Consider the following 56,640-nt stretch of genomic DNA (forward strand, 5'->3'; position numbering starts at 1 on the left):
CAGGAGGCGGCGGTCGGGTCCAGCAGGTTGCCCTGCGGGCCCAGCGAGGAGCGCAGCGAGGTGACCAGTTCCTCGCGGATGGCGTCCAGCGGCGGGTTGGTGACCTGCGCGAACAGCTGGGTGAAGTAGTCGAAGAGCAGACGCGGGCGGTCGGAGAGCGCGGCGATCGGCGAGTCGGTGCCCATGGAGCCGATCGGCTCGGCGCCGGCCTTGGCCATCGGTGCGAGGAGGACGCGCAGCTCCTCCTCGGTGTAGCCGAAGGTCTGCTGGCGGCGGGTGACCGAGGCGTGGGTGTGGACGATGTGCTCGCGCTCGGGCAGGTCGCCGAGCTCGATCTCGCCGGCCTCCAGCCATTCGGCGTAGGGCTGCTCGGCGGCGAGCTGCGCCTTGATCTCGTCGTCCTCGATGATGCGGTGCTCGGCGGTGTCCACGAGGAACATGCGGCCGGGCTGCAGCCGGCCCTTGCGGACCACCTTGGCGGGGTCGATGTCGAGAACGCCGACCTCGGAGCCGAGGACGACGAGGCCGTCGTCGGTGACCCAGTAGCGGCCGGGGCGCAGGCCGTTGCGGTCCAGGACGGCGCCGACCTGGATGCCGTCGGTGAAGGTGACGCAGGCGGGGCCGTCCCAGGGCTCCATCATCGTGGAGTGGTACTGGTAGAAGGCGCGCCGCGCGGGGTCCATGGAGTCGTGGTTCTCCCACGCCTCGGGGATCATCATCAGCACCGAGTGCGGCAGCGAACGGCCGCCCAGGTGCAGCAGCTCCAGGACCTCGTCGAAGGAGGCGGAGTCGGAGGCGTCGGGGGTGCAGACCGGGAAGACCCGCTCCAGCTGCTGCTCGGAGGAGCCGAACAGGTCGGAGACGAGCTGCGACTCGCGCGCCACCATCCAGTTCCGGTTGCCCTTGACCGTGTTGATCTCGCCGTTGTGGGCGACGAAGCGGTACGGGTGGGCCAGCGGCCAGGACGGGAAGGTGTTGGTGGAGAACCGGGAGTGAACCAGCGCGATCGCGGAGGCGAAGCGGCGGTCGGACAGGTCCGGGAAGAACGGCTCGAGCTGGCCCGTGGTGAGCATGCCCTTGTAGACGATGGTCCGCGCGGACAGCGACGGGAAGTAGACACCCGCCTCGCGCTCGGCGCGCTTGCGCAGCACGAACGCCTTGCGGTCCAGGGCGATGTCCTCGGACGCGCCGTCGGCCACGAAGATCTGGCGGAAGACCGGCATCGTGGAGCGGGCGGTGGCACCGAGCAGCTGCGGGGCGACGGGGACCTCGCGCCAGCCGAGAACGGTCAGCCCCTCCTCGGACGCGATCGTCTCGATGGCCGAGACGGCGTCGTCGGTGCCGTCCTCCGGCAGGAAGGCGATGCCGACGGCGTACGCCCCGGCCTCGGGCAGGTCGAATCCCGCGACCTCGCGCAGGAACACGTCGGGGACCTGGGAGAGGATGCCGGCGCCGTCACCCGAGTCCGGCTCGGAGCCGGTGGCGCCGCGGTGCTCCAGGTTGCGCAGCACGGTCAGGGCCTGATCGACCAGGGTGTGGGACGCCTCGCCGGTGAGGGTGGCGACGAAGCCGACGCCGCAGGCGTCGTGCTCGTTGCGGGGGTCGTACATACCCTGCGCAGCAGGGCGAGCATCCATGAACGACCAGTTCACGCGGTCGCTCGTGGAGTGCTGGGACGGCTGGCGCGGCGTACGCATCGGCTCTCCCGTCGTCGTCAGGTGGCATGTGCAGGTGCCGAGGGACGACGTTGGCCCTCTGCGTGTGTCAGCAAAATTTCGTGCAGGCTACATGATGGAGCGGTTCTCGGGAAGCGGATACTCCGTCCCAGCATGCGGACGCCACACGGGGTTCGGGCTGGGTACCGCGCCCGGCGGCGGAAGCTGTGGGGGCCCGCCGGACAGATCGATGTCCGGTCCGGCCCGGGAGGCGGGGCGGGCTTCGTCGCCCGTCCCGCGGACGCGCGGCGAGCCTCATTGCTCACAGCGCTTACGGCTCATGCCCGGTGGTCACGCACTCGAAACCAGCGAGTAACGGCTACTTATGCAGTCCCTTGCATATGTTCGGGCCCGGCTATCCTAGGGCCGTTCCGAACAGCGTGCCCAGGGCGTACGTCACACCGGCCGCCGCACCGCCCAGCGCGAGCTGCCGAAGCCCGCTGTACCACCAGCTCCGTGCGGTCACCCTGGCCACCACGGCACCGCACAGGAACAGCCCGGCGAGCGCCAGCAGCACCGCGGGCCACAGCGCGCTCGCCCCGAGCAGATAGGGCAGCACGGGGACCAGGGCACCCAGCGCGAAGGACCCGAACGACGACACGGCCGCGACGGTGGGCGAGGGGAGATCGCCGGGGTCTATGCCGAGCTCCTCGCGGGCGTGGATCTCCAGGGCCTGCTCGGGGTCGTGCGAGAGCTGCCGGGCCACCTCGCGGGCGAGCCCGGGCTCGACACCGCGCGACTGGTAGAGCGCGGCCAGCTCCGCCTCCTCGTCCTTGGGGTGCTTGCGCAGCTCGCGGCGCTCCACGTCCAGCTCCGCCTCGACGAGCTCGCGCTGCGAGGCGACGGAGGTGTACTCGCCCGCGGCCATGGAGAAGGCGCCGGCGGCCAGGCCGGCCAGGCCGCTGAGCACGATCGCCTGCTGACCGACGGCGCCACCCGCGACGCCGGTCATCAGGGCGAGGTTGGAGACCAGTCCATCCATCGCGCCGAACACCGCGGGGCGCAGCCAGCCGCCGTTGACATCGCGGTGGGTGTGGTTGTCGCGGTGCGCGTCGTGCAGTGCCGCTTCGGTCTCGATGATGGCCACGGAAACCCCTCTTTGGACTGAATCCAACTTTCTACATTGACAAATGTACGCCTCTCACCGCGCGCTCGCCAGCAAGGAAAGGCTGCGCTTACCTGCGGTTTTACCTTTGATCGCTCATCCGTGCGAGGTTCTGCGCATATGTCGACCGGGTGACACTGCGGCCGGTGAGGCTGCGGCGGACCGTGCACCGGGGACAGTTCCGCAAAGGGAGAGGAGAGGCCGCATGACACGGACGCCGACCGCCTGCATTCCCCCGGTGCCCGCGCCCGACGACGCCGCTGAACTCCGTGACCGGGCACGCGGCGCGCTCCTCGGACTGGCCGTCGGAGACGCCCTCGGGGCGCCGGCCGAGAATCTGAAGCCCTCCGAGATCCGGGCCCGCTGGGGCCGGATCACCGGGTTCGTGGCCCAGCGGCCGTGCGGCACGGACGACACCGAGTACGCGATCTTCTCCGGGCTGCTGGTGGCCCGGCACGGCTCCGCGCTCACCCCGGCCCACGTGGAGGCGGCCTGGCACGAGTGGATCGCGGACCGCGAGGAGGGGCCGTTCCGCGGCGCGGGCTTCAGCGAACGCGGCACGCTGGAGAACCTGCGCCGGGGTCTGGCCGCCCCCATCTCCGCCCAGCACCGGCACGCCTGGAGCGACGGACTGGCCATGCGCGCCGCCCCCTACGGCGTCTTCGCCGCGGGCCGGCCCGCGGAGGCGGCCAGGCTGGTCGCGATCGACGGCTCGGTCAGCCACGACGGCGAGGGCATCTACGGCGGCCAGGCGGTGGCGGCGGGTGTCGCCGCGGCGATGGCGGGCGCGCCGCCGACCGCGGTCGTGGCCTCCGCGCTCGCCGTCGTCCCCGACGACTCCTGGACGGCGCGGTGCCTGCGCCGGGCGATAACGGCCGCCCACCGCGGCGAGCGGGCCGTGCGCCGGGCGGTGGTCATCGGCGGCTACCCGTGGACCGACCTGGCGCCCGAGGCGGTCGCCCTCGCCTTCGGCGCCTACGCGGCGGCGGACGGGGAGTTCACCGATGCCGTCCTGACGGCCGTGAACATGGGCCGCGACGCCGACACGACCGCGGCGGTGGCCGGCGCCCTGGCCGGTGCCGGCCAGGGCGCCGGCGCCGTCCCGGCGGAGTGGGCCCGGGTCATCGGCCCGGCCCGCGGCAGCTGTCTGCCGGCGATGGCCGGCCACCATGTCCTGGAGGTGGCCGACCTGCTGGTCCCCCGGACCGGGCCGGAGCCCGCCCCGTGAGGCCCCCGGGCCCCTGGGACGAGGGCACACCGCACACCTCCCTCGCACCGGCGGCGGAGCCCGCGACCACGTCCACGGCCGAGGCGCGAGTCGCGGTCAGCACCGCCCCCGCGCCCGAAGCCCCGCCCGCCGCGGCAGACGCACTTGTCGACGGGGCCGCACCCGCCGACGGCGCTCTCCGCCCACCGGGGCCACCCGCACCCGGCGGCGGGAGCCGCACGGGCGCCGCGGGCGGGAAGACCACACAGGGCGATGCCGAGGCCGGCTCCCCCACCGCACCACCGGAGGCGACCCGCATCGAGGGCATGCTCCTCGGCCTGGCCGCGGGCGACGCCGCCGGCTGGCCCGCCGCCCGGCACCGGGCCGCACGGATGCCGGAGTGGACCCGTCGGCTCACCCGTGAGCTGGACACCTTCGCCGAGCAGAACGCGACCACCACCCTGCCCGTCCCGATCGCCCTGAACCAGCCCCCCGAGCCGCTGCGCCTCGGCCCCTCCGACGACGCCGAGTGGGCGGCGTTCGCGGCGGAGGCGGTGCTGCGCGCCGGCGACGACGGGGCGCTCGGCGACCTCAGCCGGGAACGCCGCACCCGGGCCGCCATCGACCTCACCTGGAACGCCGTCGCCGCCGAGATCGCCGCCGCCACCGAGCGCGCCCCGGAGACGGAGTCGGCGGTGCTCCCGCCGCGCGCCCGTATCTCCGTCCGGGCCGGCCTCGGCAACCTCGCCACCGGCCTGCGCCCGCCCGCCACCGGCCACGACAACCCGCACCACTTCGACGACGCGGCCTGCGTCCGTGCCTGTGTCCTCGCCGTCGCCCACCCCGGCGACCCGCGGGGCGCCGCCGGCCTCGCCGAGTTCGACGCCCGGTACACCCAGGACGGCGACGGCGTGCACGGCGCCCGGGCGATGGCCGCGGCGGTCGCCTGCGCCCTCGACGGCGCCGATGTGCACGCCTGTGTGACCGCCGCGCTCGCCGAACTGCCCGAGGAGACGGAGATCGGCCGCAACGCCCGGCAGGCCCTGGTCCTGGCGGCCGCCGCCGACAGCACCTTCGCGCTGGTCCCGCTGCTCGAGCACCAGATCGTCGACCACGTCTACAGCTACGGCATCGCCGCCGCCGAGACCGTCCCGGTCGCCCTCGCCCTGGCCATCGCCGCCGACGGCCGGATCGCCCAGGCGGTACCGGCCGCGGCCTGTCTGTCCCGGGTCGCCGACTCCGCCCCGGCGCTGGCCGGCGCCCTGACCGGAGCGCTCGGCGGAGCCGCCGCGGTCCCGGCGTCCTGGCGGGACGCGTGCCGCACCCTCTCCGGCTGCGTCCTGCCCCGGCTCACCGGCACGGACCTGGTCGAACTCGCCGGCCTCCTCGAGGCCGCCCGGCCGCCCCGACCCGGGGAACGACCGGCACACCCGCCTCCCGGGACGGACCGCCCGGAGCACGGCCCGACCGAAGGATGCGACACATGCCCGCCACCACAGCAGGACTGGACGAGCGGATCACCGGAGCCCTGGTAGGCGCGGCGGTCGGCGACGCGCTCGGGGGTCCGGTCGAGGGCTACTCCCCCGAGCAGATCGCCGAACGCCACGGCGGCCGGATCCACGGCATCGTCGGCCCCTGGCACGGCGACGCCTGGCGCACCGCCCGCCCGATCGCCCCGTACCACAAGGGCGACGGTCACGTCACCGACGACACCCTGATGACCCACGCACTGGTCCGGGTGTACGCCACGGTCCGCGACCATCTCGACGCCTACGCGATCGCCGACCACCTGGTGCCCGACCTGATGACCCACCCGCGGTGGATCCCGGAGCTCCAGGCCGAGGCGCTCCCGCTACAGCGGATCTTCCTCGCCGAGAAATGGCTGGTGGCCCGGCTCCACTACGGCCATGCCGACCCCCGCGAGGCGGGGACCGGCAACATCGTCAACTGCGGTGCCGCGATGTACATGGCCCCGGTCGGCCTGGTCAACGCCGCCGACCCCGCGGGCGCGTACGCCGAGGCGCTCGACATCGCCGGGGCGCACCAGTCCTCGTACGGCCGTGAGGCGGCCGGCGTCCTCGCGGCGGCCGTGGCGGCGGCGTGCGCACCCGGCGCCACCCCGGACTCGGTCGTGACGGCCGGCCTGGCCCTGGCCAAGGACGGCACCCGGGAGGCGGTCGAACGGGTCTGCGAGGTCGCCGCCCGGCACTCGGACTTCGAGTCGGCGCTCGGACCGCTGCGCGAGGCGGTGGCCCCCTTCGACACGGTGGGCCCCGACTACCGGTCCCCGTCGCTGGGCGCCCGACGCCCGTCCCGGCTGCACGCGATCGAGGAGCTCCCGGTCGCGCTCGGCATGCTGCTGGTGGCCGGCGGCGACTACCGGCACGCGGTGCTCGGCGCGGTCAACTACGGCCGGGACTGCGACTCGATCGCCACCATGGCGGGCGCACTCGCCGGGGCACTGGGCTCGGCCGTGCCGGAGGACTGGGCCAAGGCGGTGTCCGAGGCGAGCCGGCTGGACCTGTGGCGCCCGGCCGCGGACCTGGCCGGGGTGACCCGGGAGATCTTCGCCCGGGACGTGCGCCGGCGCCGCGCGCACGAGGAGGCGTTCACCGCGATGGGAGGCGGACCGGAGTGCTCCGACTGACCTGGGTCCAGCCCGAGGACCTGCTCGGCCACGAACTGCGCCAGGCGGCCCAGGACGGCCGCGAGCCCTCGGCGATCGCGGCCCGCTGGGCGGCGGCGGGCGGCGGCGAGGCACCACCCCGCTCGGGCGCGTCCCCCCAGCCGCCCTCCCGCTACCTGCGGCTGCTGGCGGCCGACCTGCTCGAAGAACTCGCCGACCTGCCCAGCCCCCTGGCGGACGCAGAGCCCACCGACCTGGCCCGGATCAGGGCCCTGTGTCCGGACTGGCCCGACCAACGCCCTGCGGGCACCCCTCCGGCGCGGGCTCGCGGGGAGGGCCGCCCCCCGGCCCCCGCCCCGGCCCGTCTGGAAGCCGCCTGGCTGGGCCGGGCCGCGGGCTGCCTGCTGGGCAAACCCGTCGAGAAGCTCCCCCTCACCGGCATCCGCGCCCTGGCCCGGGCCACCGGTAACTGGCCGCTGACCACGTACTTCACCGCCCGCGGCGTCCCCGCCGACCTCGCCGCGGCCTACCCCTGGAACCGCCGCTCGGCGGCGACCAGCCTCGCCGAGCACATCGACGGCATGCCCGAGGACGACGACCTCGACTACCCCGTGCTCAACCTGCTGCTCCTGCAGCGCCACGGCCGGACGTTCACCACGTGCGACGTGGCCCGCGTCTGGCTCGACGAGCTGCCCGCCGGCCGCACCTTCACCGCCGAGCGCGTCGCCTACCGCAACCTCCTCAGCGGCCTGGAGCCCCCGCACACCGCCCGCCACCGCAACCCCTTCCGGGAGTGGATCGGCGCCCTGATCCGCGCGGACGTGCACGGCTGGACCAACCCCGGCGACCCCGGGGCCGCCGCCGCCCAGGCCCACCGGGACGCCACCCTCACGCACACCGCCAACGGCGTCTACGCCGCCATGTTCACGGCGGCGGTGATCGCCACCGCCGCAGCCGGCACCCAGGACGTGCACGCCTGCCTCGCCGCCGGCCTGACCGTCGTACCGCCCGCGTCCCGCCTCGCCCGCGCCGTCCGCGAGGCTGTGGAACTGGCCGCGGCGCACGCCGACTTCGACACGGTCGTGGACGCGCTGCACGCCCGCCACCGCGACCACCACTGGGTGCACGCCGTCCCCAACACGGCGCTGATCGCCGCCGCCCTCACCCACGCCGACGGCGATTTCACCGGCTCGGTCTGCCGTGCCGTGTCCGGCGGCTGGGACACCGACTCCGACGGCGCGACCGCCGGCAGCGTCGCCGGGCTGCTGGCCGGCTCCCCCGCCGCCCTGCCCGACCGCTGGACGGCCCCGCTCAAGAACCGGCTGTCCACCTCGGTCGCGGACTTCGACGGCACCGGCTTCGACGCCCTCGCCCAGCTCACCCACCGGGAGGCCGCACGCCCATGACCGACACCGCCGACACGACCGCGCCCGCCGGCACGACCGCACCCGCGGCCCCGCTCGAAGGAGTGCGCGTCCTCGATCTCGCGACCCTGTTCGCCGGGCCGCTCGCCGCCACCCTGCTCGGCGACTTCGGTGCCGAGGTGGTCAAGGTCGAGCACCCCGACCGGCCCGACCCGTCCCGGGGCCACGGCCCGGCCAAGGACGGGGTGGGCCTGTGGTGGAAGCTGCTCGGCCGCAACAAGCGCACCATCACCCTGGACCTGTCCAAGCCCGGCGGCCGGGACACACTGCTGCGGCTGGCCGCCGGCGCGGACGTCGTCGTCGAGAACTTCCGGCCCGGCACACTGGAGCGGTGGGGCCTGGGCTGGGCGGAACTGCACGAGATCAACCCCCGGCTGGTGCTCGCCCGGGTCACCGGCTTCGGGCAGTTCGGCCCGTACGCGCACCGGCCCGGCTTCGGCACCCTCGCCGAGGCGATGAGCGGCTTCGCCGCGATGACCGGCGAGCCGGACGCGCCGCCGACCCTGCCGCCGTTCGGGCTCGCCGACTCCATCGCCGGGCTGACCACGGCGTACGCGGTGCTGACCGCGCTCGCCGCCCGGGACCGCACCGGCGAGGGACAGGTCGTCGACATGGCGATCATCGAGCCGATCCTGACCGTGCTGGGACCGCAGCCGATCTGGTACGACCAGCTCGGCCATGTCCAGCCGCGCACCGGCAACCGCTCCCAGAACAACGCCCCCCGCAACACCTACCGCACCGCCGACGGGACCTGGGTCGCCGTGTCGACCTCGGCCCAGTCGGTCGCCGAGCGGGTACTGCGGCTGGTGGGCCGCCCCGAGCTGATCGACGAACCGTGGTTCGCCACCGGCCACGGCCGGGCCCGGCACGCCGAGGTGCTGGACGAGGCGGTCGGCGGCTGGATCGCCCGGCACGGACGCGCCGAGGTGCTGGCCGCGTTCGAGGAGGCCGAGGCGGCGGTGGCCCCGGTGCAGGACGTACGGGACGTGATGACCGACCCGCAGTACCGGGCGCTGGACACCGTCACCACCGTCGACGACCCCGAGCTGGGCCCGCTGCGGATGCAGAACGTCCTCTTCCGGCTCTCCGCGACGCCGGGCGCGATCCGCTGGGCGGGCCGCCCGCACGGCGCGGACACCGAGGAGGTGCTCACCGAGCTGGGCCTGACCCCGGGGGACCTGAAGCTGCTGCGCGAGGAGGGCGCCGTATGACAGCACCCGCGTTGACCTGGCTGTACGCCCCCGGCGACCGACCGCGGGTGGTCGCCAAGGCGCTGGCGTCGGGCGCCGACGTGGTGGTGGTCGACCTGGAGGACGCGGTCGCCCCGGACCGCAAGGAGTACGCCCGCGCCGCCACCGCCGAGCTGCTCGGCGAGCCCCAGCCGGTGCCGGTGCACGTCCGCGTCAACGCCCTGGACGGCCCGCTCGCGGCCGCGGATCTGAAGGCCGTGGCCCAGCTGCCCGGACTGTACGGGCTCAGGCTGCCCAAGGTGAGCTCGGCCGAACAGATCCTGCATGTCGCCGAGGCCACCGGCGGTCCCCCGCTGTACGCGCTGCTGGAGTCGGCGCTGGGCATCGAGCGGGCCCACCCGATCGCCGCCGCGCATCCCTGTCTGCGCGGTGTCGCGATCGGCGAGGCGGACCTCCGCGCCGACCTGGGCGTACTGGGCGACACCGGCCTCGACTGGTGCCGCTCACGGGTGGTGGTGGCGGCGCGGGCGGCGGGCCTGGTCCCGCCGACGCAGTCGGTGCATGGGGACATCCGGGACCTGGAGGGCCTCGCCGCGTCCTGCGCCCACGGGCGCGCCCTGGGCTTCCTCGGACGGGCCGCGATCCATCCGCGCCAGCTGCCGATCATCGAACGGGCCTACCTGCCGACCGAGCGGGAGCTGGAGGACGCGGAGATGATCGTGAAGGCGGCGTCGGCCCAGCCGGGCGCCCAGGCGCTGCCGGACGGGCGGTTCGTGGACGCGGCGGTGGTGGCGACGGCGCAGCGCACGCTGGCACTGGCCGGCCGCCGGGTCTGAGCACGACGAGGGCGCCCCCGGAACGGATCCGGGGCGCCCTCCTGGTGCCTGCGGGGACCGGTCAGCCCTTCTTGCCGACCCCGCAGGTCAGCCCTTCTTGGCCGACCCCGCACCGTCCGTGACGTCGTCGCCGGACCCGTCACCGGACTTGGCGCCGGCGTCATCGCCCTCGGCATCGCCGTCGCCGACGGATCCGGCCCCGCCGTCCTCGGCGGCCGTTCCGTCCCGGTCGCCGTCGGCTGCGTCCTCGCCTGCCTCGCCTGCCTCGCCTGTCCCGGCACCGGACGCCGCGTCGGGCCCGGAGCCGGATCCGGCGGCGGAGTCCGAGCCGGACTCCGAGCCCGACTCCGACTCGGGGTCCGTGCCGGCGTCGGAGGCGTCGCCGGTGCCGGACGCGTCGCCGGAGGCCTCCGCCGCGGGCTCGACCACGGCCTCCCGGCCGGGCCGCTTCTTCGCCGACACGACGATGTAGGCCACCGCCAGCAGGAGGACCAGCAGCGCGGTCCAGTTGTTCAGCCGCAGGCCGAGGATGTGGTGGGCGTCGTCGACGCGCAGGTACTCGATCCAGAAGCGGCCCGCGCAGTAGGCCGCCACGTACAGGGCGAAGGCCCGGCCGTGGCCCAGCTTGAACCGGCGGTCGGCCCAGATCACCAGCACCGCGACGCCGATGCACCACAGGGACTCGTACAGGAACGTCGGGTGGTAGGTGCCGGGGATCCTGCCGTCCGCGGACGAGGTGATCTCCACCGCCCAGGGCAGGTCGGTGGCCCTGCCGTACAGCTCCTGGTTGAACCAGTTCCCCCAGCGGCCGATGGCCTGGGCGACGGCGATGCCGGGGGCCACGGCGTCGGCGTACGCGGGCAGCGGGATGCCGCGGCGGCGGCAGCCGATCCAGGCGCCCAGCGCACCGAAGGCGATGGCGCCCCAGATACCGAGGCCGCCCTCCCAGATCTTGAAGGCGTCGACCCAGTCACGGCCCTCGCTGAAGTACAGCTGGTAGTCCGTGATCACGTGGTAGAGCCGGCCGCCGATCAGGCCGAAGGGAACGGCCCAGACCGCGATGTCGGCCACCGTGCCGACCCGCCCGCCGCGGGCGACCCAGCGCCTGCCGCCGAGCCAGACGGCGACGAAGACACCGATGATGATGCAGAACGCATAGCCGCGCAGCGGAACGGGGCCGAGGTACAGCACCCCGCGCGACGGGCTGGGAATGTAGGCAAGTTCCATGGCAGGGTCGACGCTACCGTGCCGGGCCGGACCCGCGCCGGGCAGCCCGGCTACGGGTCCATAACGTACTGCCGGACGGTCACTGGTTGGCTTCCTCCACCAGCTGCTTCAGCTTGGCGGGGGTCATGCTGCGGTCCTGGTAGATGTTGGTGCCGTCGAGCAGGACGGTGGGGGTGCCGCTGAAGCCGCCGCTGCGGAAGGCCTCGTTCGACTTCTCGACCCAGCCGTCGTGGGTGCCCTCCTCTACGCACTCCCGGAACGCCTGCGTGTCCAGGCCCTCGACCTTGCCGGCCAGCTCGAACAGCGTGGCGTCCTGGGCGTAGGCGTCGTCGGTCTCCGCCGGCTGGTTCTCGAACAGCACGTCGTGGTACGGCACGAACTTCCCGGCGTCCTGGGCGCAGGCCGCGGCGTTGGCCGCGTTGGCCGAGCCGGTGCCGCCCATGTTGCCGTCGATGATCGTGGCCAGGTGGTACTCGACCTTGAGCTGTCCGGCGTCGGTCAGCTCGTGGATCACGGGGCTGTAGGCCTGCTCGAAGGACTTGCAGGCGGGGCAGCGGAAGTCCTCCCAGATCGTGAGCGTCGACCTGGCGCTCTCCTCGCCGACCGGGATCGCGAGGCTGTCCTCGCCCTGTGCCCCCGAGGGCGCGACGACCGGGCCGGACGCCTCGCCGTCGTCCCCTCCGGTGCCCGCCGCGATCACGCCGATGACCGCGGCGAGCCCCAGGACACCGACCACGGCCGCGCCCACGATCAGCCCGCGTCGTCGCTTCTCGGCGCGATTCTGCTTCGCCCGCTCGGCCGCCAGCCGCTCCCGGGCGCTGCGCTTTCCGTCACGATTCTTCTCGCTCACACCCCGCAGAACGAACCGGGGAGGCGCACCGCGCCTCCCCGGCACCAGGTCCACCCGTACGAGGGATCCGTACGACCGGCCCGCAGATGTGGCTCCGTGTCGGGCCCGGTGTCACGCCTGTCCGCGCACGCCCCGTGCCAGCTCCCCGGCGAGCTCCCGGACGCCCGCCAGGCCCGCGGCGTGGTCGGGCGCGTCCAGCATGCGCTTGACGAAGGCGGAGCCGACGATCACGCCGTCGGCGAAGCCGGCGACCTCCGACGCCTGGACGGCGTCGGAGACCCCGAGCCCGACGCAGACCGGCAGGTCGGTGGTGGCACGGGTGCGCCGCACCAGGTCCTCGGCCTGCGAGCTGACCGTCTCCCGGGTGCCCGTGACGCCCATCAGGGAGGCGGCGTAGACGAAGCCGCTGCCCGCCGCGGTGATCTCCGCGAGCCGCGCGTCCCTGCTGCTGGGCGCGACGACGAAGACGGTGGCGAGCCCGTGCTTCTCGGCGTGCTCCCGCCACAGCGCGGACTCCTGGACCGGCAGGTCGGGCAGGATGCATCCGGCGCCGCCGGCCTCGGCCAGCTCGGTGGTGAACCGCTCGACGCCGTAGCGGTCGACGGGGTTCCAGTAGGTCATGACGAGGATCGGCTTGCCGGTGGCCGCGTGGGCCTCGCGGACCGTGCGCAGCACGTCCGCGATCCGCACCCCGCCGCGCAGGGCGATGTCGTCGGCGGTCTGGATGACCGGACCGTCCAGGACGGGGTCGCTGTGCGGCAGGCCGACCTCGACGATGTCGGCGCCGCCGTCCAGGGCCGCCCGGACCGCGTCGATGCCGCCGTCCACGGTCGGGAACCCGGCCGGCAGGTAGGCGACGAGGGCGGAGCGTCCCTCGGCCCTGGCCGCGGCGAGGGTGTCGCTCAGCAGCTGTACGTTCCCGCTCACTTGGCGTCTCCCTCGATCTCTGCGGTGCCGGCGGCGTCCTCGGCGACCCGGGCGTCGGTGTCGTACAGGCCGAAGTAGCGGGCGGCGGTGTCCATGTCCTTGTCGCCGCGGCCGGAGAGGTTGACGACGATCAGCCCGTCCCTGCCGAGCTCCCGGCCGACCTCCAGGGCTCCGGCCAGGGCGTGGGCGCTCTCGATCGCCGGGATGATGCCCTCGGTGCGGGACAGCAGGCGCAGCGCCCGCATGGCCGCGTCGTCGGTGACCGCGCGGTACTCGCCGCGGCCGGTGTCCTTCAGATAGGAGTGCTCCGGCCCGATGCCCGGGTAGTCGAGCCCGGCCGAGATCGAGTACGGCTCGGTGATCTGTCCCTCGTCGTCCTGGAGGACGTAGGAGCGGGAGCCGTGCAGGATGCCGGGCTCGCCCGCGGTGAGCGTGGCCGCGTGCTCGCCGGTGTCGATGCCGTGCCCGGCGGGCTCGCAGCCGACGAGGCGGACGGCCTCGTCCGGGATGAAGGCGTGGAACAGGCCGATGGCGTTGGAGCCGCCGCCGACGCAGGCGATCGCGGCGTCCGGGAGCCGTCCGGCGCGCTCCAGCAGCTGGCGGCGGGTCTCGACGCCGATGACGCGGTGGAAGTCGCGGACCATCGCCGGGAAGGGGTGCGGGCCGGCGACGGTGCCGAAGAGGTAGTGGGTGTGGTCGACGTTGGCGACCCAGTCGCGGAACGCCTCGTTGATGGCGTCCTTCAGGGTGCGGCTGCCGGACTTCACGGCGATGACCTCGGCACCGAGCATGCGCATCCGGGCCACGTTGAGGGCCTGCCGCTCGGTGTCGATCTCGCCCATGTAGATGGTGCAGTCCAGGCCGAACAGGGCGCAGGCGGTGGCGGTGGCGACGCCGTGCTGGCCGGCGCCGGTCTCGGCGATGACGCGGGTCTTGCCCATGCGCTTGGTCAGCAGGGCCTGGCCGAGGACGTTGTTGATCTTGTGGGAGCCGGTGTGGTTGAGGTCCTCGCGCTTGAGGAAGACCCGGGCGCCGCCCGCCTCCGCGGCGAACCGGGGGACCTCGGTGAGCGCCGAGGGACGGCCCGTGTAGTTGACGAGCAGGTCGTCGAGCTCGCGGGCGAACTCGGGGTCGTGCTTGGCCTTGTCGTACTCGACGGCCACCTCGTCCACGGCGGCGACGAGGGCCTCAGGGATGAACTTGCCGCCGAACGCGCCGAAGTAGCCCTCGGCGCTGGGGACCCGGCCCTCCGGGTCGGGGATGAAGAAGTTGCTGGGCATGCGAAAGCCTCACGGTGAGTGTCTGGTGGGCACTGATAGCCGTGGGGGCGGGTTTCCGGGCGGCGCGGGCCCGTTCGGGCTGATCGCGCAGATCCCCGCGCCCCTTTCGGGGCAGGGGCCGCCGGTCGGTCACGGGCCCGTGTGGCTGCTCGTGCCCGCGCGGCGGTAGCCGCAGATCCATCGGAGTCCCGCGCCCCTATGGGGCGCGCTGCCATCGGCGGCCGTTGACCTGACCCGGCTCGTCGCCGATCACGTACCGCACTCGCCGTCCGTGCACCCTGCGCGCGGGGGCGCGGCAGCCCCGGGGCCGGCAGCCGCGCGCGAGGCGGGCGTACGGGTCCCGGGGGGTCAGGGTGAGCGGAAGCGTCATCGGGGCAAGCCTAGCGGGGGATCAGCCTCGGCCGTGCCGCAGCGCCGGGTGGGCGCCCGCGGCGACCAGGTCAGCGACGGCGGCCTTGGGGTTGCCGCCGGTGACCAGGGACTCGCCGACCAGGACGGCGTCGGCGCCCTGGTTGGCGTAGGCGATCAGGTCGTGCGGGCCGCGGACGCCGGACTCGGCGACCTTGACGATGCTCGCGGGGATCTCCGGGGCGACCCGCTCGAAGGTGCCCCGGTCGACCTCGAGGGTCTTCAGATTGCGGGCGTTGACACCGATCACCTTGGCGCCGGCGTCCACCGCGCGGTCGACCTCCTCCTCGTCGTGCACCTCGACGAGTGGGGTCAGGCCGATGGACTCGGCGCGCTCGACGAGGGACTCCAGGGCGGACTGCTCCAGGGCAGCGACGATCAGCAGCGCCAGGTCGGCTCCGTAGGCCCGGGCCTCCCAGAGCTGGTACGAGGTGACGATGAAGTCCTTGCGCAGCACCGGGATGTCCACGCGCGCGCGGACCGCCTCCAGGTCGGCGAGCGAGCCGCCGAAGCGGCGCTGTTCGGTGAGGACCGAGATGACGGCCGCTCCGCCCGCCTCGTAGTCCGCGGCGAGCCCGGCGGGGTCGGCGATGGCGGCCAGCGCGCCCTTGGACGGGCTGGAGCGCTTGACCTCGCAGATGACCTTGACGCCTTCACCGCGCAGGGCGGCCACCCCGTCCTTGGCGGCGGGAGCCTGGGCCGCGCGCTCCTTGAGCTCGTCGAGGCTGACGCGCGCCTGCCGCTCCGCGAGGTCGGCACGGACTCCGTCGATGATCTCGTCGAGCACACTCACGCGAGCGGCCCCCTTCCTGACGGTGTAAACCGGTGGTCACTGCGATGGTATCCGCAGCCGGGCGAAGGCCTCGCATCCGGTTGACGCCGGTCCCACCACCTGGACGTTCCTCCGATGATCAAGGGTGCAGCCAGCCTCCGAACGGAAGGTTCCGGACAACGGTGAAGACCAGCAGCAACGCGCCCAGAGTCCAGGTGAGGACCGGGCCGGGCGCGATCCCGACGGGCCGGCCGCGGGCGGCCCGGACCACCCAGACGGTCCACAGCACGGTGAAGGCCAGATAGCCCAGCACGGCCGGCGCGTTGGCCTGAAGAGCGGTGGTCAGATCACCGTGCACGAAGGCGTGGGCGCTGCGCAGCCCGCCGCAGCCGGGGCAGTAGACGCCGGTGAACTGCAGCAGCGGGCAGGCGGGGTAGTGGCCGGGTTCGCCCGGGTCCACGGCCCCGACGTAGGCGAAGGCCCCGGCGACGGCGGCCAGCACTCCGGCCGGGGCGGCCAGCCGGGCGGCGAGGCCGGCGCGGACGGGCGGCGTCGGAGCGGTGGCCGGGGCGGTGTTGTTCCGGTGATCGACGTCCACGCGTGCATTGTGCCCGCTGGGGGCCGGACGCGCGCGGGGGGCGGTTCCGGCACTCGGCATGCCGGAACCGCCCCCGGGGGACGTGGTCAAGGGCTCAGCCCTCGACGCCCGCCGGCCTGCGCTCGTTCGCGGTCGAGTGCACCGGGTGGACGTCCTTCGGCTGGCCGAGGCCCATCATGCGCATGATGGCGCCGACGACACCGCCGAGGAGGGTGATGACCAAGCCGGCCCAGAAGCCGTACGGCTGGTCCATCACCATGAACGCGCCCGCGACGCAGAAACCGATGAAGGCGATGATGACACCGGTCCAGGCGGCCGGGGTGTGACCGTGGCTGCTGCCCGCCATTGCTTGCTCCTCGTTGCTGTGTACGTGTCTGAGCAGGACGCTCGTGGTCATTGTCCCGCACGGGTACGTCCGGCGGGAGCGGGGGTGCCGACGCGCGTGTGGCCCGTGTGCCGGGCGTGGTCCGCCGGCGGCCCGAAGGTGCGTGAGGACATGGACGACCGGCTGTTCGGCGCCGCATCGGGCGGGGCCGTCCCGCGGCCCTTGCGGAGGGGCGCTCAGGCGCCGGTCGGGTCCTCGCCGCGGTCGAGGGCCTTCCACAGGTCCTCGGGGCGGTCGGGGTCCGCGGCCGGGGCGGCGGTGCGGCGGGGCCGGGCCGCGCCGACGCGCTCGTAGCGGCCGGACATCGCGGGCCACAGCCGGCCGTAGCGCAGGGCGAGCAGGCCGGCCAGCAGGATCAGGGCACCGGCCGCGGCGGCCACGTACGGCCACGCGGTGTGGCTGAGGGCGTGCACGGTGGCCGAGGTGTCGCCGGCGACGGCCGCGGCCTTCTCGTCGAGCGCCGAGCTGTCGGAGGCGCCCAGCAGGGCCGCGGTGACCGTCCCGGCGCCGCACAGCGCGAGCAGCCCGGCCACGGCGAGCCGCCCGGCGCGGCGGACCGCGAAGACGGCGACGAGCGCGGCCAGGCCCACTACGGCGAGCGCCGCGGGCAGCCCCGTGACATCGCTGCCCTGGGCGGTGAGCGGGAAGTCGCCGCCGGCCACCGTCGCGGTGCCGGACGACCACTGCTGCCGGCTGGACAGCAGGGCGACGGCCGCCCCCAGCGCGCCGCTGAGCAGGGCGAGGGCGAGGCTGCGGCGGCCGGCCCGGGAGGGGCGCGGGGCCTGGGCGGGTGGGTGAGGTACGGCAGTCACGTACTCCACTATCACCCGAACCCCGGGCGAACGGTCACCCGGGGCGGCTCCGGCGGACGTGAGAAGCGCCCTACTCGCCCAGCCGGTTGGCGGTGTGCACCGCGCGCAGCACCGCCGCCGCCTTGTTCCGGCACTCGTCGTCCTCGGCGACCGGGTCGGAGTCGGCGACGATACCGGCGCCCGCCTGCACGTAGGCCGTGCCGTCGCGCAGCAGCGCGGTGCGGATGGCGATGGCGGTGTCGGAGTCACCCGCGAAGTCGAGGTAGCCGACGCAGCCGCCGTACAGGCCGCGGCGGGAGGGCTCGAGCTCGTCGATGATCTGCATGGCGCGCGGCTTGGGCGCTCCGGAGAGGGTGCCGGCCGGGAAGCAGGCGGTGAGCACGTCGAAGGCGGTGCGGCCGGTCGAGACCCGCCCGGTGACCGTGGAGACGATGTGCATGACGTGCGAGTACCGCTCGATGGACATGAAGTCGACGACCTCCACCGAGCCGGGTTCGCAGACCCGCCCCAGGTCGTTGCGGCCGAGGTCGACGAGCATCAGGTGCTCGGCGCGCTCCTTGGGGTCGGCGAGGAGCTCGTCGGCGAGGGCCTGGTCCTCCTGCGGGGTGGCGCCGCGGTGCCGGGTGCCGGCGATGGGGTGCAGCATGGCCTGTCCGTCCGCGACCTTGACCAGGGCCTCCGGCGAGGAGCCCACGACGTCGAAGCCGTCGAAGCGGAACAGGTACATGTAGGGGGACGGGTTGGTGGCCCGCAGCACCCGGTAGACGTCCAGCGCGCTCGCTGTGCACGGCGTCTCGAACCGCTGGGAGGGGACGACCTGGAAGGCCTCGCCCGCCCGGATGCGCTCCTTGATGTCCTCCACGGCGTCCCGGAAGTCGGGGCCGCCCCACAGGGCGGTGTGGTCGGGCAGTTCGGAGGGCGGGAGCACGGCCGGCGGCTGCGCGACCGCGCGCGTGAGGTCGGCCTCCATCGCGTCCAGCCGGGCGACGGCGTCCGCGTGTGCCTCGTCCGCACCTGTGGCGAGGTCGTTGTGGTTGATCGCGTTGGCGATCAGCAGGACCGAACCCTCCCAGTGGTCCATCACGGCGAGGTCGCTGGTGAGCAGCATGGTCAGCTCGGGGAGCCGGAGGTCGTCGCGGTCGCCGGGGCCGATCTTCTCGAGCCTGCGCACGATGTCGTAGCCGAGGTAGCCGACCATGCCGCCGGTGAAGGGCGGCATGCCGTCCTGGTGGGGGGTGTGCAGGGCCTCGATGGTGGCGCGCAGGGCGGCGAGCGGGTCACCGTCCACGGGGACGCCGACGGGCGGTTCGCCGAGCCAGTGGGCCTGTCCGTCGCGCTCGGTGAGCGTGGCCGCGGACCGGACGCCCACGAAGGAGTAGCGGGACCACGACCGGCCGTTCTCGGCGGACTCCAGCAGGAAGGTGCCGGGGCGCTCGGCGGCGAGCTTGCGGTACAGCGCGACCGGGGTGTCCCCGTCGGCGAGGAGCTTGCGGGTGACGGGGATGACCCGCCGGTCGGTGGCGAGCTTGCGGAACGTCTCGAGGTCCATGTCCGCCGACCCTACTGATCCCCGGCCGGTGCACCGGAACCGGAACCGTCGTCCTCGAGCAGCACGTCGGCGTCGAAGCAGGTGCGGGCGCCGGTGTGGCAGGCGGCGCCGACCTGGTCGACCTTGACGAGCACGGTGTCGGCGTCGCAGTCCAGGGCGACCGACCTCACCCGCTGGAAGTGCCCGGAGGTGTCGCCCTTGACCCAGTACTCCCCGCGGCTGCGCGACCAGTAGGTGCAGCGGCCGGTGGTCAGGGTGCGGTGCAGCGCCTCGTCGTCCATCCAGCCGAGCATCAGCACCTCCCCGGTGTCGTACTGCTGGGCGATGGCGGGCAGCAGACCGTCGGGGCTGCGCTTCAGGCGTGCCGCGATCTGCGGGTCGAGGCCGCTGGGCCGGGGGGCGGTGCTGGTCATGCCGACCATTGTGCCGCGCCCGGGCGGCGCGCCCCGGCCGCGTTTCACTGGGCGGACGGCAGCGGCGGCCGTAGGCTGGCTCCATGTCGACTTTCGCCAAGCGTGAACGACTTCTGCTCGCCGATCTGTTGGAGACGGCCGGCCCGGACGCCGCCACCCTGTGCGAGGGCTGGCAGACCCGTGACCTGGCCGCGCACGTGGTGGTCCGCGAGCGCCGGCCGGACGCCGCCGGGGGCACGCTGATCAAGCAGCTGGCGCCGCGGCTGGACCGGGTGATGGAGGAGTACACCGCGAAGCCGTACGAGGAGCTGATCCAGCTGATCCGTACCGGCCCGCCGCGGTTCTCGCCCTTCTCCCTGAAGCAGGTGGACGAGGCGGCGAACACGGTCGAGTTCTACGTCCACACCGAGGACGTCCGGCGTGCGCAGGAAGAGTGGACGCCGCGGGAGCTGGACCCGGTCTTCCAGGACGCCCTGTGGTCCCGGCTGGAGCGCACCGCCCGGCTGATGGGCCGCGGTGTCCGGACCGGGCTGGTGCTGCGCCGCCCGGACGGCCAGACGGCGGTCGCCCAGCGCGGCGCACCGGTGGTCACGGCGACCGGCGAGCCGTCGGAGCTGCTGCTGTTCGTGTTCGGCCGGCAGAGCGCGGCGAAGGTGGAGCTGGAGGGTGACGCGGACGCGATCGCCAAGCTCCGGGAGGCGAAGCAGCTCGGTATCTGACCGCCGGGCCCGCACCGGCTATCCCGGCAGCTCGGCCCTCCGCAGGGCCGGGGCGCACAGGGCGACGAGGCCGCTGAGCCCGCAGACGGCGGCGCTCGCGGCGAACACCGGGCCGGTGCCCCACACGCCGATCGCGGCGGCGCGCAGCGGCATGCCGAGCGGGGCGACCCCGAGGCTGACGAGGCCGGCGACGGCGGTGACCCGGCCCAGGTGGGCGGGTGTCGCGTGGGTCTGCAGCAGGGCCCCGCACAGCGCCCCGCTGAGCCCCGTCAGCAGCCCGGCGAGCGCGAAGGCGGCGGCCGGTCCGGCGACGGCGATGCCGAGGCCGCCGAGCGGCGCGCCCACCACACTCGCGAACCGGACGGCGAGGCCGCGCATGCCCTGGACCCGGGCGAGCTGCGCCTTGCCGGTGATCCGGGGCGGCAGGGCACCGACGGCGGGCAGGAAGACGGCGTCGACGGTGCCGAAGACGAGGGCGAGCACAACCCGCAGGCGTGATCACTGCCGCGTTCACCACGGAGGAGGGCGTATCGCACTAGCGAACGGGGTGCCCCGCCTCCCGCAGAGTGTCCTTGACCTGGCCGATGCGCAGATCGCCGAAGTGGAAGACGGAGGCGGCCAGCACCGCGTCCGCGCCGGAGGCGATGGCGGGCGGGAAGTCGGCGAGCTTGCCGGCGCCGCCGGAGGCGATGACCGGGACGGTGACGTGTCTCCGTACCGCCGCGATCATCTCCAGGTCGTAGCCGTCCTTGGTGCCGTCCGCGTCCATCGAGTTGAGCAGGATCTCGCCGGCGCCCAGCTCGGCCGCCCGGTGGGCCCACTCGACGGCGTCGATGCCGGTGCCGCGCCGGCCGCCGTGGGTGGTGACCTCGAAGCCGCCGGAGGGGGTGCGCCGGGCGTCGACCGACAGCACCAGCACCTGGCGGCCGAAGCGCTCGGCGATCTCGCGGATCAGTTCGGGGCGTGCGATGGCCGCCGTGTTGACGCCGACCTTGTCCGCCCCGGCGCGCAGCAGCTTGTCGACGTCCTCGGGCGTGCGGACGCCGCCGCCCACGGTGAGCGGGATGAACACCTGCTCGGCGGTGCGGCGCACCACGTCGTAGGTGGTCTCGCGGTTGCCGGAGGAGGCGGTGATGTCCAGGAAGGTCAGCTCGTCGGCGCCTTCGGCGTCGTACACCTTGGCCATCTCGACGGGGTCGCCGGCGTCGCGCAGGTTCTCGAAGTTGACGCCCTTGACGACCCGGCCGCCGTCCACGTCCAGGCAGGGGATGACTCGGACCGCCAGGGTCATGACTTGTGCTCCTCCGGGCCGGCTGAGGCCCTGTGACGCCCTCTTACGGCTCTCTGAATGCTTCTGGTTCGATGCATGCTTCTACTTCGACCTCGACCAGGATGCGCGGGTCGACGAAACCCTCCACCACCAGGAGGGTGCTCACCGGGCGCACCGCGTCGAAGATCTCCTTGTGGGCCCGGCCCACCTCGTCCACGTCCCGCTGATGCGTCAGGAACATCCGGGTCCGGATCACCGACTCGACGCCCAGCCCGAACTCACCGATCGCCTCGAGGGCGGAGGTGAAGGCCACCTTGGCCTGCTCGTAGGGGTCGCCCTCGCCGTACAGCACCCGCCCCTTGAACGACGTGGTGCCGCCCACCAGTACCCGGTCGCCCGCCGCGACGGCGCGTGCGAAGCCGAAGGACTCCTCCCAGGGGCTTCCGCTCTGCACCCGCCGTACGGCTCCGGACGTCATGACGACACAGCCTCCAGGGCTTCCTCCAGGGTGAACGCCTTCGCGTACAGCGCCTTCCCGACGATGGCGCCCTCCACACCGAGCGGCACCAGGCCGGCCAGCGCCCGCAGGTCGTCCAGGGAGGACACACCGCCGGAGGCCACCACCGGGCGGTCGGTCGCCGCGCAGACGTTCTTCAGCAGTTCGAGGTTGGGGCCCTGCAGGGTGCCGTCCTTGGCGATGTCGGTGACCACGTACCGGGCGCAGCCCTCCCGGTCGAGGCGCTCCAGCGTCTCGTAGAGGTCGCCGCCGTCGCGGGTCCAGCCCCGGCCGCGCAGCGTGGTGCCGCGGACGTCGAGGCCCACCGCGATCCTGTCGCCGTGCCGGGCGATGACCTCGGCGACCCACTCGGGGGTCTCCAAGGCTGCCGTGCCGAGGTTGACGCGGGTGCAGCCGGTGGCGAGCGCGGCGGCGAGGGTGTCGTCGTCGCGGATGCCGCCGGACAGCTCCACCTTGATGTGCAGCTCCGCCATGCGCTCCGCGACCTCGGCGATCAGCTCGCGGTTGTTCCCGGTGCCGAAGGCGGCGTCCAGGTCGACCAGGTGCAGCCACTCGGCGCCGGCCCGCTGCCAGGCGAGGGCGGCCTCGAGCGGGGAGCCGTAGGAGGTCTCGGTACCGGACTCGCCGTGCACCAGGCGGACGGCCTGGCCGTCGCGGACGTCGACGGCGGGGAGGAGTTCGAGCGTGCTCATCTCTACAGGGTCTCGATCCAGTTGGTGAGGAGCTGGGCTCCGGCGTCGCCGGACTTCTCGGGGTGGAACTGGGTGGCCCACAGGGCGCCGTTCTCCACAGCGGCCACGAACGGCTCGCCGTGCGTGGACCAGGTGACCTTGGGGGCCGCGATCAGCGGGTTGTGCGACTCCAGGGTCCAGTCGTGGACGGCGTAGGAGTGCACGAAGTAGAAGCGGGCGTCCGCGTCCAGCCCGGCGAACAGCTCGGAGCCGGCCGGTGCGTCCACGGTGTTCCAGCCCATGTGGGGCACGACGTCGGCCTTGAGCGGGCCGACGGTGCCGGGCCACTCGTCCAGGCCCTCGGCCTCCACACCGTGCTCGATACCGCGGGCGAACAGGATCTGCATGCCGACGCAGATGCCCATCACCGGGCGTCCGCCGGACAGCCGGCGGTCGACGACCCAGTCGCCGCGGGCCTCGCGCAGGCCCTTCATGCAGGCGGCGAAGGCGCCGACGCCGGGCACCAGCAGCCCGTCGGCGTTCATCGCCCTGTCGAAGTCGCGCGTTATCTCGACCTGGGCGCCCGCGCGCGCGAGGGCTCGCTCGGCGGAGCGCACATTGCCGAAGCCGTAGTCGAAGACGACGACGCTCTTGGTGCTCAATTCCACACCTCCAGCCTGAGGACGCCCGCGAGCAGACACATCCCGGCGCCGATCGAGAGCAGCACGATCAGGCTCTTGGGCATCTGCTGCTTGGCGAAGGAGATGATCCCGCCGATCAGGAACAGACCGACGACGATCAGGAGAGTAGACAGACCGTTCATGGCGTTACAGCGCGCCCTTCGTGGACGGCAGGATGCCCGCGGCGCGCGGGTCCCGCTCGGACGCGTACCGAAGGGCCCGGGCCAGCGCCTTGAACTGGCACTCCACGATGTGGTGGGCGTTGCGCCCGTACGGCACGTGCACGTGCAGGGCGATCTGTGCCTGGGCGACGAAGGACTCCAGGATGTGCCGGGTCATGGTGGTGTCGTACTCGCCGATCATCGGCGCCATCTTCTCCGGCTCGGTGTGCACCAGGTAGGGGCGGCCGGAGAGGTCGACGGTGACCTGGGCGAGGGACTCGTCCAGCGGGACCGTGCAGTTGCCGAAGCGGTAGATGCCCACCTTGTCTCCGAGGGCCTGCTTGAAGGCGGCGCCCAGCGCGAGGGCGGTGTCCTCGATGGTGTGGTGGGAGTCGATGTGCAGGTCGCCGTCGGTCTTCACGGTCAGGTCGAACAGCCCGTGCCGGCCGAGCTGGTCGAGCATGTGGTCGTAGAAGCCGACGCCGGTGGCGATGTCTGTCTTCCCGGTGCCGTCGAGGTCGATCTCGACCAGGACGGATGTCTCCTTGGTCGTCCGCTCGATCCTGCCGACACGCCCTTCGCGAGTCATGCGCTCTGCTCCTTCTTCAACTCACGTACCGCGTCGAGGAACGCGTCGTTCTCGGCCGGCGTCCCGGCGGTGACCCGCAGCCACCCCGGTACGCCGTTGTCCCGGACCAGGACGCCCCGGTCGAGGATCTGCTGCCAGGCCTCGTGGGCGCCGTTCACCCCGGGGAACCGCCCGAACTGCACGAAGTTCGCGTCGGACTCCGTGACGTCGTAGCCGGCGGCGCGCAGTTCGCGCACCAGCCGGTCGCGCTCGGCCTTCAGCTGCTCGACATAGCCGAGCAGCGTGCCGGTGTGCTCCAGGGCGGCCAGGGCGGTCGCCTGGGTGACGGCCGAGAGGTGGTACGGCAGCCGGACGAGCTGGACGGCGTCCACGACGGCCGGGTGCGCGGCGAGATAGCCGAGGCGCAGGCCGGCGGCGCCGAAGGCCTTCGACATCGTGCGGGAGATCACCAGGTTCGGGCGTCCGTCCAGCAGTGCCAGCAGCGAGTCGCCGTGGCTGAACTCGACGTACGCCTCGTCCACGACCACCATGGACGGCTTCGCCGCCTGTGCGGCCTCGTACAGCGCGAGGACGGTCTCACGCGGAACCGCGTTGCCCGTGGGGTTGTTGGGGGTGGTGATGAAGACGACGTCCGGGCGGTTCTCGGCGATGGTCTTCTCGGCCGCCGGGAGGTCGATCGTGAAGTCGTCGTTGCGGGGTCCGGAGATCCAGCCCGTGCCGGTGCCGCGGGCGATCAGGGCGTGCATCGAGTAGGACGGCTCGAAGCCGATCGCGGTCCGGCCCGGCCCGCCGAAGGTCTGCAGCAGCTGCTGGATGACCTCGTTGGAGCCGTTGGCGGCCCAGACGTTGGCAAGACCCACTCCGTGACCGGAGGTCCGGGTCAGGTACTCGGCGAGCTTGGTGCGCAGCTCGACGGCGTCCCGGTCCGGGTAGCGGTTGAGGGTCCGGGCCGCCTCGCGGACCCGCTCGGCGATCCGCTCGACCAGCGGTTCGGGCAGCGGGTAGGGGTTCTCGTTGGTGTTCAGCCGTACGGGGACGTCCAGCTGGGGCGCGCCGTAGGGGGACTTGCCGCGCAGCTCGTCCCGTACGGGGAGATCGTCGATACGGGTCACTTGCCCTCGGGAACCTTCCAATCGAACCGTGCCTTGATCGCCGCGCCGTGCGCGGGCAGGTCCTCCGCCTCGGCCAGCGTCACCACGTGGTGCGCGACCTCGGCCAGCGCGTCCTTCGTGTAGTCGACGACGTGGATGCCGCGCAGGAAGGACTGGACGGACAGGCCCGAGGAGTGGCAGGCGCAGCCGCCGGTGGGCAGGACGTGGTTGGAGCCGGCCGCGTAGTCGCCGAGGGAGACCGGCGCCCAGGGGCCGACGAAGACCGCGCCCGCGTTCGTGACGCGGTCGGCGATCGCGGCGGCGTCGGCGGTCTGGATCTCCAGGTGCTCGGCACCGTAGGCGTCGACCACCCGCAGGCCCTCCGGCACGCCGTCGACCAGCACGATCGCGGACTGCCTGCCCTTGAGGGCGGGGACGATCCGGTCGTCGACGTGCTTGGTGGCGGCGACCTGGGGCTCCAGCTCCCGCTCGACCGCGTCCGCGAGCGCCACGGAGTCGGTGACCAGCACGGCCGCGGCCAGCGGGTCGTGCTCGGCCTGGCTGATCAGGTCGGAGGCGATGTGCACCGGGTCGGCCGTGGCGTCCGCCAGGATCGCGATCTCGGTCGGGCCCGCCTCGGCGTCGATGCCGATCTTGCCGGTGAAGTAGCGCTTGGCCGCGGCGACCCAGATGTTGCCGGGGCCGGTGACCATGTTGGCGGGCGGGCAGGACTCGGTGCCGTACGCGAACATCGCGACCGCCGTCGCGCCACCGGCGGCGTACACCTCGTCGACGCCGAGCAGCGCGCACGCGGCGAGGATCGTCGGGTGCGGCAGGCCGTCGAACTCGGCCTGGGCGGGCGAGGCGAGCGCGACGGACCCGACGCCGGCCTCCTGCGCGGGCACGACGTTCATGACCACGGAGGACGGGTAGACCGAGCGGCCGCCCGGCGCGTACAGGCCGACGCGCTCGACCGGCACCCACTTCTCGGTGACCGAGCCGCCGGGCACGACGTGGGTGGTGTGGGTGGAGCGGCGCTGCTCGCGGTGGACGAGACGGGCGCGGCGGATGGACTCCTCCAGGGCCGCGCGGACGGCCGGGTCCAGCCCGGCGAGGGCCCGGGTGAGCGCCTCGGCCGGAACCCGGACCCGGTCCAGCCGCACGCCGTCGAACTGCTCCGTGAAGTCGATCAGCGCCGCGTCGCCCCGATGATGCACGGCCTCGCAGATCGGGCGCACCTTCTCCAGGGCGGCCGCGACGTCGAAGTCGGCTCGGGGCAGCAGGTCACGCAGGGCGGGGCCCTCGGGGAGGGCGTCGCCGCGCAGATCGATTCGGGAGATCACGGAACCAATTCTCGCAGACCCGCGTCCGGCGCCGTGCGCGCGTATCAATGGCTGATACAGACGCGGCCCGAGCACCGGAAGATCCCCTTCACGTTCGGTGTTCGACCCGTCACCCGAGGGGCAGAACAGGTGTACGGGGATACGGGGTGGTACGGACCGGCGCGGGTCCGGCAGCGATCGCCCGGGAGGGACGGGAGGGAGTGGAGACCGTGACCGAGGGGGCCGGCCTGCGGGCCGGGGAGCTGCCGGACGACCTGACCGCCGCCGAGGCCGGTATGCGGCAGGCCTTCCGCAACGGCACCGTCTACGACCTGACCAGCGGGGACGGAGCGGTCGACGATCCGCACGGCGGGCATCCGTGGGGCCCGGAGCGGACCGTGCGGGCCCGCGTCGTGTGCTGGCTGCTGCTGGACGGGCCGCCGGCGTTCGCCGGGCGGGTCTCCGCGCTGAAGCTGGCCGGTGTGCTGATCAGCGGCACCGTGGAGCTGGCGGGCGGCACAGTGGTGCCCTACGTCGAGCTGCGCGGCTGCCGGTTCGAGCGGGAGGTCCTGCTGCCAGAGGCCCGGTTCTCCACCGTGCGGCTGGTGGACTGCTCGGTGCCGCGGCTGGAGGCGGCCCGGATCCATACCGAGGGCGATCTGCATCTGCCGCGCTGCCGGTTCCACCGGGGCGTGCGGCTGACCGACGCGCACATCGGCACCGACCTGCTGCTCAACCAGGCGGTGGCGCACCGGGACCGCAGCGGGCGGGCCATAGCGGCGGACGGTCTGACCGTCGGCCAGGACCTGCAGGCGGAGATGCTGGAGTCGCACGGCGAGCTGAGTCTGCGCAGCGCCGCGGTCGGCGTCTCGCTGAGTTTGCGCGGCGCGCGGCTGCACAATCCACGCGCGCGGCTCGCGCTGAACGCCCCGCAGCTCACCGTCGGGCGCACCCTGTATCTGACCCCGGCGGGCGTCGGCAACCCGCTGCTGCGGGGCACCACCCCGGCGCAGGGCACGCGGATCCAGCGGTTCGAGTGCCGGGGCGGGGTGCGGCTGGACGACGGCCGGTTCGGCGACGCGCTCGACCTGGAGCGGGCCCGGTTCGTCCTCGGCGAGGAGCAGGAGCTGTCGCTGCGCCGGGTGCAGACACCCGAGCTGCGCTTTCTCGGCGAGCGGCCGGAGCGGGGCCGGGTGGTGCTGTCCGGGGCGAAGGTGGTCAACCTGATGGACCGGGCGGACAGCTGGCCCGGCCCGGGGCGGCTGCACATGGGCGGCTTCGCCTACGAAAACCTGGTGCCGCGCGGGCCGTTCCCGCTGACCGAGCGGCTGCGCTGGGTGACCGCCGCCACCGCCGAGTACAACCCGGAGCCGTATGAGCGGCTCGCCGCCGTGCTGCGGGCCGGCGGGGAGGACGAGGACGCCCGTGAGGTGCTGCTCGCCAAGCAGCGCCGGCGCCGGGAGAGCCTGCCGGTCGCCGCCAAGCTGTGGGGCTATGCGCAGGACTGGACGGTCGCGTACGGCTACCGGCCGGGCCGGGCCGCGGTGTGGATGGCGGTGCTGTGGGCGGCCGGGTCGGTCGCCTTCGGACAGGCCGAGCCGGTGCCGCTGAAGAGCGACGAGCATCCGGCCTGGAACCCCGCGCTGTTCGCCCTGGATCTGCTGCTGCCGGTGATCGAGCTGGGCCAGGTCGGCCACTGGCAGCTGCGCGGCGCCTGGCAGTGGCTGGCTGCGACGCTGATCCTGCTGGGCTGGGTCCTGGCGACGACGGTGGCGGCGGGGGCGACGCGGCTGCTGCGGCGCGGGTGAGTACGACAACCGGGCGGCCGTGGCGGGGCGGGGCGGGGCAGCACGGCCACGCCCGCCCCGGCCGTCCGTCCGTCGCCGTCCCCGGCCCGCCGTCCGCCGCCCGCGGTCCCGCCCGGTCCGCCCGCGCCGCAACGCCGGGCACGGGGCCCGGGAGGCACTAGCCGCGAGCCCCACGCACCACCACGCACCACCACCCGGCAGAACATCCCCCGTCCACCGTCCCCGCCCATCGCCCCGGTTCCACCTGCGCCATAGCCCCGGACACAGGGCCCGAAGGCATCAGCCGCGAACCTCACGCCCCCACGCACCACCACCCGGCAGCACATCCCCGTCCACCGTCCGCGCTCAGCCGTCCGCCGTCGCCGTCCGCTCTCCCCGTCCGCAGTCCCAGTCCCGGTCGGCCTGCTCGCGCCGCAGCGCCGGGCACGGCGCCCGGGGCGCGAGTGCAGGGCGCGCCGCAACGACGTACCGGTGCCGGGAGGACGTCTGCCGTCCGCCTTCCCCGCGCCCGACCCCGGTCCGCAGCGGTCCGTGGTCCGTGGTCCCTGGTCCGTCGTCCGTCGTCCGTCGTCCGTCGTCCGTCGTCCGTCGTCCGTCGCAGGACCGTACTCTGTTGGGCGGCGCCGGTCGTGCCCGCATCGCGCCCGACGGGTGCCTGCACTCCCCGGGTAGCCGTCATCCGCCCAGGGCCCGCCTCCGCCCCGGTCCGGCACCACCAGGGACCCGCCTCCGCCAGTGACTGCGCATCAGCCGGTCGCTCATCCGTCCACGATCCAGCCCCGCCGGGGGCCGGGACCAGTCCGGGACCTCCGAGGGGCGGCACCGCCCGGGCGGATGGCGCAAGTGGAGTGTCCTTCACCTTTTACCGTGGCTTTGCCGAGGCGCGTACAACTTTCCGGAGGTTCCGTGCGCGCCCTGGCGCGGCCGCAACCTGCGGACTTTCAATGGTCGACACCATGGCTCGGCTGCGCGCGTTCCTCCGTACGGCCCGGGTGCGCGGGGCGGCTGCGCGCCCGGGCACCGGGTCCTGCGCACGCGACGAGGTGCTGCTCGACGCGCCCGACGACCGGCTCGGCCCGGCGCTGGTCGGGGCGGCCGACGGCGCCTACGGACCGGCGTCCGCACTGCTCGCGGGCACCCGCGAGCGCGCCGAGTGGGACCGCCGCGACCGCTACGCGGCCTGGCTGGCGGCGTTCGCACGCTCACGCAGCGAGTGGCTGAAGGCCTGGCTCACCGCTGCCCCGTGCGACCCGGACGCGCTGCTGGTCGCCGCCGGGCTGGCGGTGGACCTGCGCTGGGACTCGCCGGCCCGCGCCGAACTGCTGGGCCAGGCGGATCCGGCGGTGCGTGCGGCGGCCGAGGGCGGCGGGCACGACCCGGTGCCGTGGCGGATCGCGCTGGACTCGGCGCGCGGCAGACGGGCCGGGCACACCGAGTTCGCGGAACTGTGGGCCGAGGCGGTGCGCCGCGCCCCGCACCACTACGGCTGCCATGTCGCCGCGCTGAAGTACCTGGCCACCGCCTCGCCGGGCGCCCACCGCGAGTGCCTCGACTTCGCCGAGACGGCCGCGCGGGACGCGCCGGAGGGCGCCCAGGTCCGGGCGCTGCCGTTGCGGGCGGCGTTCGCGTGCCTGACCGCGGGCGGTCCGGCTGCGATCGCCCGTCGGCGGCTGGATGCGGCGGCCGACCTGGCGGTGACGCTGTCGGCCGGGTATCCGGAGGCCGACCCGTGGCCGGCCGAGCTGCGCAATCTGCTGGCCTACGTCCTGGTGCGCCTGGAGCGGTGGCCGGAGGCGCTGGAGCAGTTGCGGCTGACCGGTCCGTACGTCACCTCCTTCCCCTGGGACCGGGGGGTGGAGGACCCGCTCGCGCGGTTCCTCCAGGTGCGCGAGGGAGTGCGGGCGGCGGCCGCCCACGGGACCCCGCCGAGGGGCCTCGGCCTACCGGCACGTGGGCACGGTGGTCGCGTCCGCTCCGGCGACCATTAGGCTTCTCCGTCGTGACCACCGTCCGCCTCCCGCTCTTCCCCCTGAACTCAGTGCTGTTCCCGGGGCTGGTGCTCCCGCTCAACGTCTTCGAGGAGCGCTATCGCGCCATGATGCGCGAGTTGCTGAAAACGCCCGAGGACGAGCCGCGCCGGTTCGCCGTAGTGGCGATCCGCGACGGCCACGAGGTGGCGCCCAGCGCCCCCGGGATGCCCGACCCGACCGCGGTGCCCGAGCGCGGCCCGGCCGCCGGGTTCGGCCCCGATCCCCTCCGCGCGTTCCACAAGGTCGGCTGCATCGCGGACGCGGCGACCGTCCGGGAGCGGTCCGACGGCACCTTCGAGGTGCTGGCGACGGGGACGACGCGGGTGCGGCTGCTGTCGGTGGACGCCTCCGGACCGTTCCTCACCGCCGAGCTCGAGCCGCTGCCGGAGGAACCCGGCGACGAGGCGGGTGCGCTGGCCGAGGGCGTGCTGCGGGCCTTCCGGCAGTACCAGAAGCGGCTGGCCGGGGCGCGGGAGCGGTCGCTGTCGACCGGCACGGACCTCCCGGACGAGCCGGGCGTGGTCTCGTATCTGGTGGCCGCCGCGATGGTGCTGGACACGCCGACCAAGCAGCGTCTGCTGCAGGCCCCGGACACCGCCTCGCGCCTGCGCGACGAGCTGAGACTGCTGCGCAGCGAGACGGCCGTGATCCGTACGCTTCCGTCGTTGCCGGCGTCCGACCTGACGCGCGGCCCGACCAGTCTGAACTGACCCGAGCCCGGGACCGGGCGGAACGAGGAACAGGGCCCCGATGGCGAAGAAGGCGAAGAAGCAGCAGCCGGGCGGGACCCCGGCGACCGTCGCGCTCGCGGCGGCCGGGGTGACGTACACCGTGCACACCTACGACCACGACCCCGCCCACCCCTCCTACGGCGAGGAGGCGGCCGAGGCGATGGGGGTGTCGCCGGAGCGGGTGTTCAAGACCCTGGTCGCGGACGTCGACGGGACGCCGACCGTGGCGGTGGTGCCGGTCGCGGGCCAGCTGGACCTGAAGGCGCTGGCGGCGGCGGTCGGCGGCAAGCGCGCCGTGATGGCCGATCCCGCGCTCGCCGAACGCACCACGGGCTACGTCCGCGGCGGGATCTCCCCGCTCGGCCAGCGCAGACGGCTGCGGACCGTGCTGGACGACTCCGCACCGGCGCATCACACGATCTGCGTCTCGGCGGGCCGCCGGGGCCTGGAGGTGGAACTGTCGCCGGACGACCTCGCCGAGCTCACGGGCGCGGTGCTCGCCCCGATCGGCCGCGCCTGACCCCTCGACGGGCGCCCCTTCCTCGGTTAAGCAGAAGGGGCATGTCGAAGCGAACACGCAAACGCCGGTGGCGGATCAGAAAGGGACGCGCGAACCACGGACGGCGCCCGGCGTAGGACCGTCGGGCGGACGGGGCCCGGCCCGGGCCCGACGCTGTCCCGGCGCTATACGGACGTCCCCCCGTACGGGCCCTGCTGGTGCGGGGGGTACGGCTGGTACGGGTCCGGGTCCCGCGGTCCGAACAGCCCGGTGAGCCCCAGGTGGACGACGAGTGCGGCCACCGGCCACGCCAGCAGTGCACCCTTGGTGCCGAGCTTCAGCGGCGCCGAGAACGTCACGCCCTCGCCCACCTCGCGGGCGTGGGCGATCACATCCTGCGCGGGACCGAGCCAGACCCCGACCCGCCAGGCCAGCAGGGACCCGAGCAGCGCCCCGGCGCACACCCCCACCACCAGCGGCACTCCGCCGCGCCGCCGCGCCGCGAAGACGGCCAGCGCGGTCAGCGCCCCGAAGCCCAGCGCGAGCAGTGTGAACGTTCCGTCCACGCCGACCGACTGCTCGCCCTCGGAGTCCTTGAGATAGACCACCCAGCTGTCGTCGACCACGTCACCGACCAGCGGCACCCGCGGGGCCAGCCACCACCACAGCACCCCGAGCAGCACTCCCGAGAGCGCCACCGCCACCATGGTCACGGCGGCTTCGCGCACTTCGGTCTTCATCCCGGGACCGTCCTGTTCTCCGAGCCGGTCGTCCCCTGCACCCGTCGCATGGGCACCGACCGGCGGCGGCACCGGACGGCCTCGGTACGACGCGTGCGCCGAGGAGTTCTCGTGGGGCGGGGGAGGCGGAGTCAGCGGTGCGGTCACCCTGCCATCGTGCCAGGCCCGCCGAAGGGGCGCGTCACCGGACGGCGGCCCGGCGGTACGCCCAGGTGGCCACGGCCAGCGAGACCACGCCGACCGCCCCGCACACCGCGAGGTCGCCGAGGACCAGCGCCCAGTCGGGCCCCGGTTCGAAGGTGCGCGCCAGTGCCTCCACGCCGTAGGTGGACGGCAGCAGGTCGCGCGCGAACCGCACCGCCTCCGGCATCCGCTCGGCCGGCAGCACCCCGAGCAGCAGCGCCGCGGACATGCCGAGCTGGCCGAGGAGCGTGGCCAGCTCCGGGCGGGGTGCGAGCAGGCCGAGAGCCGCACCCAGGCCGGCCAGCGCGGCACCGGCCAGCGGGATCACCGCGGCCAGCACCCACAGGTGCGTGAGCGGCAGCCCGAACAGCACACAGCCGAACACGGCGGTCACCACCGTGCCGGGAACGGTGAAGGACGCGTAGGCGCCCGCCGCGCCCAGCACCACCGCGGCCGGCGGCACCGGCAGGGTGGCGTAGTGGTCGAGGCCGCCGCTGGCCCGCAGCTGGCCGAAGTACTGGGCGAGCAGGTTCAGCGCGACGAACGCCACGACGAGCACCGACGAGCCGGCGACCACGGCCTGCGCCTCCCCGCCGCCGTCCACCACCCCGCGCATCAGAATCATGATCCCGATCGACTGGAACGTGGCCACGAACAGCAGCGGGATCCGTGCGACCCGCGCCCGGGACAGCTGCGCCCGGTAGACGGCCACCAGGGACGGCCACACCCGGGCGCGCGGCCCCAGCTCGGCGGCGCCGACGGCGCTCTTCTCGGCGTCCAGGACACCGCCCGGCAGGACATCGGCGGATACGGCACTCACGTCGCGCTGCTCCTCTTCGCTGCGGCGGTCGCCCTGGGGTTACGTACGGACACGGAGGACGGTTCTCTCACGACGCGCGGGGCGCTCGTGGCGCGGTCCGTCGCGGGGTGCGGCCCGCCGCCGCCCGCGATGCGCGGCTTCCGCGGCATACGCGGGAACACCCGAGGACGGGCCGCTCCCGCCGTACGCGACGGCAGCACCGTGGGCGGCTCCTCCAGTGGGTACGGCGCTCCCGTCGTGCGTGGGATCACCGCCATGCGCGGGATCACCGCCGTGCGTGAGGATCCCGCCGTGCGTGAGGATCCCGCCGTGGCGGATTGTCTCCTGGTGCGTGTCGTCAAGCCCTCACCAGCCCCTGCCGTGCGGCGCCGCCCAGGGCCAGGTACACGTCCTCCAGGCTGGGCGTGGCCAGCGTGAAGTCGTCCAGGGCGGCGAAGGCTGCTCCGCCGGTGACGGTGGCGACGACCGCGCGGGCCTCCTCGGGCGCGAGCCGCAGCGTCCAGCGGCGGCCCGACTCGACGATGCGGTCGCGCAGCGCGGCGACCTCGGGGACGTGCACCGGGGCGGACTCCCGCCACACCAGGTCGACGCGGATCTCGCCGGCCACCCGTTCCTTGAGCCCGGTCGGGGTGTCGCAGGCGATCACCCGGCCGCGGTCCAGGACGGCGACCCGGTCGAGCACGGTCTCGGCCTCGATGACGTTGTGGGTGACCAGCAGCACGGTGGTGCGGCGCTCGGCCCGCCGCCGGTCGACGGCGGCCCACACCGCGCGCCGGGCGACCGGGTCCATGCCGGTGGTCGGCTCGTCGAGGACGAGCAGCGGGCGCTCCCCCACCAGCGCGGCGGCGACGCAGGCGAGCCGCCGCTGCCCGCCGGAGAGCTTCTTCAGCGGCCGGCCGGCGATCGGCGTCAGACCGAGCTCGTCCAGGACGGTGTCCCGCTCGGCTCGGGCCTCCCGGGCGTCCAGGCCGCGCAGCCGTCCGGTGGTCTCGGCGGCGAGGGACACGGTCAGCTCGTCCAGGGCGGTGGACTCCTGGCCGAGATAGGCGAGGATGCGGGAGGCGCGCTCGGGGTGGCGCACGATGTCGTGGCCGAGGATCTCCACACTGCCGGCATCGGGCCGCATCAGCCCGGTCAGCTGGCGCACCAGGGTGGACTTGCCGGCGCCGTTGGGTCCGAGCAGCCCGAAGATCTCGCCACGCCGAACGCTCAGCGTCACCTCGTCGGTGGCCCGGACCGCGGGCGCCGGGGGTGTGCCGCGCCGGCCGCGCACCGCCGGGTAGGTCTTGGTCAGTCCGCGCACGACGCACACGGTCTCGTCACCGGGACGAAACGTCTGTGCCGCGCGCGTACTCACAAGGGACGAGAGTACGGGGTCCGCCGTACGGCGCTGCCCTCGGGTCGGCCCATATGCGCCGATTCGACGGGCGGTCCTCACTCGTGCCCGGAGCCGGGTGCTGGACCCGTGGAACCGGGTGCGGAGCCCGCGGAGCCCTGTTCGGCGGCCGTGCCCACGCCGATCTCGCGCCAGAAGCCCGCGCGGATGGCGTACCGGTCGTGCTCGTCGATCTGGTCGTCCTTGTGCGCCAGCAGGCCGAAGCGGGCGGCGTAGCGCAGCAGCTCCCCGTCGATGCGGTGCGGGACCCGCGGATACATCCCGGAAAGTTTCTGCAGCTGGCCCTGGTCGCCGAGGCGCGCCACCCAGCGGCGGGCGAAGACCTGCCCCACCTCGTACGGGTCGCCGCCGACGGTGGTGATGTCCTCCTCGCGGTCGGCCCACCGCTGCTCGGCGGTGGTCAGCTGGGCCAGCGTCGGCATGGAGGCGGCCTCGGCGGGCTCGGCGGCGGGACGGTCCACCCAGCCCTTGTCGGAGGACCAGCGCAGGGTGGCGGTCGGCGGTTGGGCGGGCTGGCTGCCGGGGCCGCGCAGGGCGGCCAGATCCTTGGGGGTGGGGACCCCTTTGGCAGCCGGGCCGCGGTCCTCGGCGCCGTTGCGGGCAGCGGCGGGCGCAGGCGGGTGCGGCTGCTCCTGGGCGGTCCGCTCGGCCGCGCCGGCGAGTGCGGACTCGGGCAGCGGTGCGGAGAGGATCGCGGCGATCTCCGGCCGGGGGACGGGCGGGGGTGCACAGGGGCCGGCCAGTTCCTTGGCGCGGACGGCCTTGGTGATCCAGGTACGGTCCAGCACCCGCCGCTCGTCGGCCTCGGCGACCAGGTCCTCGGACTGGTTGTAGTCGCCGTCGGCGGCCTGAACGGCCCACAGATGGACGGCGACGCCGTGCTCCTTGGCCGCCATCATGCCGGGCAGCAGATCGCCGTCGCCGGTGACCAGCACGATGTCGGAGCAGGCGCGGTTGCGGGCCAGCTCGGTCAGTTCGGCGTGCATGGCGGCGTCCACGCCCTTCTGCGCCCAGCGGCCGTCGCTGCGGGTGAGGGCGCCCAGCCGGACGGTGACCCGGGGCATCACACGCAGCCGGCGGTGCTCCGGCTGCGGGACGCGGTCGGGTGCGCCGTCGAACCAGTAGATGCGCAGCAGGGGCCGCTGGGTGTCCGACTCGGCGCGTTCCCGCAACCCCTGGATGAGGGCGGCGTGGTCGACGTGAATGCGGGACCGCGAGGGCTCGCCGGCGAGGAGACTGGCGGCGGCCCCCAGCAGATACCCGGCGTCCACCAGGACGATGCAGCGGTCCACGCGATCCACCCTCTTTCCGGGAGGTTTGCTTCAGGCTTCCTTCGAGTCTGCCCGACCGCGCGGGGGTTAACGGTCGGAACTCGATCTTCGGCGTGGCGTGTGTGGTCCGGACGGCCCGAGAGAACCCCGTCACGGACGGTAATTGTCCGACATGCGTTCTTTGTTCGCCTATGTGAATCTGGTCCCGGCCCTGGCCCCTAGATCCCCCACAGGAGGCAGATCACCATGGCCAAGAACAAGAACCGTGAACGTAAGCAGCCCCAGGCCCAGCGTGCCTCGCAGGCGGCCCGCCCCTCGTCGATGGAGCAGGACGAGCAGCAGGCCCAGACCACGCTGATGCCCGGCGACGCCGCCCCGCGCGGCAAGCGCCAGAAGCGCTTCGGTCACAACTGACGGCCTGACGGGGGCCGTCACGGCCGGACAGCCCCGGACACGGACAGGCCGAGGGGCGCGCCCGATCCCGGGCGCGCCCCTCTCGCGTGCTCGTGCGCTCGTGGGGCCCGCCCCCGTGCGCTGCGCGTCAGCCGGCCAGGCAGGACGGGCCGAGCAGCACCTTCAGATCACCGAAGAGGGCCGGATCGGGCTTCACCCGGTGCCGGTCCAGGCGCAGCACGGTCGTCCTGGTCGGGCCCTGGAGCCGGATCCGGACCTCGCTGTCGCCCTTGTGGTGGGTGAGGATCTCGCCGAGGCGGCTGACCATGGGCGGGGTGACCCTGGTCGCCGAGATGGTGAGCACCACCGGCGCGTTGGTCCCGGCGTTGGACAGGTCGGGGACCATCAACTCCATCGCGACCAGCCGGGGCACGTCCTCGCGCTTGTCCAGCCGGCCCTTGACGAACACCACGGCGTCCTCGACGAGTTGCGTCGACACCAGTTGGTACGTCGCCGGGAAGAACATGCACTCGATGGAGCCGGCGAGGTCCTCGACCGTGGCGATGGCCCAGGCGTTGCCCTGCTTGGTCATCTTCCGCTGCAGGCCGGAGATGATGCCGCCGATGGTGACCACCGCGCCGTCGCCGAAGTCGCCGCCGGTGAGCTGCGAGATACCGGCGTCGGCCTTGTCGGCCAGGACGTGCTCCAGCCCGAACAGCGGGTGGTCGGAGACGTACAGGCCGAGCATCTCCCGCTCCTGGGCGAGGAGATAGGTCTTGTCCCACTCCTCGTCGGAGAACTGCACGTCCAGGCCGAAGCCCGGCTCACCGCCGCCGTCGTCGCCGCCGCCCATGCCGCCGAAGAGGTCGAACTGGCCCTCGGCCTCCTTGCGCTTGACCGCGACCACGTTGTCGATCATCGGTTCGTACTGGGCGGTCAGGCCCTTGCGGGTGTGGCCCATCTCGTCGAAGGCGCCGGCCTTGATCAGCGATTCGGTGGTGCGCTTGTTGCAGACCACCGCCTCCACCTTGTCCAGGTAGTCGGGGAAGGAGGCGTACTTCCCCTTGGCCTTGCGGCCCCGGATGATCGCCTCCACCACGTTGGTGCCCACGTTGCGCACGGCGGAGAGGCCGAAGAGGATCACGTCGTCGCCCTGCGCGGCGAAGTTCGACATCGACTCGTTGACGTTCGGCGGGAGCACCTTGATGCCCATGCGGCGGCACTCGTTGAGATAGACGGCCGACTTGTCCTTGTCGTCCTTGACCGAGGTGAGCAGGGCGGCCATGTACTCGGCGGGGTGGTTGGCCTTCAGGTACGCGGTCCAGTACGAGACCAGTCCGTACGCCGCGGAGTGCGCCTTGTTGAACGCGTAGCCGGCGAACGGGACCAGCACGTCCCACAGTGCCTGGATCGCCTCGTCGCTGTAGCCGTTCTTCCGGGCGCCGCCCTGGAAGATGACGAAGTTCTTCTCGAGCTCCTCGGGCTTCTTCTTGCCCATCACGCGGCGGAGGATGTCGGCCTCGCCGAGCGAGTACCCGGCGATGATCTGGGCGGCCTTCTGCACCTGCTCCTGATAGACGATCAGGCCGTAGGTGACGTCCAGGACCTCTGTGAGGGGCTCCTCCAGCTCCTTGTGGATCGGGGTGATCTCCTGCTGGCCGTTCTTGCGCAGGGCGTAGTTGATGTGCGAGTTCATGCCCATCGGGCCCGGGCGGTAGAGGGCCGAGACGGCGGAGATGTCCTCGAAGTTGTCGGGCTTCATCATGCGCAGCAGGGAGCGCATGGGGCCGCCGTCGAACTGGAAGACGCCCAGGGTGTCGCCGCGCTGGAGCAGCTCGAAGGTCTTGGGGTCGTCCAGCGGGAGGCTGAGGAGATCGATGTCGATCCCCTTGTTGGACTTCACCATCTTGACGGCGTCGTCCATGATCGTGAGGTTGCGCAGGCCCAGGAAGTCCATCTTGAGCAGGCCGAGCGACTCGCAGCTCGGGTAGTCCCACTGGGTGATGGTGACGTTGTCCGTGTGCCTGACCCACACCGGGACGTGCTCGGTGATGGTCTCGCTGGACATGATCACGCCGGCGGCGTGCACGCCCATCTGCCGGACCAGGCCCTCGACGCCCTTGGCGGTGTCGATGACCTTCTTCACGTCCGGCTCGCTCTCGTACATCGACCGGACCTCGCCCGCCTCCGAGTACCGGGGGTGCTCGGGGTTGGTGATGCCGTCGAGGTTGATGCCCTTGCCGAGGACGTCGGCGGGCATCGCCTTGGTGATGCGGTCGCCCATCGCGTACGGGTAGCCCAGCACGCGCGCGGAGTCCTTGATCGCGTTCTTGGCCTTGATGGTTCCGTAGGTGCCGATCATGGCGACCTTGTCGGCGCCGTACTTCTCGGTGACGTAGCGGATCACCTCGACGCGCCGGCGCTCGTCGAAGTCGATGTCGACATCGGGCATGGAGACGCGCTCGGGGTTGAGGAACCGCTCGAAGATCAGGCCGTGCGGGATGGGGTCGAGGTCGGTGATGCCCAGGGCGTACGCCACGATCGAGCCGGCCGCCGAGCCACGGCCGGGGCCGACCGCGATGCCGTTCTTCTTGGCCCACATGATGAAGTCGGCGACCACGAGGAAGTAGCCCGGGAACCCCATCTGGATGATGACGTCCATCTCGTACTCGGCCTGCCTGCGGCGGTCCTCGGGGACACTGCCCGAGAAGCGGCGCTCCATGCCGCGGCGGACCTCCTCCTGGAACCAGGTGACCTCGGTGTAGCCGTCGGGGATGTCGAACTTCGGCATGAGGTCGCGCTTCTCGAACATGCCGGTGGTGTCGACCATCTCGGCCACCAGCCGGGTGTTGGCGCAGCCCTCCTGCCAGGCGTCCGAGGAGTCGATGGCGTACATCTCGTCCGTGGACTTCAGGTAGTAGCCGGTGCCGTCGAACTTGAAGCGGTCGGGGTCGGAGAGGTTCTTGCCGGTCTGGATGCACAGCAGGGCGTCGTGGGCGGTCGCCTCGTGCGCGTAGGTGTAGTGCGAGTCGTTGGTGACCAGCGGGGGGATGCCGAGCTTGCGGCCGATCTCGAGCAGTCCGTCGCGGACGCGGTGCTCGATGTCGATGCCGTGGTCCATCAGCTCCAGGAAGTAGCGGTCCTTGCCGAAGATGTCCTGGTAGTCGGCGGCTGCCTGCAGGGCCTCGTCGAAGTGGCCGAGGCGCAGCCGGGTCTGTACCTCGCCGGAGGGGCAGCCGGTGGAGGCGACGATGCCCTCGGACCACTGCGCGATGGTCTCCTTGTCCATCCGGGGCCACTTCTGCAGCCAGCCCTCGGCATAGGCGTCCGAGGAGAGCCGGAAGAGGTTGTGCAGGCCGGTCCGGTTCACCGCCCACATCGTCTTGTGCGTGTAGCCACCGGAGCCGGAGACGTCGTCCCGCTTCTGGTGCGGCTGGCCCCACTGGATCTTGCGCTTGTTGCGCCGGGACTCGGGGGCGACGTAGGCCTCGATGCCGATGATCGGGGTGACGCCGGCCTTCTGCGCGGAGTGGAAGAAGTCGTACGCCCCGTGGAGGTTGCCGTGGTCGGACATGGCGATGTGCGTCATGCCCATCTCGTTGCAGGCGTCGAACATGTCCTTCAGCCGCGCGGCACCGTCCAGCAGCGAGTACTGGGTGTGGACGTGCAGGTGCGTGAACGGCGGTTTCGACACGTTCGGCCTCCTGGGGAAACTGTGGGCGACGGGTAGTGGTCAGTCCGGGGGGACGGCCTCGAAGTCTATGCCTCGGCACTGACACTCCGGGGGCTTGTCCGCGTACCTTCCCGGGAGGGTCGCGGGCACTTTCCGCGCACCGTCGAACGTTGGTCCGAGTGGAGGCCCGCTCCACCTCACGCACCCGTCCAGCACCACCCGCACCAGGAGGCACCCAGCGATGCCGGTCCCGCAGCTCAGCGACGAGCACCGCGGCGAGGAGATCCTCGCCGTCCTCGACACCGCCTTCGGCGAGCTCCTGGCCGCCGACCCGGCCGCGTTCCGCGTGAAGTTCCGGAGGATGGCGGCCTCGCCCTTCGCGTTCTACCGGGGCACGGCGTCCCTCTTCTACCACGACCTGGACCCGGACCGGCGCGGCGGGCCGTACCTGGACGAGCGGACCAGCCGGGTGTGGATCCACGGCGATCTCCACGCGGAGAACTTCGGCACGTACATGGACTCCACCGGCCGCCTGATCTTCAATGTCAACGACTTCGACGAGGCCTACGTCGGCCCCTTCACCTGGGACCTCAAGCGCTTCGCGGCCTCCGTGGCGCTGATCGGGTACGCCAAGGCGCTCTCCGACGAGCAGATCACCGAGCTGGTGCGGATCTACGCGGGCGCGTACCGCGAGCGCGTCCACGCCCTGGCCACCGGTGCCAAGAGCGACGAGGTGCCGCCGTTCTCCCTGGACACCGCCCAGGGCCCGCTGCTGGGCGCGCTGCGCACGGCCCGCTCGCTGACCCGCTTCGGGCTGCTGGACTCGATGACGGAGATCCGCGACTTCGAGCGCCGCTTCGCGGCCGGCGGCGGCTCCATCGAGCTGGACGCGGCCACCCGGTACAAGGTGCTGGCGGCCTTCGACGGCTATCTGGAGACGCTTCCGGAGTCGTCCCTGGCCCGCCCGGACTCCTACCGCGTCAAGGACGTCGTCGGCCGGCGCGGCATCGGCATCGGCTCCGCCGGGCTCCCGTCGTACAACATCCTCCTGGAGGGCAACAGCGACGCCCTGGAGAACGACGTGGTGATCTACATCAAGCAGGCCCAGACCCCGGCGGTCTCCCGGCACCTCACCGACCAGGCGATCCGCGACTACTTCCAGCACGAGGGCCACCGCACGGTGATCTCCCAGCGCGCCCTGCAGGCGCACGCCGACCCGTGGCTGGGCTGGACCGAGCTGGACGGCGCGGGTCAGCTGGCCGCCGAGGTGTCGCCGTACGCGGTCGACCTGGACTGGAGCGACATCGACGACCCGGAGGAGATCGCCGAGGTCGTCGCCGACCTGGGCCGGGCCACGGCCGCGATGCACGCGGCGGCCGACACCACCTCCGGCGAGTCCCTGGTGCCGTTCTCCACCGAGCGCGCCATCGACGCGGCCATCGCCGCCGACGAGGACGGCTTCGCCCCGCTGCTGGTCGACTTCGCCCACGGCTACGGGGCACGCGCGCGTGCGGACCACCAGATCTTCGTCGACCTGTTCCGCAACGGCCGGATTCCGGGTCTGTAACGTCGGCCACGCACAGGAACCCTTTAGAGGTCTTTTACGGGCCTCCGTGACACACTCTCTCTTCGGTATGGACATATCCCGGACCCCGCTCAGAGCCGTACGCGCGGCGCTGTTCACGGCACTGGTCGTGACGCTCAGCGCCGCGTCGCACGTGCTGCTGTCCGGGGTCCCGCTGCCGCTGGCCACGGTCGCCGTCGTCGTCGCCCCCGTGTTCCTGCTCGCCTACGCCCTGGCGGGTCGCGAGCGCTCCTTCGGGCGGATCGCCGCCCTGCTGATCCCGCTGGAGCTGGCCGCCGACACGGTCTTCACCACCGGCCAGCACGTCTGCTACGGCCGGGCCGGCGGCCCCGTCGCGGGCCCGCTGCGCTCCGTCGGCCTCGATGTGCTGTGCGGCGACGGCACGGGCGTCCACGCGGGCGTCACCGCCCCCTTCGCCCGGGTGACCGGCGCCGAGACAGACCGGCTCGCCGCGCTGCTCGCCGAGGCCGATCCCGGTACGGCCTGGCTGCTGCTCGCCGCCCACATCGGCGTCGGGCTGCTGGCCGCGGCCTGGCTGGGCCGGGGTGAGCGGGCGCTGGCCCAGCTGCTGCGGGCGGTCGCCGCGACCACCTTCCGGCCGCTGCTGCTCGCGGTCGCGGCGGTCGCCACGGGGCCGGCCCCGGCGGTCCGCCGTCCGGTCCGGCCGGTCCGCCGCACCGCCACCGCCCGCGACCGGATCCTCATCCACTCCCTGGGACGCCGGGGACCACCGCGCCCGGCCGCCGCGGCCGCCTTCGGGTGACCCACCGAGCGCGACACGTCCCCCTATTCGACCTTCCGCACACCCCGGTGTGCACGTCCCACGGAGATCCTCACCATGAGCAAGCGAAACAGCCAGGCGGCGAAGACGGCGGCGCGCGAGCGGCTGCGCCAGGAGCGCGAGCGCCAGGCCAAGCGCGACAAGGCCAGGCGGCAGATCATCGTCGCCGGCTCGGTCGTCGGCGTCCTCGCCCTGGCCGGCGGCATCGGCTACGCGGTCGTCCAGGCGAGCAAGCCCACGGGCTGGGAGAAGGCCGCCGAGGCCGAGGTGGTCGCCCCGGCCAACACCTCCGGCAAGAACGGCAGCACCGTCCTCCTCGGTGACTCCGAGACCGACAACGTGGTCCACCTCTACGAGGACCCGCGCTGCCCCGCCTGCGCCTCCTTCGAGCAGACCGTCGGCGAGAGCGTCAACAAGGGCATGGAGGACGGCACGTACAAGCTGTCCTTCACGATCGGCACCTTCCTGGACAACAACCTCGGCGGCGAGGGCTCCAAGAACGCGCTCAGCGCTCTCGGTGCCGCGCTGAACGTCAGCCCCGAGGCGTTCATCGACTACAAGGAAGCGCTGTACTCCGCGGAGCACCACCCCTCGGAGTCGACCGACGAGTTCGCCAAGGACGACTACCTGATCAAGGTGGCGAACACGGTGGACGCCCTCAAGGACAACAAGAAGTTCCAGGACGCGGTGGAGAACGGCACCTACGACGCCTGGGCGATGCGGATGAGCCAGTCCTTCCAGGACACCAAGGACGTCGAGTCGACGCCGACTCTCAAGATCAACGACAAGGTGATCAAGAACCCGGGCACCGTCGCCGAGTGGGAGAAGGCACTCAAGGACGAGGGCGTCACCAAGTGATCCCCCTCGGACGGTGACGCCGTAGCGAAGCACGGCACAAGAGCGGGCGAATTTTTGCGAGTTCGCCCGCTCTCAGGTCATACCGATCAGTAACATGATCGTTCGTGACCAGTCGATACAGATCATCAGAGAGAGCCCATCCGGCCAACTCCGTTCCCCCCAGCCGCCGTTCGGTCGTCAAGGCCGCGGCGGCCACTGCTGTGCTGGCCGCACCGCTCGCCGGTGCGCTGCCCGCCAACGCCGCCTCCGCGGCCCCGGCCTTCCTGCACGGTGTCGCCTCCGGCGACCCGCTGCCCGACGGTATCCTGCTGTGGACCCGCGTGACGCCCACGCCGGAGGCCATACCGGGCTCCGGTACCGGGCCGGACACCGAGGTCGGCTGGGCCGTCGCCACCGACAAGGCGTTCACCCGCGTCGTCGCCCGAGGGGCCGTCACCGCGACCGCCGACGCCGACCACACCGTCAAGGCCGATGTGCGCGGCCTGGCACCCGCCACGGACTACTTCTTCCGCTTCTCCGCCGGCGGCACCGACTCCCCCGTCGGCCGCACCCGCACCGCGCCCGCCGCCGACGCCGACGTGGCGGGCCTGCGCTTCGGAGTGGTCTCCTGCTCCAACTGGGAGGCCGGCCACTTCTCCGCGTACCGGCATCTCGCGGACCGCGGCGACCTGGACGCCTGGCTGCACCTGGGTGACTACATCTACGAGTACCCCACCGGCAACTACGGCACCCGCGGCACCGTCGTCCGCCCCACCGAGCCCGCCCACGAGATCCTCACCCTCGCCGACTACCGCGTCCGGCACGCCCACTACAAGACCGACCCCGATCTGCAGGCGCTGCACGCGGCGGCGCCCGCCATCACGATCTGGGACGACCACGAGATCGCCAACGACAGCTGGTCGGGCGGCGCCGAGAACCACACCGAGGGTGCCGAGGGCACCTGGGCGGACCGTCAGAGTGCCGCCAAGCGGGCCTACTTCGAGTGGATGCCGGTCCGCCCGGCCATCGCCGGCACCACCTACCGCAGGCTCCGCTTCGGCAGGCTCGCCGACCTGTCGCTGCTGGACCTGCGCTCCTACCGCTCCCAGCAGGTCGGCATCGGCAACGGAGACGTCGACGACCCGGACCGCACCCTCACCGGCCGGGCCCAGCTGGACTGGCTGAAGGCAGGCCTCGCCTCGTCCGACACCACCTGGCGGCTGGTCGGCAACTCGGTGATGATCTCGCCGTTCGCCGTCGGCTCGCTCCCCGCCGAGCTGCTCAAGCCGCTCGCCGGACTGCTCGGGCTGCCGAAGGAGGGCCTGGCCCTCAACACCGACCAGTGGGACGGCTACACGGACGACCGCCGTGAGCTGCTGGACCATCTCAAGGCGCACGCCATCGGCAACACGGTCTTCCTCACCGGCGACATCCACATGGCCTGGGCCAACGATGTGCCGTTCAAGGCCGGTACATACCCGCTGTCCCGCTCGGCCGCCACCGAGTTCGTGGTCACCTCGGTGTCCTCCGACAACCTCGACGACCTGGTGAAGGCGCCCGAGGGCCTGATCTCCGCGGTCGCCTCGCCGGTCATCCGCGCGGCCAACCGGCACGTCCACTGGGTCGACACCGACCGCCACGGCTACGGCGTACTGGACGTCACCGCCGAGCGGGCGCAGATGGACTACTACGTGCTGTCCGACAAGACGGACCGGGACGCGTCCTCGTCCTGGGCCCGCTCCTACCGCACCCGCAGCGGCACGCAGAAGGTGGAGCGCACCTACCGCCCGGTCTGAGGCCGCTCCTCCCGATCAAGGGAGTCCCCCTCCAGGGAGTCCCGCTCCAGGGAGTCCAGGAAGCCGAGTGCCACCCGCCAGGTGGCCTCGGCGGCCTCCGCGTCATGGTCCGGCAGGTCGGGGTCGGTGAAGAGATGGCCGGCCCCGGGGTATCTGAACACCTCGACATCGGCCCCGGCCCGGCCCATCTGCAGATACCAGGCGCTCAGCCAGTCGTCGGTCTCGAAGGCGTCGGGCTCGGCGACATGCAGCTGGACGGGCAGGTCGTCCACCGAGGCGTTGTGCGCGATGTCCGAGGTGCCGTGGAGCAGCAGCAGGCCGCGCGCCCGGTGGTCGCCGAGGGCCAGGGTCTGCGCGATCGAGGCGCCGAGCGAGAACCCGGCGTACACCAGACCGCGTTCCGAGTAGGGGGCGGCGGCGAGCACCGCGCGCTTGAGCAGCTCCTCCCGGCCGACCTGCTCGTGGAACTCCATGCCCTCCTCCACCGTGCCGAACGTCCGGCCCTCGAAGAGGTCCGGGGTCCACACCTGGTGACCGGCGTCACGCAGCCGGTCGGCGGCCTGCCGGACCGCGGGCCGAAGGCCGTACGTCGAGTGGAAGAGTACGATGTCCATGAGGCCATCGTGCCAGCCGCGTCTGACAACGCGAGCCCCACCCCAGGCCGCTATGTCCGCAATGTCACATGTTCAGCGGCGCCGGTGCCGGTTACGTTCGAAGGATGGAGACCATACTCCGCCCGCTGACCGTGGTCGGCGGCTCGGTCGTACTGACGCTGCTCATCGGCTGGGCCACCGACCTGTTGCTGCGCAAGGCGGACGCACGCCATCCGGAGACGCCCCTGTGGGGACTGCTGCGCCGGGCCCGCGTCCCGTACCAGCTCGCGCTCTGCGCGGCGCTGCTGCGGGCCAGCTATGTCGAGGCCGGGCTGTTCCCCGACCACCGCACCGCCATCGGCCGGACGCTCACGCTGGTGCTGATCGGCTCGGTGGCCTGGCTGGTCGTCCGGATCGCCTCGGCCGTCGTGGAGACCTCCTACTCCCGCTACGCCCAGGCCAACGCCGACCGCGACCCGGCCCGGGTGCGGCGGGTGCGCACCCAGGTGACGCTGATCATGCGGGTGGTGTCCGCCGTCGTCGGCGTGGTGGCGGTGGCCGCGATGCTGCTGACGTTCCCGGAGATGCGCGCGGCCGGTGCCTCGCTGCTGGCCTCCGCCGGCATCCTCGGCATCGTCGCCGGTGTCGCCGCGCAGTCCACCCTCGGCAATCTGTTCGCCGGGCTGACGATCGCCTTCGGCGACCTGGTGCGGATCGGGGACACCGTGGTGGTGGACGGTGAGTGGGGCTCCGTCGAGGAGATCACCCTGACCTTCCTGACCGTGCGCACCTGGGACGAGCGCCGGATCACCATGCCGGTGTCGTACTTCACCTCCAAGCCGTTCGAGAACTGGTCGCGGGGCGGTCCGCAGATGACCGGCACCGTCTTCTGGCATCTGGACCACTCGGCCCCGCTGGACGAGATGCGCGAGCGGCTCCGGGACATCGTGCGCGAGTGCCCGGCCTGGGACGGGCGGGCCCAGAGTCTGTGCGTCACGGACACCACTCCGACCACCATGCAGGTGCGGGCCCTGGTGACCGCGAAGGACGCCGACGACGTCTGGACGGTCCGGATCCGGGTGCGCGAGGAGATGCTGCGGTGGCTGGCCGCCGAGCACCCCTACGCGCTGCCCCGGGTCAACGCGGCGGACGCGGTCCTGCCGCCGGGCCGCGACGACGGCGGCACGCCCCCGCTCGACCGGGGCGGCCGGCCCGCGCCCGGCCCGGGTGACCGGCCCGTCCTCGACCAGGGCGACCGGTCCGCACTCGACAAGGCGGTGCGCCGCTTCCCGGACCAGCCGGCGAAGGGCCTCTGACCGCCGGCGGGTCCGGCGATCGGCCCGCGCAGGCCCCGGCAGTACCAGGGACACAGGGACGGCGGTGCCGACGGCGTCCAGGGCCGGCGCCCCCGTAAGGCTCGGTGATCACCGGGCAGGTCTCGGGCTCGCCATGTCACCCGCCCGCCGGTGCGTTCGGCAGCGGCGGCCACAGTGTGCGGCGCATCGCGCGGTGCGGCATGCCCGCGTCGGCGAACTCCGGTCCGTACGCCACGTAGCCGAGTCTCTCGTAGAAGGCCAGTGCGTGGGTCTGTGCATGCAGGTCGACGGCGGCGAGCCCGCGTGCGCGTGCCGCGTCCTCGATCGCCCGCACCAGCGCGGCACCCACGCCCAGCCCCCGGGCGGCGGCGGTGACGGCGAGCCGCCCGAGAGACCCGACGGCCGGGTCACCTCCGGTTCTGGCCGCGGACGCCGCCCCGTGCAGCAGCCGGCCGGTGCCCAGCGGCACCCCGTCCGCCCGGACCGCCAGGACGTGCACGGCGGCGGCGTCGTGGGCGTCGTACTCGATCTCCTCGGGGACGCCCTGCTCGGCGACGAACACGTCCTTGCGGACGGCGAAGCACGCCTCACGGTCGGCGGGGTCCTCGGCGACCCGCACCTCGTAGGCCCCGGCGCTCATCCGTAGGTCTCCTCCCGGACCCGGTCCAGGGCCTGCTGGAGGTCCTCGGGGTAGTCGCTGGTGTACTCCACCCAGTCGCCGCTGCCGGGGTGCTCGAAGCCGAGGCGGACGGCGTGCAGCCACTGGCGGGTGATGCGCAGCCGCTTGGCGAGCGTGGGGTCGGCGCCGTAGGTCAGGTCGCCGACGCAGGGGTGGCGGTGGGCGGCCATGTGGACGCGGATCTGATGGGTGCGGCCGGTCTCCAGCTTCACGTCCAGCAGGGAGGCGGCGCGGAAGGCCTCGACCAGGTCGTAGTGGGTCACGGAGGGCTTGCCGTCGGCGGTGACCGCCCACTTGTAGTCGTGGTTCGGGTGCCGGCCGATGGGGGCGTCGATGGTGCCGCTGGTGGGGTCGGGGTGGCCCTGGACGAGGGTGTGGTAGCGCTTGTCGACCGTGCGCTCCTTGAACTGGCGCTTGAGCGAGGTGTACGCCCGCTCCGACTTGGCGACCGCCATCAGACCGGAGGTGCCCACGTCCAGGCGGTGCACGATGCCCTGCCGCTCGGCGGCGCCGGACGTCGAGATGCGGTACCCGGCGGCGGCCAGTCCGCCGATCACGGTCGGCCCGGACCAGCCCGGTGACGGGTGGGCGGCGACGCCGACCGGCTTGACGATCACGACGACGTCCTCGTCGTCGTGGACGATCTCCATGCCCTCGACCGGTTCGGCCACCACCTGCACCGGCGCGGGCGCCTGCGGCATCTCGACCTCCAGCCAGGCGCCGCCGCGGACCCGCTCGGACTTGCCGACCACCGATCCGTCGACCTGCACCTTGCCCGCCGCGGCAAGCTCCGCGGCCTTGGTACGGGAGAAGCCGAACATGCGGGAGATGGCGGCGTCGACGCGCTCGCCCTCCAGGCCGTCGGGCACGGGCAGGGTACGGATCTCGGGAAGCGTGCTCACCCGTCGAGTATGCCGGACGGGTCCGACAGCGCCGCACGGGCGGTCGTCGGGCCCGGCGGTCGCCCGCCGGTGACCCCGCGGTCAGTCCTTGTGGACGGTGCCGTCGGGGTCGAGGCCCCTGAAGGACAGCAGCACGATCAGGATGCCGCCGCAGACGATCGCCGAATCGGCGAGGTTGAACACGGCGAAGTGCTTGGGCGCGATGAAGTCGACGACGGCGCCCTCGAAGACGCCGGGCGAACGGAAGATCCGGTCGGTGAGGTTGCCCAACGCGCCACCGAGCAGCAGGCCCAGCGCGATGGCCCAGGGCAGGCTGTACAGCTTGCGGGCCAGCCGGGCGATCACGACGATCACCACCGCAGCGATCGCCGTGAAGATCACGGTGAATGCCTCGCCGAAACCGAAGGCGGCGCCCGCGTTGCGGATCGCCTCGAACTTCAGCCAGTCGCCGATGATCTCGATCGGCTCGTGGTGCTCCAGCTCCGCCACCACGATCATCTTGCTGATCAGGTCCAGGGCGTAGGCGAACCCGGCGACCGCGAAGAGCACGGCGATACGGCGCTTGCCCCGGGGCCGCTCGGCCGTGCCGTCGGCGACGTCCGCGCCCTCGGGGCCGTCCGGGGCCGCACGGCCGGCCGGATCGCCGGGCTCACCGCCCTCGGCGCCGGTGCCGGTCGCTTCGGCCGTGGGCTCGCCGGCCGCGGCCGGTGCCTCGTCGGCGTCCGGCCGCCGCTGCCCGTCCCCGGCCGCGCCCGGGGTGTCCGGCGTACCGATGATGCGCTCCGCCTCTGCCACGTGAGTCCCTCAACCTAGGTACCTGACTGAGGACGAGGGTACGGCACGCCTTCCACCCCGCACTCCCGCAGGCAGGCATCCGTGGCCGGGCCGGTCAGTAGCGGCGCTCCTGCTTCTGCTTGCAGGCCACACACAGGGTGGCCCGCGGAAATGCCTGCATCCGAGCCTTCCCGATGGGGTTGCCGCAGTTCTCGCAGAGCCCGTAGGTGCCCGCGTCCAGCCGCTCCAGCGCACGCTCGGTCTGGATGACCATCTCGCGGGCGTTGGCGGCGAGCGCCAGCTCGTGCTCGCGCGTGATGTTCTTGGAGCCGGTGTCGGCCTCGTCGTGGCCCGCGCCGTCCCCGGAGTCCCGCATCAGGCCGGCCAGCGACCGCTCGGAGGAGTCGATCTCGGCGCGCAGCCGGGCCCCCTCGGACTGCAGCTCACCGCGCGCCGCCTCGACCTCTTCCGGGGTCCACGGGTCCTCACCGGGGCGCACCGCGAGGTCGCCGGGCTCCGCCGCGGTGCCTCGCGCCTTCGGAACGGCGGTCTTGGCCGCCGTGGCCGTGCCAGGAGTCTTCTTCGCAACCACGTCCGTGGCTCCCGTCTGCTCCGCGGCCTGCGCCGCGCCCACCTTCTTGGCCCTGCTCTTCCGACCCGCCGCCTTCGCGGCGACACGCTGCTCACCGGCCCCGGCGGCGACCGCCTGCCCGGCCGCGGCCGTCTCCCCGGGCGTTCTCTTGGCCCGGGCCTTACCCCCGGACGCCTTCTCGGCCGGGGCCTTCACCCCGGGTGCCTCTCTGACCGCAGCCTCCTCCGCGGGCGCATCCGTGACCGCAGCCTCCTCCCCGGGTGCGTTCCTGGCCGCAGCCTTCTCCCCGCGTGCCTTCGCCGCTGTCTTCTTCGCCGCGGGCTTCTTCGCTTCGCTCTCCTCCGCCGCGGTCTTCGCCTTCGCGGCCTTGGCCGAGGTCTGCTCCGGGGCTGTCCTCTTCGCCGCGGTCCCCTCCCCTGCCGTCTGCGCCGCCAGGGCCTTCTCCCCGGCCGCCTTCCTCGCCGGGGCCTTCCTCGGCGCGGTCTTCTCCCCTGCTGCTGCTTTGGTGGGCGCGGCCTTCTCCGCTGCTGCCCTCTTGGCCGCCGCCTTCTTCACCGCGGCCTTCTTGGCTGCGGTCTCCGCCGACTTCTTCTCCGGAGCCCGCTGAGCGGCCGCCTTCCTGGCGGCTGGTTTCGCGGCCGACCGCTTCCCGGCAGCGGCCTTCTCGGCCGTCGTCTTCTTGGTGACCGCCTCCTCGGCCGGTGTCGTCCCTGCGGTTGCCTTCTTGGCCGCCGGCCCCTTGGCGCCCGGCGTCTCCGTGCTCCTCGCGACGGTCGTCCTCTCGGCTGCGACCTTCCTGGCCACGGCCTTCTCCTCCGCGGACTTCCTGGCGGCGGCCTTCTTCGCGGTGGACGTCCCGGCCGTCACCGGCCCGGACGTCGCGCTCCCCGCCGCGCGCGACCGCGCAGAACCCGCCGTCCCCGCCGTCGTGACCTTCGTGGCCGTCTTCTTCCCGGAGGGCACCGCCGCGGAGCCCATGGCCTTCCTGCCGCCCACCCCCTTGTCGGAGGCGCGGGCACGGGTGGGCCTGCCGGACGCCGACTGCTGTACGGCGGTCTTCTTCGCCACCATGCCGCGGCCCCTTCACATATTGTGATCTTGCGCGCGAATCGTGCTGGGACGATAAATCGACTCGAGTCCCGCGGCAACGGGGCACACCGCCCGATTCGCTCGCCTCGCGCACGCCGCGCGGCCAACCTGCATCCGTTGTGCCCAGCTCCCCGCCGGGTAATCCGCCGAGCTCCACCACCCGGATCCCGCGGACCCGCGCCGCGCCATTCGGGGCACGGCACGCCGTGCGGCGCCCGGAGCCGGGCGGGCGGGAAAAACCTGTCGGCCGCTGTCCGTCCGGCGCCGTACACTGGGCGGAGCGAAAAGCGTGGATGGGGACGAGTAGCGGCGTAGGCAGCCCAGAGCGACCCGGGGACGGTGGAAGCCCGGGGGCGAGCGCGACGTGAAGATCACCCCGGAGCCGCCGGAAGAAAGCCGCGGAGGACCCTCCGCAGCGAGTAGAACCGGCCTCGCGACCCCAATGAGGGGGCTCACCGGCGCACCCGCCGCACCGGGAGCCAAGGAGGGTGGTACCGCGGGAGCACTGCTCTCGTCCCTCCGACGGAAGGCAGCACGTCCGCCGGAGGAAGCCCGTTGAATCCGCAGCCGCAGTACCGCCAGGTGCCCGCCCAGGTCGATCTGCCCGCGCTCGAGCACGCGGTGCTCGACTTCTGGCGCGAGCAGAAGATCTTCGCCAAGAGCCTCGACCAGTCCGCAGGCCGCCCCGAGTGGGTGTTCTACGAGGGTCCGCCCACCGCCAACGGCATGCCGGGCGCCCACCACATCGAGGCCCGCGTCTTCAAGGACGTCTTCCCCCGCTTCCGCACCATGCGCGGCTACCACGTGGCCCGCAAGGCCGGCTGGGACTGCCACGGCCTGCCGGTGGAGCTGGCGGTGGAGAAGGAGCTGGGCTTCTCCGGCAAGAAGGACATCGAGGCCTTCGGCATCGCCGAGTTCAACGCCAAGTGCCGCGAGTCGGTGCTCCGCCACACCGACGCCTTCGCGGAGCTGACGACCCGCATGGGCTACTGGGTCGACCTCGACGAGGCGTACGTGACGATGGAGCCCGAGTACATCGAGTCCGTCTGGTGGTCGCTGAAGGAGATCTTCAACAAGGGGCTGCTGGTCCAGGACCACCGCGTCGCCCCCTGGTGCCCCCGCTGCGGCACCGGCCTGTCCGACCACGAGCTGGCCCAGGGCTACGAGACGGTCGTCGACCCGTCCGTGTACGTCCGCCTCCCGCTGACCTCCGGCCCGCTGGCCGGCGAGGCCGCACTGCTGGTGTGGACGACCACGCCCTGGACGCTGGTGTCCAACACCGCCGTGGCCGCCCACCCCGAGGTGACCTACGTCGTCGCCACGAACGGGGAGCAGAAGCTCCTCGTCGCCGAGCCGCTGGTCGCCAAGGCGCTCGGCGAGGAGTGGGAGACCACCGGCCAGACCTTCACGGGTGCCGAGATGGAGCGCTGGACCTACCAGCGCCCGTTCGAGCTCGTGGAGTTCCCCGCCGAGGCCCACTTCGTGGTCAACGCCGACTACGTCACCACCGAGGACGGCACCGGTCTGGTCCACCAGTCCCCCGCCTTCGGTGAGGACGACCTCAAGGTCTGCCGCTCCTACGGCCTGCCGGTGGTCAACCCGGTCCGCCCGGACGGCACCTTCGCCGAGGACGTCCCGCTGGTCGGCGGCGTGTTCTTCAAGAAGGCGGACGAACAGCTCACCGCCGACCTGGACGCGCGCGGGCTGCTGTTCCGGCACACCCCGTACGAGCACAGCTACCCGCACTGCTGGCGCTGCCACACCGCACTGCTCTACTACGCGCAGCCGTCCTGGTACATCCGCACCACGGCCGTCAAGGACCGTCTCCTCGAGGAGAACGAGAAGACCAACTGGTTCCCGGACACGGTCAAGCACGGCCGGTTCGGTGACTGGCTGAACAACAACGTCGACTGGGCGCTGTCCCGCAACCGCTACTGGGGCACCCCGCTGCCCATCTGGCGCTGCGAGGACGGTCACCTCACCTGCGTCGGCTCCCGCGCCGAGCTGACCGGGCTGACCGGCACCGACCAGTCCGACCTGGACCCGCACCGCCCGTACATCGACGACGTCACCTTCGGCTGCCCCGAGTGCGGCGGGACGGCCACCCGCGTGCCGGAGGTCATCGACGCCTGGTACGACTCCGGCTCCATGCCGTTCGCGCAGTGGGGCTACCCGTACAAGAACAAGGAGCTGTTCGAGTCCCGCTACCCGGCGCAGTTCATCAGCGAGGCCATCGACCAGACACGCGGATGGTTCTACACGCTCATGGCCGTCGGCACCCTCGTCTTCGACAAGTCGTCGTACGAGAACGTCGTCTGCCTGGGCCACATCCTCGCCGAGGACGGCCGCAAGATGTCCAAGCACCTGGGCAACATCCTGCAGCCGATCCCGCTCATGGACCAGCACGGCGCCGACGCGGTCCGCTGGTTCATGGCGGCCGGCGGCTCCCCCTGGGCGGCCCGCCGGGTCGGCCACGGCACCATCCAGGAGGTCGTCCGCAAGACCCTCCTCACCTACTGGAACACCGTCGCCTTCCAGGCGTTGTACGCCCGCACCTCGGGCTGGGCGCCCAGCGGGGCCGACCCTGCCCCGGCCGACCGCCCGCTGCTGGACCGCTGGCTGCTGTCCGAGCTGCACGCGCTCACCGACCAGGTCACCCGGTCGCTGGACGCCTACGACACCCAGCGCGCAGGCAAGCTGCTGTCCGCGTTCGTCGACGACCTGTCGAACTGGTACGTGCGCCGCTCCCGGCGCCGGTTCTGGCAGGGTGACAAGGCGGCGCTGCGCACCCTGCACGAGGTCGTCGAGACGGTCACCAAGCTGATGGCCCCGCTGACCCCGTTCATCACCGAGCGAGTCTGGCAGGACCTGGTCGTGCCGGTCACCCCCGGCGCTCCGGAGTCGGTGCACCTGTCCTCCTGGCCGGAGGCGGACCTCACCGCCATCGACCCGGAGCTGTCGAGACAGATGGTGCTGGTGCGCCGCCTGGTGGAGCTGGGCCGCGCCACACGTGCGGAGTCGGGCGTCAAGACCCGCCAGCCGCTGAGGCGCGCGCTGATCGCGGCGGCAGGCTTCGACAGGCTCTCTCCCGAGCTGCACACGCAGATCACCGAAGAGCTGAACGTCGAGTCGCTGGCGTCGCTCAGCGAGGTCGGCGGCAGCCTGGTCGACACCACCGCCAAGGCCAACTTCCGCGCGCTCGGCAAGCGGTTCGGCAAGCGGGTCCAGGACGTGGCCAGGGCGATCGCCGGTGCCGACGCCGCGGCGCTCTCCCTCGCCCTGCGCGACGGCACGGCGTCGGTGGAGGTCGACGGCGAGACGATCACCCTCGCCCCGGACGAGGTCATCATCACCGAGACCCCGCGCGAGGGCTGGTCGGTGGCGTCGGACTCGGGCGCCACGGTCGCGCTGGACCTGGAGATCACGGAGGAGCTGCGCCGCGCGGGCCTGGCCCGGGACGCGATCCGCCTGATCCAGGAGGCCCGCAAGAACAGCGGTCTCGATGTCGCGGATCGCATCGCGCTGCGCTGGACGGCGACCGACCCGGCGGTGAACGCCGCGCTGACCGACCACTCGGCGCTGATCGCCGACGAGGTCCTCGCGACGGACTTCGCGCGGGGCGAGGCGGACGACACCTACGGCGGCTCGTTCACCGACGAGCCGCTGACCCTGACCTTCCGCCTCCGCAAGGCGTAGCCCACAGGGACAGCCCCGAGGGCCCGGCTCTCCCCCTGGAGGCCGGGCCCTCGGGGCTGTTGCGACCCGCCGACCCGGCGTCGGCAGGGTACCTCCCTCCAGTGGGTGCGCCACCGTCGCCCGCCGGCACGCCTTCCCGCGGACGGACGGCAGCACAAGGGCGGGCCCCGGGTGTGAAACCCGGGGCCCGCCCTGAACGCTGCCGACGGCTACGCCGTATTACACCTCAGTTGTCGTCCTCGTCGATCAGGAACCCGCGCATCGGCGAGGGAGCCTGCCCCATCGGCGACGGTCCCTGCGGACGCACCGGCGCCATCGGCTGGGTCATCGCCGGGGACATCTGCTGCTGGCCGCCGCCGTAGGACGGACCGGACGACGACTGGCCCGGACCGCTGCCCATCGACTGGTTGCCGCCGTAGGACGGGGAGCTCGCACCGGCCGGGGCCATCGAGGGCGCCGGGGACGGCGGGAGCGAGGCGGTCGCGGGCGTGCGCGGCGGGGCCAGCGAGTCGTCGGCCTGGGTCTCCAGCTGGCGCAGCTGCGACTCCAGGTAGGACTTCAGCCGCGTACGGTACTCGCGCTCGAAACCGCGCAGATCCTCGACCTTGCGCTCCAGCGTGGCGCGGGCGGACTCCAGGGAGCCCATCGCGACGCGGTGCTTCTCCTGCGCGTCCCGCTCCAGGGCGTCGGCCTTGGCACGGGCGTCGCGCTCGAGGCCCTCGGCACGCGAACGCGCCTCACCGACGATCTTGTTGGCCTCGGAACGGGCCTCGGCGATCGCCTGGTCGGCGGTCTGCTGGGCCAGCGAGAGAACCCGCGCGGCGCTGTCGCCGCCGGGGCCGCCCTGTCCGGGCAGGCCACCCGGACCACCGGGACCCTGCGGGCCGCCCATGGGGCCGCCCATCGGACCGGGACCCATCTGGCCCTGCATCGGACCCGGGCCCTGGCCCATCGGCCCCGGACCCTGGCCCATCGGGCCGGGACCCTGCGGGCCGCCCTGACCGCCGGGGCCGGCGGGCAGCTGCGGGGCGCCGCTCGGCAGCTGCGGCGGGCCACCCATGGGGCCGCCGTGCTGCTGCGGCGGGCCCGATATCCCGGCGGGCACCGGAGCGCCCGGACCTCGCATGCCCTGCTGAGGCATACCACCCTGCTGAGCCATGCCACCCTGCTGAGGCATGCCGCCCTGCTGTCCCTGCTGCGGCCCGTCCTGCTGCTCCGGGGGCCCCTTGCGCATGTTCTGCTGGTTCTGCGCGGCCGCGCGCGTGGCGGCGGCCAGCTTGGCGCGCAGGTCCTCGTTCTCGCGGAGCAGACGGGTCAGCTCGGCTTCGACCTCGTCGAGGAAGGCATCGACCTCGTCCTCGTCATAGCCTTCTCGGAGGCGGACGGTCGTGAACTGCTTGTTCCGCACGTCCTCGGGGGTCAACGGCATCTCTTCACCTCAACGTTGTCGTCGGCATTCGGCAAGCCCGTAGTTCTCTCATCGCTCACAGCCGGCTCACGATCGAGATCAGGATGTAGACGATGATGATCAGGACGAAGAAGGACAGGTCGAGCGCCACGCCCCCGAGACGCAGCGGCGGGATGAACCGCCGCAGAAGCTTCAGCGGTGGATCGGTGACAGTGTAGGTGGCCTCCAGAACGACCACCATCGCCTTGCCGGGTTGCCACGAGCGGGCGAACTGGAAGACGTAGTCCATGACCAACCGGAAGATGAGCACGATGAGGAAGCACATCAGCGCGATGTACACGACATCCAGAAACACGCTCATGATCTGTGCTTCCCTCTCCCCTGATCCTTCTTCTGGACCGGCTCCCCGATCCGCGCTCTCACCGGTGGTGCGTCTCAGCTCTGGTTGAAGAACCCGCCCTCTGCGATGCGGGCCTTGTCCTCCGCCGTGACATCGACGTTAGCAGGAGACAACAGGAACACCTTCTGCGTCACCCGCTCGATACTGCCGTGAAGACCAAACACCAAACCGGCCGCAAAGTCGACAAGTCGCTTCGCATCTGTGTCATCCATCTCAGTGAGATTCATGATCACCGGAGTGCCCTCGCGGAAGTGTTCCCCGATGGTACGGGCCTCGTTGTAGGTCCGGGGGTGAAGTGTGGTGA

Annotated in this window: 52 protein-coding genes and 1 pseudogene (2 of these 53 only partly in view); 18 read left to right on the forward strand and 35 right to left on the reverse strand. The window is 72.9% G+C overall.

The genetic code is table 11. The features are described 5' to 3' along the window. Together gltB and V5O46_RS00480 are read right to left on the reverse strand one after the other, a co-directional pair. A protein-coding gene (gene gltB, locus V5O46_RS00475; protein ID WP_332882321.1) for a glutamate synthase large subunit crosses the window boundary here: on the reverse strand, positions 1-1,697 show its start. It extends 2,905 nt beyond the left edge of the window; the window shows 1,697 of its 4,602 coding nt (coding positions 1-1,697); the start codon lies at positions 1,695-1,697; its stop codon lies off the left edge, out of view. A gap of 373 nt (positions 1,698-2,070) precedes the next feature. Continuing rightward, a complete protein-coding gene (locus V5O46_RS00480) occupies positions 2,071-2,802 on the reverse strand; it encodes a VIT1/CCC1 transporter family protein (RefSeq protein ID WP_332882322.1) in 732 nt (243 codons plus the stop codon). Positions 2,803-3,025: 223 nt separating this feature from the next. On the opposite strand from V5O46_RS00480, the gene V5O46_RS00485 reads away from it, so the two are divergent. From V5O46_RS00485 to V5O46_RS00510, 6 genes are read left to right on the forward strand one after another with little or no spacing between them, the layout of a single operon-like run. Continuing rightward, positions 3,026-4,048 (forward strand): ADP-ribosylglycohydrolase family protein, encoded by a 1,023-nt coding sequence (locus tag V5O46_RS00485; RefSeq protein ID WP_332882323.1) that lies wholly within the window; start codon positions 3,026-3,028, stop codon positions 4,046-4,048. Beyond that, a complete protein-coding gene (locus V5O46_RS00490) occupies positions 4,045-5,562 on the forward strand; it encodes an ADP-ribosylglycohydrolase family protein (RefSeq protein WP_332882324.1) in 1,518 nt (505 codons plus the stop codon). The genes V5O46_RS00485 and V5O46_RS00490 overlap by 4 nt, the downstream gene beginning before the upstream one ends. Continuing rightward, a complete protein-coding gene (locus V5O46_RS00495; RefSeq protein ID WP_332882325.1) occupies positions 5,511-6,674 on the forward strand; it encodes an ADP-ribosylglycohydrolase family protein in 1,164 nt (387 codons plus the stop codon). The genes V5O46_RS00490 and V5O46_RS00495 overlap by 52 nt, the downstream gene beginning before the upstream one ends. Beyond that, positions 6,662-8,059 carry an ADP-ribosylglycohydrolase family protein gene (locus V5O46_RS00500; protein ID WP_332882326.1) on the forward strand — a complete coding sequence of 466 codons (1,398 nt, stop codon included), beginning with the start codon at positions 6,662-6,664 and terminating at the stop codon, positions 8,057-8,059. Before V5O46_RS00495 ends, V5O46_RS00500 begins: the two co-directional genes overlap by 13 nt. Further along, positions 8,056-9,288 (forward strand): CaiB/BaiF CoA transferase family protein, encoded by a 1,233-nt coding sequence (locus V5O46_RS00505; protein ID WP_332882327.1) that lies wholly within the window; start codon positions 8,056-8,058, stop codon positions 9,286-9,288. The genes V5O46_RS00500 and V5O46_RS00505 overlap by 4 nt, the downstream gene beginning before the upstream one ends. Continuing rightward, complete coding sequence (locus tag V5O46_RS00510) at positions 9,285-10,103, forward strand: HpcH/HpaI aldolase/citrate lyase family protein (RefSeq protein ID WP_332882328.1); 819 nt, start codon at positions 9,285-9,287, stop codon at positions 10,101-10,103. The genes V5O46_RS00505 and V5O46_RS00510 overlap by 4 nt, the downstream gene beginning before the upstream one ends. An 87-nt stretch (positions 10,104-10,190) precedes the next feature. Here the strand turns inward: V5O46_RS00510 and lgt are convergent, their stop codons facing one another. The 11 genes from lgt to hisI all read right to left on the reverse strand — a co-directional run bounded on the left by lgt (position 10,191) and on the right by hisI (position 19,324). Next, a complete protein-coding gene (gene lgt / locus V5O46_RS00515) occupies positions 10,191-11,330 on the reverse strand; it encodes a prolipoprotein diacylglyceryl transferase (protein ID WP_332882329.1) in 1,140 nt (379 codons plus the stop codon). 79 nt (positions 11,331-11,409) lie between these two features. Then, positions 11,410-12,180 (reverse strand): DsbA family protein, encoded by a 771-nt coding sequence (locus V5O46_RS00520; protein ID WP_332882330.1) that lies wholly within the window; start codon positions 12,178-12,180, stop codon positions 11,410-11,412. A 111-nt stretch (positions 12,181-12,291) separates the two neighbouring features. Then, the gene (gene trpA / locus V5O46_RS00525) at positions 12,292-13,107 is read right to left on the reverse strand and encodes a tryptophan synthase subunit alpha (protein ID WP_332882331.1); all 816 of its coding nucleotides are present in this window, start codon (positions 13,105-13,107) and stop codon (positions 12,292-12,294) included. After that, the gene (trpB, locus tag V5O46_RS00530; RefSeq protein ID WP_332882332.1) at positions 13,104-14,387 is read right to left on the reverse strand and encodes a tryptophan synthase subunit beta; all 1,284 of its coding nucleotides are present in this window, start codon (positions 14,385-14,387) and stop codon (positions 13,104-13,106) included. The genes trpA and trpB overlap by 4 nt, the downstream gene beginning before the upstream one ends. A 196-nt stretch (positions 14,388-14,583) precedes the next feature. Continuing rightward, positions 14,584-14,757: a tryptophan biosynthesis modulator TrpM gene (gene trpM, locus V5O46_RS31785; RefSeq protein WP_408648843.1), complete on the reverse strand. Its 174-nt coding sequence runs from the start codon at positions 14,755-14,757 to the stop codon at positions 14,584-14,586. A gap of 21 nt (positions 14,758-14,778) precedes the next feature. Next, positions 14,779-15,588, reverse strand: a complete 810-nt coding sequence (gene trpC / locus V5O46_RS00535) for an indole-3-glycerol phosphate synthase TrpC (RefSeq protein WP_332882333.1) — start codon at positions 15,586-15,588, stop codon at positions 14,779-14,781. 118 nt (positions 15,589-15,706) lie between these two features. Continuing rightward, a complete protein-coding gene (locus tag V5O46_RS00540) occupies positions 15,707-16,225 on the reverse strand; it encodes a DUF2752 domain-containing protein (protein WP_408648844.1) in 519 nt (172 codons plus the stop codon). 34 nt (positions 16,226-16,259) lie between these two features. Next, a complete protein-coding gene (locus tag V5O46_RS00545) occupies positions 16,260-16,511 on the reverse strand; it encodes an HGxxPAAW family protein (protein ID WP_332882335.1) in 252 nt (83 codons plus the stop codon). Between the two features lie 215 nt (positions 16,512-16,726). Continuing rightward, positions 16,727-17,371, reverse strand: a complete 645-nt coding sequence (locus V5O46_RS00550) for a TIGR02234 family membrane protein (RefSeq protein ID WP_332882336.1) — start codon at positions 17,369-17,371, stop codon at positions 16,727-16,729. 61 nt (positions 17,372-17,432) lie between these two features. Next, entirely contained in the window at positions 17,433-18,911 is a 1,479-nt protein-coding gene (locus V5O46_RS00555; RefSeq protein WP_332882337.1) for an anthranilate synthase component I, read from the reverse strand. Between the two features lie 11 nt (positions 18,912-18,922). Beyond that, on the reverse strand, positions 18,923-19,324 hold the full coding sequence (gene hisI, locus V5O46_RS00560) for a phosphoribosyl-AMP cyclohydrolase (RefSeq protein ID WP_332882338.1): 402 nt from the start codon (positions 19,322-19,324) through the stop codon (positions 18,923-18,925). Between the two features lie 83 nt (positions 19,325-19,407). Between hisI and V5O46_RS00565 the strand changes: the two genes are divergently transcribed. Continuing rightward, positions 19,408-20,043, forward strand: a complete 636-nt coding sequence (locus V5O46_RS00565; protein WP_332882339.1) for a TIGR03085 family metal-binding protein — start codon at positions 19,408-19,410, stop codon at positions 20,041-20,043. A gap of 18 nt (positions 20,044-20,061) precedes the next feature. Here V5O46_RS00565 and V5O46_RS00570 read toward each other — a convergent pair. From V5O46_RS00570 to hisD, 9 genes and pseudogenes are all read right to left on the reverse strand, one after another. After that, positions 20,062-20,526, reverse strand: a pseudogene (locus tag V5O46_RS00570) (MFS transporter); the annotation flags it as partial. 52 nt (positions 20,527-20,578) lie between these two features. Then, positions 20,579-21,334, reverse strand: coding sequence for an imidazole glycerol phosphate synthase subunit HisF (hisF, locus tag V5O46_RS00575; protein WP_332882340.1), 756 nt, complete (start codon positions 21,332-21,334; stop codon positions 20,579-20,581). Between the two features lie 43 nt (positions 21,335-21,377). Further along, positions 21,378-21,791 carry a RidA family protein gene (locus V5O46_RS00580; protein ID WP_332882341.1) on the reverse strand — a complete coding sequence of 138 codons (414 nt, stop codon included), beginning with the start codon at positions 21,789-21,791 and terminating at the stop codon, positions 21,378-21,380. After that, entirely contained in the window at positions 21,788-22,522 is a 735-nt protein-coding gene (gene priA / locus V5O46_RS00585; protein ID WP_332882342.1) for a bifunctional 1-(5-phosphoribosyl)-5-((5-phosphoribosylamino)methylideneamino)imidazole-4-carboxamide isomerase/phosphoribosylanthranilate isomerase PriA, read from the reverse strand. Before priA ends, V5O46_RS00580 begins: the two co-directional genes overlap by 4 nt. A 2-nt stretch (positions 22,523-22,524) precedes the next feature. Next, positions 22,525-23,169 (reverse strand): imidazole glycerol phosphate synthase subunit HisH, encoded by a 645-nt coding sequence (hisH, locus tag V5O46_RS00590; RefSeq protein WP_332882343.1) that lies wholly within the window; start codon positions 23,167-23,169, stop codon positions 22,525-22,527. Continuing rightward, positions 23,160-23,324, reverse strand: a complete 165-nt coding sequence (locus tag V5O46_RS00595) for a hypothetical protein (protein WP_332882344.1) — start codon at positions 23,322-23,324, stop codon at positions 23,160-23,162. Before V5O46_RS00595 ends, hisH begins: the two co-directional genes overlap by 10 nt. 4 nt (positions 23,325-23,328) lie before the next feature. Then, positions 23,329-23,931: an imidazoleglycerol-phosphate dehydratase HisB gene (gene hisB / locus V5O46_RS00600; RefSeq protein ID WP_332882345.1), complete on the reverse strand. Its 603-nt coding sequence runs from the start codon at positions 23,929-23,931 to the stop codon at positions 23,329-23,331. Next, entirely contained in the window at positions 23,928-25,043 is a 1,116-nt protein-coding gene (locus tag V5O46_RS00605) for a histidinol-phosphate transaminase (protein ID WP_332882346.1), read from the reverse strand. Before V5O46_RS00605 ends, hisB begins: the two co-directional genes overlap by 4 nt. Beyond that, positions 25,040-26,365, reverse strand: a complete 1,326-nt coding sequence (hisD, locus tag V5O46_RS00610) for a histidinol dehydrogenase (RefSeq protein ID WP_332882347.1) — start codon at positions 26,363-26,365, stop codon at positions 25,040-25,042. Before hisD ends, V5O46_RS00605 begins: the two co-directional genes overlap by 4 nt. Before the next feature lie 209 nt (positions 26,366-26,574). Between hisD and V5O46_RS00615 the strand changes: the two genes are divergently transcribed. The 4 genes from V5O46_RS00615 (at position 26,575) to ybaK (ending at position 31,433) form a co-directional block, all read left to right on the forward strand. After that, entirely contained in the window at positions 26,575-28,152 is a 1,578-nt protein-coding gene (locus tag V5O46_RS00615; RefSeq protein WP_332882348.1) for an oxidoreductase, read from the forward strand. 944 nt (positions 28,153-29,096) lie between these two features. Next, a complete protein-coding gene (locus tag V5O46_RS00620; protein WP_332882349.1) occupies positions 29,097-30,140 on the forward strand; it encodes a hypothetical protein in 1,044 nt (347 codons plus the stop codon). An 11-nt stretch (positions 30,141-30,151) separates the two neighbouring features. After that, positions 30,152-30,892, forward strand: coding sequence for an LON peptidase substrate-binding domain-containing protein (locus V5O46_RS00625; protein WP_332882350.1), 741 nt, complete (start codon positions 30,152-30,154; stop codon positions 30,890-30,892). Between the two features lie 40 nt (positions 30,893-30,932). Further along, positions 30,933-31,433: a Cys-tRNA(Pro) deacylase gene (gene ybaK / locus V5O46_RS00630; RefSeq protein WP_332882351.1), complete on the forward strand. Its 501-nt coding sequence runs from the start codon at positions 30,933-30,935 to the stop codon at positions 31,431-31,433. Positions 31,434-31,597: 164 nt separating this feature from the next. Here ybaK and V5O46_RS00635 read toward each other — a convergent pair whose 3' ends face one another. The 4 genes from V5O46_RS00635 to V5O46_RS00650 form a co-directional block, all read right to left on the reverse strand. After that, a complete protein-coding gene (locus V5O46_RS00635; protein WP_332882352.1) occupies positions 31,598-32,299 on the reverse strand; it encodes an AAA family ATPase in 702 nt (233 codons plus the stop codon). Between the two features lie 34 nt (positions 32,300-32,333). Next, positions 32,334-33,155, reverse strand: a complete 822-nt coding sequence (locus tag V5O46_RS00640) for an ABC transporter permease (RefSeq protein WP_332882353.1) — start codon at positions 33,153-33,155, stop codon at positions 32,334-32,336. A gap of 337 nt (positions 33,156-33,492) precedes the next feature. Then, positions 33,493-34,467 (reverse strand): ABC transporter ATP-binding protein, encoded by a 975-nt coding sequence (locus V5O46_RS00645; protein WP_332882733.1) that lies wholly within the window; start codon positions 34,465-34,467, stop codon positions 33,493-33,495. 122 nt (positions 34,468-34,589) lie between these two features. Next, positions 34,590-35,843 carry an NYN domain-containing protein gene (locus tag V5O46_RS00650; protein ID WP_332882354.1) on the reverse strand — a complete coding sequence of 418 codons (1,254 nt, stop codon included), beginning with the start codon at positions 35,841-35,843 and terminating at the stop codon, positions 34,590-34,592. A gap of 225 nt (positions 35,844-36,068) precedes the next feature. Here V5O46_RS00650 and V5O46_RS00655 point away from each other — a divergent pair, with 225 nt between their 5' ends. Continuing rightward, positions 36,069-36,236 (forward strand): hypothetical protein, encoded by a 168-nt coding sequence (locus V5O46_RS00655; RefSeq protein WP_332882355.1) that lies wholly within the window; start codon positions 36,069-36,071, stop codon positions 36,234-36,236. A gap of 127 nt (positions 36,237-36,363) precedes the next feature. On the opposite strand, the gene dnaE is transcribed toward V5O46_RS00655, so the two are convergent. Beyond that, complete coding sequence (dnaE, locus tag V5O46_RS00660) at positions 36,364-39,909, reverse strand: DNA polymerase III subunit alpha (protein ID WP_332882356.1); 3,546 nt, start codon at positions 39,907-39,909, stop codon at positions 36,364-36,366. A 220-nt stretch (positions 39,910-40,129) separates the two neighbouring features. Between dnaE and V5O46_RS00665 the strand changes: the two genes are divergently transcribed. The 4 genes from V5O46_RS00665 (at position 40,130) to V5O46_RS00680 (ending at position 44,887) form a co-directional block, all read left to right on the forward strand. Continuing rightward, entirely contained in the window at positions 40,130-41,455 is a 1,326-nt protein-coding gene (locus tag V5O46_RS00665) for a DUF2252 domain-containing protein (RefSeq protein WP_332882357.1), read from the forward strand. A 67-nt stretch (positions 41,456-41,522) separates the two neighbouring features. Then, on the forward strand, positions 41,523-42,236 hold the full coding sequence (locus V5O46_RS00670; RefSeq protein ID WP_332882358.1) for a hypothetical protein: 714 nt from the start codon (positions 41,523-41,525) through the stop codon (positions 42,234-42,236). Positions 42,237-42,311: 75 nt separating this feature from the next. Next, on the forward strand, positions 42,312-43,112 hold the full coding sequence (locus V5O46_RS00675) for a DsbA family protein (RefSeq protein ID WP_332882359.1): 801 nt from the start codon (positions 42,312-42,314) through the stop codon (positions 43,110-43,112). 104 nt (positions 43,113-43,216) lie between these two features. Continuing rightward, a complete protein-coding gene (locus V5O46_RS00680) occupies positions 43,217-44,887 on the forward strand; it encodes an alkaline phosphatase D family protein (RefSeq protein ID WP_332882360.1) in 1,671 nt (556 codons plus the stop codon). Here the strand turns inward: V5O46_RS00680 and V5O46_RS00685 are convergent. Next, on the reverse strand, positions 44,872-45,501 hold the full coding sequence (locus V5O46_RS00685) for a dienelactone hydrolase family protein (protein WP_332882361.1): 630 nt from the start codon (positions 45,499-45,501) through the stop codon (positions 44,872-44,874). The two genes, V5O46_RS00680 and V5O46_RS00685, sit on opposite strands and share 16 nt — an antisense overlap. A 104-nt stretch (positions 45,502-45,605) precedes the next feature. Here V5O46_RS00685 and V5O46_RS00690 point away from each other — a divergent pair, with 104 nt between their 5' ends. Continuing rightward, positions 45,606-46,796, forward strand: coding sequence for a mechanosensitive ion channel family protein (locus V5O46_RS00690; RefSeq protein WP_332882362.1), 1,191 nt, complete (start codon positions 45,606-45,608; stop codon positions 46,794-46,796). 136 nt (positions 46,797-46,932) lie between these two features. Here the strand turns inward: V5O46_RS00690 and V5O46_RS00695 are convergent, their stop codons facing one another. The 4 genes from V5O46_RS00695 to V5O46_RS00710 all read right to left on the reverse strand — a co-directional run bounded on the left by V5O46_RS00695 (position 46,933) and on the right by V5O46_RS00710 (position 50,814). After that, the gene (locus V5O46_RS00695) at positions 46,933-47,436 is read right to left on the reverse strand and encodes a GNAT family N-acetyltransferase (protein ID WP_332882363.1); all 504 of its coding nucleotides are present in this window, start codon (positions 47,434-47,436) and stop codon (positions 46,933-46,935) included. Continuing rightward, positions 47,433-48,377 carry an RluA family pseudouridine synthase gene (locus V5O46_RS00700; RefSeq protein WP_332882364.1) on the reverse strand — a complete coding sequence of 315 codons (945 nt, stop codon included), beginning with the start codon at positions 48,375-48,377 and terminating at the stop codon, positions 47,433-47,435. The genes V5O46_RS00695 and V5O46_RS00700 overlap by 4 nt, the downstream gene beginning before the upstream one ends. Before the next feature lie 81 nt (positions 48,378-48,458). Further along, complete coding sequence (lspA, locus tag V5O46_RS00705) at positions 48,459-49,172, reverse strand: signal peptidase II (protein WP_332882365.1); 714 nt, start codon at positions 49,170-49,172, stop codon at positions 48,459-48,461. 94 nt (positions 49,173-49,266) lie between these two features. Then, on the reverse strand, positions 49,267-50,814 hold the full coding sequence (locus tag V5O46_RS00710) for a TraR/DksA family transcriptional regulator (RefSeq protein ID WP_332882366.1): 1,548 nt from the start codon (positions 50,812-50,814) through the stop codon (positions 49,267-49,269). Between the two features lie 573 nt (positions 50,815-51,387). Between V5O46_RS00710 and ileS the strand changes: the two genes are divergently transcribed. Next, a complete protein-coding gene (gene ileS / locus V5O46_RS00715; protein ID WP_332882367.1) occupies positions 51,388-54,528 on the forward strand; it encodes an isoleucine--tRNA ligase in 3,141 nt (1,046 codons plus the stop codon). A 226-nt stretch (positions 54,529-54,754) separates the two neighbouring features. Here the strand turns inward: ileS and divIVA are convergent, their stop codons facing one another. The 3 genes from divIVA to V5O46_RS00730 form a co-directional block, all read right to left on the reverse strand. After that, positions 54,755-55,957, reverse strand: a complete 1,203-nt coding sequence (gene divIVA / locus V5O46_RS00720; protein ID WP_332882368.1) for an apical growth/hyphal branching protein DivIVA — start codon at positions 55,955-55,957, stop codon at positions 54,755-54,757. A gap of 55 nt (positions 55,958-56,012) precedes the next feature. Then, the gene (locus tag V5O46_RS00725) at positions 56,013-56,297 is read right to left on the reverse strand and encodes a YggT family protein (RefSeq protein ID WP_332882369.1); all 285 of its coding nucleotides are present in this window, start codon (positions 56,295-56,297) and stop codon (positions 56,013-56,015) included. 74 nt (positions 56,298-56,371) lie between these two features. Next, positions 56,372-56,640: the 3' end of a cell division protein SepF gene (locus V5O46_RS00730; RefSeq protein ID WP_332882370.1), read on the reverse strand. Its footprint extends 382 nt past the window's final position; the window shows 269 of its 651 coding nt (coding positions 383-651); the start codon falls outside the window, past its right edge — the gene reads right to left on this strand; the stop codon is at positions 56,372-56,374.

The sequence above is a fragment of the Streptomyces poriticola genome, assembly GCF_036689765.1.
Taxonomy (GTDB): Bacteria; Actinomycetota; Actinomycetes; order Streptomycetales; family Streptomycetaceae; genus Streptomyces; species Streptomyces poriticola.

Coding starts and splice junctions, on each gene's coding strand:
- V5O46_RS00495 (WP_332882325.1), top strand. CDS start 5,511: ATGCCCGCCACCACAGCAGGACTGGACGAGCGGATCACCGGAGCCCTG.
- trpM (WP_408648843.1), bottom strand. CDS start 14,757: ATGACGCTTCCGCTCACCCTGACCCCCCGGGACCCGTACGCCCGCCTC.
- V5O46_RS00595 (WP_332882344.1), bottom strand. CDS start 23,324: ATGAACGGTCTGTCTACTCTCCTGATCGTCGTCGGTCTGTTCCTGATC.
- V5O46_RS00540 (WP_408648844.1), bottom strand. CDS start 16,225: ATGCCGAGTGCCGGAACCGCCCCCCGCGCGCGTCCGGCCCCCAGCGGG.
- V5O46_RS00505 (WP_332882327.1), top strand. CDS start 8,056: ATGACCGACACCGCCGACACGACCGCGCCCGCCGGCACGACCGCACCC.
- V5O46_RS00710 (WP_332882366.1), bottom strand. CDS start 50,814: ATGGTGGCGAAGAAGACCGCCGTACAGCAGTCGGCGTCCGGCAGGCCC.
- ybaK (WP_332882351.1), top strand. CDS start 30,933: ATGGCGAAGAAGGCGAAGAAGCAGCAGCCGGGCGGGACCCCGGCGACC.
- V5O46_RS00665 (WP_332882357.1), top strand. CDS start 40,130: ATGCCGGTCCCGCAGCTCAGCGACGAGCACCGCGGCGAGGAGATCCTC.
- V5O46_RS00510 (WP_332882328.1), top strand. CDS start 9,285: ATGACAGCACCCGCGTTGACCTGGCTGTACGCCCCCGGCGACCGACCG.
- hisI (WP_332882338.1), bottom strand. CDS start 19,324: ATGACCAGCACCGCCCCCCGGCCCAGCGGCCTCGACCCGCAGATCGCG.
- priA (WP_332882342.1), bottom strand. CDS start 22,522: ATGAGCACGCTCGAACTCCTCCCCGCCGTCGACGTCCGCGACGGCCAG.
- V5O46_RS00690 (WP_332882362.1), top strand. CDS start 45,606: ATGGAGACCATACTCCGCCCGCTGACCGTGGTCGGCGGCTCGGTCGTA.
- divIVA (WP_332882368.1), bottom strand. CDS start 55,957: ATGCCGTTGACCCCCGAGGACGTGCGGAACAAGCAGTTCACGACCGTC.
- V5O46_RS00685 (WP_332882361.1), bottom strand. CDS start 45,501: ATGGACATCGTACTCTTCCACTCGACGTACGGCCTTCGGCCCGCGGTC.
- V5O46_RS00675 (WP_332882359.1), top strand. CDS start 42,312: ATGAGCAAGCGAAACAGCCAGGCGGCGAAGACGGCGGCGCGCGAGCGG.
- V5O46_RS00580 (WP_332882341.1), bottom strand. CDS start 21,791: ATGACGTCCGGAGCCGTACGGCGGGTGCAGAGCGGAAGCCCCTGGGAG.
- V5O46_RS00620 (WP_332882349.1), top strand. CDS start 29,097: ATGGTCGACACCATGGCTCGGCTGCGCGCGTTCCTCCGTACGGCCCGG.
- V5O46_RS00545 (WP_332882335.1), bottom strand. CDS start 16,511: ATGGCGGGCAGCAGCCACGGTCACACCCCGGCCGCCTGGACCGGTGTC.
- V5O46_RS00555 (WP_332882337.1), bottom strand. CDS start 18,911: ATGGACCTCGAGACGTTCCGCAAGCTCGCCACCGACCGGCGGGTCATC.
- V5O46_RS00655 (WP_332882355.1), top strand. CDS start 36,069: ATGGCCAAGAACAAGAACCGTGAACGTAAGCAGCCCCAGGCCCAGCGT.
- hisB (WP_332882345.1), bottom strand. CDS start 23,931: ATGACTCGCGAAGGGCGTGTCGGCAGGATCGAGCGGACGACCAAGGAG.
- lgt (WP_332882329.1), bottom strand. CDS start 11,330: ATGGAACTTGCCTACATTCCCAGCCCGTCGCGCGGGGTGCTGTACCTC.
- V5O46_RS00725 (WP_332882369.1), bottom strand. CDS start 56,297: ATGAGCGTGTTTCTGGATGTCGTGTACATCGCGCTGATGTGCTTCCTC.
- trpB (WP_332882332.1), bottom strand. CDS start 14,387: ATGCCCAGCAACTTCTTCATCCCCGACCCGGAGGGCCGGGTCCCCAGC.
- V5O46_RS00565 (WP_332882339.1), top strand. CDS start 19,408: ATGTCGACTTTCGCCAAGCGTGAACGACTTCTGCTCGCCGATCTGTTG.
- hisF (WP_332882340.1), bottom strand. CDS start 21,334: ATGACCCTGGCGGTCCGAGTCATCCCCTGCCTGGACGTGGACGGCGGC.
- V5O46_RS00695 (WP_332882363.1), bottom strand. CDS start 47,436: ATGAGCGCCGGGGCCTACGAGGTGCGGGTCGCCGAGGACCCCGCCGAC.
- V5O46_RS00670 (WP_332882358.1), top strand. CDS start 41,523: ATGGACATATCCCGGACCCCGCTCAGAGCCGTACGCGCGGCGCTGTTC.
- V5O46_RS00485 (WP_332882323.1), top strand. CDS start 3,026: ATGACACGGACGCCGACCGCCTGCATTCCCCCGGTGCCCGCGCCCGAC.